Source organism: Streptomyces sp. WG7 (assembly GCF_049975785.1).
Taxonomy (GTDB): Bacteria; Actinomycetota; Actinomycetes; order Streptomycetales; family Streptomycetaceae; genus Streptomyces.
This window is the reverse complement of record NZ_JBNGGE010000041.1, coordinates 1-57,671: the sequence shown is the minus strand read 5'-3', so window position 1 is coordinate 57,671 and position 57,671 is coordinate 1. Positions and strand designations below refer to the sequence as shown.

At 73.2% G+C, this 57,671-nt stretch carries 38 protein-coding genes and 1 pseudogene; 27 read left to right on the top strand and 12 right to left on the bottom strand.

The genetic code is table 11. The features are described 5' to 3' along the window. Positions 1–175 precede the first annotated feature (175 nt). From ACP4J0_RS30290 to ACP4J0_RS30250, 9 genes are all read left to right on the top strand, one after another. Entirely contained in the window at positions 176–1,591 is a 1,416-nt protein-coding gene (locus tag ACP4J0_RS30290; RefSeq protein ID WP_426601909.1) for a KamA family radical SAM protein, read from the top strand. Positions 1,592–1,609: 18 nt separating this feature from the next. Then, a complete protein-coding gene (gene vioD, locus ACP4J0_RS30285; protein WP_426601908.1) occupies positions 1,610–2,770 on the top strand; it encodes a capreomycidine synthase in 1,161 nt (386 codons plus the stop codon). A 5-nt stretch (positions 2,771–2,775) separates the two neighbouring features. Continuing rightward, positions 2,776–4,689 carry a non-ribosomal peptide synthetase gene (locus ACP4J0_RS30280; protein ID WP_426601907.1) on the top strand — a complete coding sequence of 638 codons (1,914 nt, stop codon included), beginning with the start codon at positions 2,776–2,778 and terminating at the stop codon, positions 4,687–4,689. Between the two features lie 136 nt (positions 4,690–4,825). After that, positions 4,826–5,860, top strand: a complete 1,035-nt coding sequence (vioC, locus tag ACP4J0_RS30275) for an arginine beta-hydroxylase, Fe(II)/alpha-ketoglutarate-dependent (RefSeq protein WP_426601906.1) — start codon at positions 4,826–4,828, stop codon at positions 5,858–5,860. 8 nt (positions 5,861–5,868) lie between these two features. Next, a complete protein-coding gene (locus ACP4J0_RS30270) occupies positions 5,869–6,612 on the top strand; it encodes a hypothetical protein (RefSeq protein ID WP_426601905.1) in 744 nt (247 codons plus the stop codon). A 74-nt stretch (positions 6,613–6,686) separates the two neighbouring features. Continuing rightward, positions 6,687–8,708, top strand: coding sequence for an NAD-dependent epimerase/dehydratase family protein (locus tag ACP4J0_RS30265; RefSeq protein WP_426601904.1), 2,022 nt, complete (start codon positions 6,687–6,689; stop codon positions 8,706–8,708). Beyond that, complete coding sequence (locus ACP4J0_RS30260; protein ID WP_426601903.1) at positions 8,705–9,454, top strand: PIG-L deacetylase family protein; 750 nt, start codon at positions 8,705–8,707, stop codon at positions 9,452–9,454. The genes ACP4J0_RS30265 and ACP4J0_RS30260 overlap by 4 nt, the downstream gene beginning before the upstream one ends. Then, positions 9,447–10,679 carry an ATP-grasp domain-containing protein gene (locus ACP4J0_RS30255; RefSeq protein ID WP_426601902.1) on the top strand — a complete coding sequence of 411 codons (1,233 nt, stop codon included), beginning with the start codon at positions 9,447–9,449 and terminating at the stop codon, positions 10,677–10,679. Before ACP4J0_RS30260 ends, ACP4J0_RS30255 begins: the two co-directional genes overlap by 8 nt. After that, positions 10,676–11,863: a glycosyltransferase gene (locus ACP4J0_RS30250; protein ID WP_426601901.1), complete on the top strand. Its 1,188-nt coding sequence runs from the start codon at positions 10,676–10,678 to the stop codon at positions 11,861–11,863. Before ACP4J0_RS30255 ends, ACP4J0_RS30250 begins: the two co-directional genes overlap by 4 nt. On the opposite strand, the gene ACP4J0_RS30245 is transcribed toward ACP4J0_RS30250, so the two are convergent. Next, complete coding sequence (locus tag ACP4J0_RS30245; RefSeq protein WP_426601927.1) at positions 11,828–13,420, bottom strand: CocE/NonD family hydrolase; 1,593 nt, start codon at positions 13,418–13,420, stop codon at positions 11,828–11,830. The two genes, ACP4J0_RS30250 and ACP4J0_RS30245, sit on opposite strands and share 36 nt — an antisense overlap. Positions 13,421–13,490: 70 nt before the next feature. Here ACP4J0_RS30245 and ACP4J0_RS30240 point away from each other — a divergent pair, with 70 nt between their 5' ends. Genes ACP4J0_RS30240 through ACP4J0_RS30225 form a run of 4 tightly spaced genes read left to right on the top strand, consistent with a single transcriptional unit; the run spans position 13,491 to position 17,467 of the window. Further along, the gene (locus ACP4J0_RS30240) at positions 13,491–14,999 is read left to right on the top strand and encodes an AMP-binding protein (protein WP_426601900.1); all 1,509 of its coding nucleotides are present in this window, start codon (positions 13,491–13,493) and stop codon (positions 14,997–14,999) included. Further along, complete coding sequence (locus tag ACP4J0_RS30235; protein ID WP_426601899.1) at positions 14,996–15,931, top strand: macrolide 2'-phosphotransferase; 936 nt, start codon at positions 14,996–14,998, stop codon at positions 15,929–15,931. Before ACP4J0_RS30240 ends, ACP4J0_RS30235 begins: the two co-directional genes overlap by 4 nt. Next, the gene (locus ACP4J0_RS30230; protein WP_426601898.1) at positions 15,928–16,722 is read left to right on the top strand and encodes an alpha/beta fold hydrolase; all 795 of its coding nucleotides are present in this window, start codon (positions 15,928–15,930) and stop codon (positions 16,720–16,722) included. Before ACP4J0_RS30235 ends, ACP4J0_RS30230 begins: the two co-directional genes overlap by 4 nt. Next, positions 16,712–17,467: a nucleoside 2-deoxyribosyltransferase domain-containing protein gene (locus ACP4J0_RS30225; RefSeq protein ID WP_426601897.1), complete on the top strand. Its 756-nt coding sequence runs from the start codon at positions 16,712–16,714 to the stop codon at positions 17,465–17,467. Before ACP4J0_RS30230 ends, ACP4J0_RS30225 begins: the two co-directional genes overlap by 11 nt. On the opposite strand, the gene ACP4J0_RS30220 is transcribed toward ACP4J0_RS30225, so the two are convergent. Together ACP4J0_RS30220 and ACP4J0_RS30215 are read right to left on the bottom strand one after the other, a co-directional pair. Next, the gene (locus ACP4J0_RS30220) at positions 17,443–18,009 is read right to left on the bottom strand and encodes a GNAT family N-acetyltransferase (protein ID WP_426601896.1); all 567 of its coding nucleotides are present in this window, start codon (positions 18,007–18,009) and stop codon (positions 17,443–17,445) included. The two genes, ACP4J0_RS30225 and ACP4J0_RS30220, sit on opposite strands and share 25 nt — an antisense overlap. A 246-nt stretch (positions 18,010–18,255) precedes the next feature. Beyond that, positions 18,256–20,154 carry a CASTOR/POLLUX-related putative ion channel gene (locus ACP4J0_RS30215; RefSeq protein WP_426601895.1) on the bottom strand — a complete coding sequence of 633 codons (1,899 nt, stop codon included), beginning with the start codon at positions 20,152–20,154 and terminating at the stop codon, positions 18,256–18,258. 320 nt (positions 20,155–20,474) lie between these two features. Between ACP4J0_RS30215 and ACP4J0_RS30210 the strand changes: the two genes are divergently transcribed. Continuing rightward, entirely contained in the window at positions 20,475–22,475 is a 2,001-nt protein-coding gene (locus tag ACP4J0_RS30210) for a flavin monoamine oxidase family protein (RefSeq protein WP_426601894.1), read from the top strand. 160 nt (positions 22,476–22,635) lie between these two features. Here the strand turns inward: ACP4J0_RS30210 and ACP4J0_RS30205 are convergent, their stop codons facing one another. Next, a complete protein-coding gene (locus tag ACP4J0_RS30205) occupies positions 22,636–24,357 on the bottom strand; it encodes a carbohydrate-binding module family 20 domain-containing protein (RefSeq protein WP_426601893.1) in 1,722 nt (573 codons plus the stop codon). 382 nt (positions 24,358–24,739) lie between these two features. On the opposite strand from ACP4J0_RS30205, the gene ACP4J0_RS30200 reads away from it, so the two are divergent. Beyond that, positions 24,740–25,237 carry a hypothetical protein gene (locus tag ACP4J0_RS30200; RefSeq protein ID WP_426601892.1) on the top strand — a complete coding sequence of 166 codons (498 nt, stop codon included), beginning with the start codon at positions 24,740–24,742 and terminating at the stop codon, positions 25,235–25,237. A gap of 49 nt (positions 25,238–25,286) precedes the next feature. Here ACP4J0_RS30200 and ACP4J0_RS30195 read toward each other — a convergent pair whose 3' ends face one another. Further along, positions 25,287–26,756 carry an aldehyde dehydrogenase family protein gene (locus ACP4J0_RS30195; RefSeq protein WP_426601891.1) on the bottom strand — a complete coding sequence of 490 codons (1,470 nt, stop codon included), beginning with the start codon at positions 26,754–26,756 and terminating at the stop codon, positions 25,287–25,289. Positions 26,757–27,033: 277 nt separating this feature from the next. On the opposite strand from ACP4J0_RS30195, the gene ACP4J0_RS30190 reads away from it, so the two are divergent. Both ACP4J0_RS30190 and ACP4J0_RS30185 read left to right on the top strand, forming a co-directional pair. Further along, positions 27,034–28,737: an IclR family transcriptional regulator domain-containing protein gene (locus ACP4J0_RS30190; RefSeq protein ID WP_426601890.1), complete on the top strand. Its 1,704-nt coding sequence runs from the start codon at positions 27,034–27,036 to the stop codon at positions 28,735–28,737. A gap of 168 nt (positions 28,738–28,905) precedes the next feature. Beyond that, the gene (locus ACP4J0_RS30185) at positions 28,906–30,693 is read left to right on the top strand and encodes an ATP-binding SpoIIE family protein phosphatase (protein WP_426601889.1); all 1,788 of its coding nucleotides are present in this window, start codon (positions 28,906–28,908) and stop codon (positions 30,691–30,693) included. 56 nt (positions 30,694–30,749) lie between these two features. On the opposite strand, the gene ACP4J0_RS30180 is transcribed toward ACP4J0_RS30185, so the two are convergent. Next, a complete protein-coding gene (locus ACP4J0_RS30180) occupies positions 30,750–32,672 on the bottom strand; it encodes an ABC transporter ATP-binding protein (protein ID WP_426601926.1) in 1,923 nt (640 codons plus the stop codon). A gap of 219 nt (positions 32,673–32,891) precedes the next feature. Here ACP4J0_RS30180 and ACP4J0_RS30175 point away from each other — a divergent pair, with 219 nt between their 5' ends. From ACP4J0_RS30175 to ACP4J0_RS30155, 5 genes and pseudogenes are all read left to right on the top strand, one after another. Continuing rightward, positions 32,892–33,791 carry a lysylphosphatidylglycerol synthase transmembrane domain-containing protein gene (locus ACP4J0_RS30175; protein WP_426601925.1) on the top strand — a complete coding sequence of 300 codons (900 nt, stop codon included), beginning with the start codon at positions 32,892–32,894 and terminating at the stop codon, positions 33,789–33,791. Positions 33,792–34,023: 232 nt separating this feature from the next. Then, positions 34,024–35,085 carry a mechanosensitive ion channel family protein gene (locus ACP4J0_RS30170; protein ID WP_426601888.1) on the top strand — a complete coding sequence of 354 codons (1,062 nt, stop codon included), beginning with the start codon at positions 34,024–34,026 and terminating at the stop codon, positions 35,083–35,085. 153 nt (positions 35,086–35,238) lie between these two features. Further along, a complete protein-coding gene (locus ACP4J0_RS30165; RefSeq protein WP_426601887.1) occupies positions 35,239–37,458 on the top strand; it encodes an NADP-dependent isocitrate dehydrogenase in 2,220 nt (739 codons plus the stop codon). A 97-nt stretch (positions 37,459–37,555) separates the two neighbouring features. Further along, positions 37,556–38,353: an N-formylglutamate amidohydrolase gene (locus tag ACP4J0_RS30160; RefSeq protein WP_426601886.1), complete on the top strand. Its 798-nt coding sequence runs from the start codon at positions 37,556–37,558 to the stop codon at positions 38,351–38,353. A gap of 77 nt (positions 38,354–38,430) precedes the next feature. Then, positions 38,431–38,731: pseudogene (locus ACP4J0_RS30155) on the top strand (cytochrome P450); the annotation flags it as partial. 18 nt (positions 38,732–38,749) lie between these two features. Here ACP4J0_RS30155 and ACP4J0_RS30150 read toward each other — a convergent pair. The 3 genes from ACP4J0_RS30150 to ACP4J0_RS30140 are packed head-to-tail and all read right to left on the bottom strand — an operon-like array spanning position 38,750 to position 41,321. Beyond that, positions 38,750–39,244 (bottom strand): hypothetical protein, encoded by a 495-nt coding sequence (locus ACP4J0_RS30150; RefSeq protein ID WP_426601885.1) that lies wholly within the window; start codon positions 39,242–39,244, stop codon positions 38,750–38,752. After that, a complete protein-coding gene (locus ACP4J0_RS30145) occupies positions 39,241–39,879 on the bottom strand; it encodes an RNA polymerase sigma factor (RefSeq protein ID WP_426601884.1) in 639 nt (212 codons plus the stop codon). Before ACP4J0_RS30145 ends, ACP4J0_RS30150 begins: the two co-directional genes overlap by 4 nt. Before the next feature lie 8 nt (positions 39,880–39,887). Next, entirely contained in the window at positions 39,888–41,321 is a 1,434-nt protein-coding gene (locus ACP4J0_RS30140; protein ID WP_426601883.1) for a S8/S53 family peptidase, read from the bottom strand. A gap of 194 nt (positions 41,322–41,515) precedes the next feature. Here ACP4J0_RS30140 and ACP4J0_RS30135 point away from each other — a divergent pair, with 194 nt between their 5' ends. Further along, a complete protein-coding gene (locus ACP4J0_RS30135) occupies positions 41,516–44,509 on the top strand; it encodes a CHAT domain-containing protein (protein WP_426601924.1) in 2,994 nt (997 codons plus the stop codon). A 12-nt stretch (positions 44,510–44,521) separates the two neighbouring features. Here ACP4J0_RS30135 and ACP4J0_RS30130 read toward each other — a convergent pair whose 3' ends face one another. Next, positions 44,522–46,342, bottom strand: a complete 1,821-nt coding sequence (locus tag ACP4J0_RS30130; RefSeq protein WP_426601882.1) for a LuxR C-terminal-related transcriptional regulator — start codon at positions 46,340–46,342, stop codon at positions 44,522–44,524. 72 nt (positions 46,343–46,414) lie between these two features. On the opposite strand from ACP4J0_RS30130, the gene ACP4J0_RS30125 reads away from it, so the two are divergent. From ACP4J0_RS30125 to ACP4J0_RS30115, 3 genes are all read left to right on the top strand, one after another. Continuing rightward, the gene (locus ACP4J0_RS30125; protein WP_426601881.1) at positions 46,415–47,494 is read left to right on the top strand and encodes a hypothetical protein; all 1,080 of its coding nucleotides are present in this window, start codon (positions 46,415–46,417) and stop codon (positions 47,492–47,494) included. Between the two features lie 721 nt (positions 47,495–48,215). Beyond that, positions 48,216–50,111, top strand: a complete 1,896-nt coding sequence (locus ACP4J0_RS30120) for an ATP-binding cassette domain-containing protein (protein WP_426601880.1) — start codon at positions 48,216–48,218, stop codon at positions 50,109–50,111. Positions 50,112–50,621: 510 nt separating this feature from the next. Further along, a complete protein-coding gene (locus ACP4J0_RS30115) occupies positions 50,622–51,209 on the top strand; it encodes a histidine phosphatase family protein (protein WP_426601879.1) in 588 nt (195 codons plus the stop codon). Between the two features lie 34 nt (positions 51,210–51,243). On the opposite strand, the gene hemC is transcribed toward ACP4J0_RS30115, so the two are convergent. Continuing rightward, positions 51,244–52,185, bottom strand: coding sequence for a hydroxymethylbilane synthase (gene hemC, locus ACP4J0_RS30110; protein WP_426601878.1), 942 nt, complete (start codon positions 52,183–52,185; stop codon positions 51,244–51,246). A gap of 235 nt (positions 52,186–52,420) precedes the next feature. On the opposite strand from hemC, the gene ACP4J0_RS30105 reads away from it, so the two are divergent. Then, positions 52,421–53,671 carry an alpha-hydroxy acid oxidase gene (locus tag ACP4J0_RS30105; protein WP_426601877.1) on the top strand — a complete coding sequence of 417 codons (1,251 nt, stop codon included), beginning with the start codon at positions 52,421–52,423 and terminating at the stop codon, positions 53,669–53,671. Positions 53,672–53,784: 113 nt separating this feature from the next. Here ACP4J0_RS30105 and ACP4J0_RS30100 read toward each other — a convergent pair. Further along, on the bottom strand, positions 53,785–57,671 hold a 3,887-nt coding region (locus tag ACP4J0_RS30100; protein WP_426601876.1), incomplete at its 5' end, for a non-ribosomal peptide synthetase.

Genomic DNA, 57,671 nt, shown 5'->3' with positions numbered 1-57,671 from the left:
CCGTTCCCCTGCGGCACCGGCCGACGGATTCCGCTTCCCATTGAACAGCCCTCGTTGTACAGGGGCACTTGCCCTGTGCGCCCCGTACAAATTCCTCTCGTGTACAACCCTTCACGCTCTGCAAGATCGGCGGCAGGCGATACGGCCGAAACCGATGGGATGGGGTGGCGGGCCGGTGGACACAGCACGCAGACAGACGGATTCAGCAACCCTGGAAGGCGTCTACGAGTACCGCAGCCGTCCACTCGTGGAGCCGGACTGGCGGCGCCTGCCCGGGTGGCGCGACGTCACCGCCGCCGAGTGGGCGGACCCCCAGTGGCAGCGCGCCCACTGCGTGAAGAACGCGAAGGACCTGCGCGCGGTCATGGGCGACCTGCTGGACGAGCGCTTCTACGCGGACTGGGAGCAGGACCGGCTGCACCGCGCCACCATGTCGGTGCTGCTGCCGCCCCAGATGCTCAACACCATGGCCCCGGAGGCGCCCGGCGCCCGTCCGGGTGAGCTCACCAAGGCGTTCTACGACGACCCGGTACGCCGGTACATGCTGCCGGTCTTCTCCGACCGGCACCCGCAGTGGCCCTCGCACCCGATGGCCGACCGGGACTCCCTGCACGAGCAGGAGATGTGGGTGGTGGAGGGGCTGACCCACCGCTACCCCACCAAGGTGCTGGCCGAGTTGCTGTCGACGTGCCCGCAGTACTGCGGGCACTGCACGCGGATGGACCTGGTGGGCAACTCGACGCCCCAGGTGGCCAAGAACAGGCTCCGGCTCAAGCCGGCCGACCGGGCCGACCGCATCCTGGAGCACCTGCGCGCCTCGCCCGGCATCCGGGACGTGGTGGTCTCCGGCGGCGACCTGGCCAACATGCCCTGGCCGCGCCTGGAGCGCTTCGTGAGCGACCTGCTGGAGATCGAGTCGATCCGGGACATCCGGCTGGCGAGCAAGGGGCTGATCGGACTGCCCCAGCACTGGCGGTCCGGCCCGGTGCTGGAGGGCGTCGCCCGGATCGCGCGGACGGCCCGGTCCCGCGGAGTGCGCGTCGCACTGCACACCCACGCCAACGCCGCCCAGCAGATCACCCCCGCGGTGGCGGACGCGGCCTGGGCACTGCTGGGCGCGGGACTGCACGACGTACGCAACCAGGGCGTGCTGATGCGCGGGGTCAACGACAGCGCGCACGACCTGCTCGACCTGTGCTTCGCGCTCATCGACCACGCGGGGATCACGCCGTACTACTTCTACATGTGCGACATGATCCCGAACGCCGAGCACTGGCGGGTGCCGCTGCACCGCGCGCAGTTGATACAGCGTCAGATCATGGGGTACCTCCCCGGTTTCGCCACGCCCCGTCTCGTGTGCGACGTGCCGCTGGCCGGCAAGCGCTGGGTGGAGCAGGTCGACTCCTACGACCGCGAACTCGGTGTGTCGCACTGGAGCAAGAGCTATCTCACCCCGCTGGAAGCGACGGACCCGGAGGCCCACAGCGGCTCGTACCACTACTACGACCCCATCGACACGCTTCCGCTCGCCGGACAGCGGTGGTGGCGGGACACCCGTCAGAACTCCCATCAGGACTCACGTCAGGGATAGAAGGGACAGTTGCGCACCATGAGCAGTCTGCGTCCGCTGCGTGAGGACCCCCCGGTGCTGGAGGAGTGGTACCGCCGGCACCTGGGCCCCGGCATCCACGACATCAGCTCCAGCGGCGTCCACCCGTACACCTTCGCCGAAATACGTGAACTGTGCCGCATCCCGGCCGAGGACCTGGACGCCGTCGTCATGGACGACAGCGTTTCCCAGGGAGGCGCGGGCATCCGGCAGGCGATCGCCGACCGGTACGCGGGCGGCGACGCCGACCGGGTGCTGGTCACCCACGGCTCCAGCGAGGCCATCGCCCTCACCCTGGGCACGCTGCTGCGGGCCGGTGACCGGGTGGTCGTCCAGCAGGGCATCTACCACTCGCTGGGCCACTACCCGCGGGCGGCGGGCTGCGAGCTCGCCGAACTGCCGGCCGCGGCGGTGCACGACGGCGAGATCGACGAGAACGTGCTGGAGAACCTGGTCACGCCCGGGACCACGGCCGTCGTCGTCAACTTCCCGCACAACCCCTCCGGGGCCACGCTGTCGCCGCAGGGTCTGAAGGCGCTGACCGAACGGACCGCCGCGGTCGGCGCGACCCTGGTGTGGGACGCCGCGACCGCCGAGATCGCGCACCGCTGGGAGGTCCTCCCGGACCCCGCCGCCACCCGCGGCGACACGATCTCCTACGGCACCTTCTCCAAGACCTTCGGTCTGCCGGGGCTGCGGGTCGGCTGGGCCATCGCGCCGCCGGAGCTGATCACCGCCGTCTTCCCGCTGCGTGACCGGACCACGCTCTTCCTGTCCCCGCTGGTCGAACTGATCGCCGAGCGGGCGATGGACCACGCCGACGTGCTCATCGGCACCCGGGCGGCCGAGGCGCGGTGCAACCTGGCCCACCTCACCCGGTGGATGGCCGAGCACGAGGACCTGGTGCGCTGGACGCCGCCGGAGGGCGGGGTGTGCGCGCTGCCCGTCTTCCGCGGACTGGAGCGGGCCGCGGACGGACCGGCGGCAGCGGAACGGTTCTGCCTGGAGCTGCTCTCCCGCCACCGTACGCTCCTCGTGCCGGGTACGGCGTTCGGTGTGCCGTACGGTGCCCGGCTCGGCTTCGGCGGCCCGGAGGAGGGCTTCCTGGCCGGGCTCGCCGGGCTGTCGGAGTTCCTGCGCACCCGCGGGGCCGCCCGGTGACCGCCGTGGTCGGACCCGACGTGCTGGACCTGTGGGGCATCTGTGCACGGGAACACGCGGACGAGCCCGCGCTGGTGACGCCGCAACGGGTGCTCACGTACCGGTCGGTGGACCGGCTGACCGATTCCTGGGCCGGTTCCCTGGCCGCGCGCGGCGCGGGCCCCGGGCGGCTGGTGGGTCTCGCGTTCCCCGACCCCGGGCGCACGGTGCTGGGCATGGTCGCGGCGCTCAAGGCCGGGGCCGGGTTCACCGTACTGGACGACCGGCTGCCCGCCGCCGCCCGGGACGCGCTGGTGCGCCGTACGCAGGCGGCGGTGTGGCTCGGCGACGGCGCCCACGCACCCGCGACGGCGTACGTGCCGGCCGGGCCCGCCGACACCACGGCGTACGTGCCGGCCGGGCCCGCCGACACCGGTGGCGGGACGACGGACGCGGACGGCTCCGCCCTCCCGCGGCCGCTGCGGGCGGCGACCGGCGGCGACGTCGCGTACGTACTGTTCACCTCCGGGTCCACCGGGCAGCCCAAGGGCACGGTCGTCGAGCGCGACGCGCTCGGCCGGTTCGCGGCCGCGGTCACCGAGCGGCTGGAACTGGCCCCCGGGGACCGCTGGCTCCAGGTCTGTTCGCTGGGATTCGACGTCCTGATCGAGGAGGTCTTCCCGGCGCTCGTCTCCGGCGCGGCCGTGGTGTGCCGGGCCGACACCCGGGCCCTGGACGCGGAGGAGCTGCACACGACGATGGCCCGCACCGGGACCACCGTGGTGGAACTGTCCACGCAGTACTGGCTGGAGTACACCCGCTGGCTCGACGCGCGCGGCGTGACCACCCCGGCCGATCTGCGCCTGGTGGTGGTCGGCGGCGAGCGGATGGACCCGCGGCCCTACCGGGACTGGCAGGCCCGCCAACCGGCCCGGCTGGCCCACGTGTACGGGCTGACCGAGTGCACCGTCACCTCCACCTTCTACACCGGGCAGCTCCCGGCCGACGCCGAGGAGGTTCCGCTCGGCACGCCGCTGCGGGACGTGGAGATCAGCGTCCGGCGCGACGGGCGGCCGGTGCCGCGGGGCGAGTCGGGCGAGATCCACATCGGCGGACCGCTGCTGGCCCGCGGCTTCCTCGGTGACGAGGCCGCCACGGCCCGCCGGTTCGTCCCCGATCCGCTGTCCGCCGCCCCTGGGGCGCGCGTGTACACGACGGGCGACCTGGGCCGGATCGACACCGACGGGAACCTGGTCTTCCTCGGGCGGCTCGACGACCAGGTGAAGATCCGCGGTCATCGGCTGGAGCCGGCCCGGGTGGAGCGCGCCCTGTGCGAGGACCCGGCCGTGGGCCAGGCCGTGGTGTTCCCCGACCCGCGGACCGGAACCGTGCTGTGGGCCTTCACCGTCCCGGCCGACCCGCGGCTCGCCCCGCGGCCCGGCGAGGCGGTCCGTGTGACCGGGGCCGAGCGGGACGCCATCGTGGCGCCGTTGGAGGCGCACCTGCCCGACTGGGCCGTGCCCAGGGTGCTGTACCGGGTGTCCGTCCTGCCGAAGAACCCGCACGGCAAGATCGACAAGCGGCGGCTGGGCGACTGGGCCACGGCGTCGGGGACGGCGACCGCCGTTTCGGGGCAGTGCCCGGACTCGGCCGGCGCCCCGGCAGCGGTGCCGGGCGCCGGTGCCGGGCCGGAGCCCTCCGACGAACCGCTGTCCACCGTCGTGGACCTCTTCCGCGAAGTCCTGGGCGCCCCGGCGCTCGGCCCCGACGACGACTTCTTCGAGCACGGCGGGCAGTCCCTGCTCGCCATGCGCCTGCTCGCACGGATGCGCGAGGCGTTCCCCGCGGCGGCCGGACTGCGGGCGAGCGCCCTGTTCCGTTGCCCCACCCCCCGGCTGCTGGCCGGGGCACTCCCTGCCGCCGGGGCCGCCCGGCCCTGACCGGCCGCGGCGCGCGCGGACCGCTGTCGCGCACCTGACGGGTCATCGCACCACCCGGCACCACCCGAGGGCCCGCGGGCCCGGTCTCCGGCCGCCCGTGGGCAGTAACCGTCCCGACACTCGACGAGAGTTGGCCATGTCGAACCTCACCGACCAGTCCACGCGCAGCTACACCCTCACGCCCGACGAGGCCGCCGCCACCGCGGAGCTCACCCGCGAACTGGCCGCCACCCACCCCTCCTTCGACGACACAGGTCTGCTGCGGGACCTGCCGCGGCTCGCGTCCCGGCTGCCGCTGGGCGTGCAGCGCTTCCTGCGCGACTTCAAGCTGGGCGACCGCCACGGCCACGTACTCGTCCACGGGCACGCGTTCGACCAGCAGCGCATCGGGCCCACCCCGGACCACTGGCGCGGCCGTCGGCGGCCCGGCCCGGAGTACCCCGAGGAGCTGCTGCTGATGCTGTACTCGGCGCTGCTGGGCGAGCCCTTCGGCTGGGCCACGCAGCAGGACGGCCACCTCGTGCACGACATCTTCCCGATCCGCCGGCACGAGAACGACCAGCTCGGCATGGGCAGCAAGGAGCTGCTGACCTGGCACACCGAGGACGCCTTCCACCCCTACCGCAGCGACTACCTGATCCTGGGCGCGCTGCGCAACCCCGACCACGTGCCCACCACGGTCGGGGAGCTGGACCTGTCCTCGCTGTCCGCCGAGGACATCGACATCCTCTTCGAGCCGCGCTTCCACATCGCGCCGGACGAGTCGCACCTGCCGAAGAACAACACCATCACCTCCGAGGAGGAGGCCGCCCGGTTCGCCACGATCCAGAAGATGCTCGACGAGCGGCCGCTCGGCCCGCTGCTGTACGGCTCGCGGCAGGACCCGTACATGCGTCTGGACCCGTACTTCACCTCCGTGCCGGAGGACGACGCCGACGCCCGTCGCGCCTACGACGCACTGTACAAGGTGGTGGACGCCGGGATGCGGGAAGTGGTCGCGGACCAGGGCGACGTGCTCTTCATCGACAACCACCGGGCCGTGCACGGCCGTCTGCCGTTCCAGGCCCGCTACGACGGCACCGACCGCTGGCTCAAACGAGTGTGCGTCACCGCCGACCTGCGGCGTTCCCGCCCGATGCGGGCCACGGCCGAGACCCGGCTGCTGGGCTGAGCGCACCGGTGGCCCTCACCCTCACCGACCTGTCCCGCGATCCGTGGCTGCTGCCCGAGGTGGACGCCCTGACCGGCGCCAACATGCCCGCGTTCATGAGCTGGGAGTCCCCCGGCAACTGGCGCTGGCACGGGATGTACGAGCGGTTCCCCGCCCATCAGCTCTGCCTGGTGGACGACGCCGGGACGCTGCTGGCGGCGGCCAACGGACTGCCGGTGCGCTGGGACGGCACCGCCGCGTCACTGCCCTCCGGCAGTGACGAGGTCCTGGTGGAGACCGTCGACCACGGCCCGCCGGACCACCCGGACGCCGTCTGCATGCTGTCGGTGTCCGTCGATCCCGCGCACCGGGCGGCCGGTCACGCCGAGCGGCTGCTGGCCGAGGTCCGCACCAGGTCCGCCGGGTGGTGCCCGCGCGGGCTGATCATCCCGGTCCGGCCCACGCGCAAGCCGCGCTACCCGCTGATCCCGATCGAGGAGTACGCCGACTGGCGCCGCCCCGACGGCCGCTGCTTCGACCCGTGGCTGCGTACGCACCTGGAGCTCGGCGCCCGGCGGCTGGGAATCGCCCACCGGTCACTGGTGATCCGTCAGCCGGTGTCCCGCTGGGAGGAGTTCCTGGGCCATCCGCTGCCGGGTCCGGGCGACTACCCGTTGCCCGGCGGCTTGGTGCCGCTGCGGGTCGCCGACGACGGTCACGGGACGTACGCCGAACCCAACGTCTGGGTGCATCACCCGGCCGTCGTGCCGTGACGGGCGCCGCACGCCCCCGCGCCGCGGCCTACCCCCCTGCCGAGCCATCCCCTTTCCGACCCCCTGGAGAACCCATGCCTCCCGTACGCCTCGCCCTCGTCGGGTGCGGTGCCGCCGCCCGCGGCTGCCACGTACCCGCGCTGCCGCCCCTGAAGGGCGACGTGCAGCTGACCGCACTCATCGACCGGGATCCGCGCCAGGCGCGGGCCGCGCTCGAGCTCTACCGCGAACTCGGCGGCACCGGCGCCGACGAGGTGGTCGTCGCCACCGACCCGGCCGAGGCCGCGGACGCCTTCGACGCCGCGGTGGTCGTCGTCCCGCACACCGTGCACGCCCGCACCGTGGAGTCACTGCTCGCCACCGGCAAGCACGTGCTGCTGGAGAAGCCGATGACCACCTCGGTCGAGGACGCCCGGCACCTGGTCGACCTCGCCGCCGACGCCTCCGCGCCGCTGCTCGCGATGGCCCATCCACGGCGGCTCTTCCCCGCCTACGCCTGGGTCAAGCGGCTCGTCGAGAGCGGCGACCTGGGCGACGTGGTGCGCGTCGACTGGGCGGAGGGCCACCCGTACGCCTGGGAACCGGTCTCCTGGTCGATGTTCGACCGGCGACTCGCGGGCGGCGGGGTGCTCACCGACACCGCCTCGCACGTCTTCGACACGCTGCTGTGGTGGCTCGGCCCCGACGTGGAGGTCGTCCGCTACGAGGACGACTCCCTCGGCGGCGTGGAGGCCGACGCGAGCGCCCACCTGCGGTTCGGTGCGGTCGACGTGCACTGCGAGTTCAGCCGGCTGCGCGACCTCGGCATCTCCTGCACGGTGACGGGCACCAGGGCGACCGTGACCATCGGCACGGACTTCCCGGCCGGTGAGTGCACCCTGGTCACCTCGGACGGCGTGGAGTTGCACCGGGGCGACGTGGCGGCGGTGGCGCCCGCCCAGGACGAGTGGGAGCTGCTGTTCACCGAACAGCTGGCCAACTTCGCCGCGGCCGTGCGCGGCACCACCGCCGTGCACTCCGGCGCCGAGGACGGCCTGCGCGTCGTCGAGCTGATCCAGGCGTGCTACGGCGGCGCCCACGAGGAGGCCGCCCGGCCGTGGACCGTCCGCGGCACCGCGCCCGACAGCACAGCGCTCGACGGCCGCACCGTGGCGGTCACCGGCGCGAGCGGCTTCATCGGCGGCCGCGTCGTCGAGCGGCTGACCCTGGGCACGCGGGCCCGCGTCCGGCCGGTGGTGCGCGGCTTCGGCCGGGCCGCGCGACTGTCCGTCCTGCCGCAGGACCGGCTGGAGTTCCGCCGGGCCGACCTGCTGGACACCGACGGGCTGCGAGCCGCCTTCGACGGGTGCGACACCGTCGTGCACTGCGCCTTCGGCAGTGCCGGTGACGAGACGGACCGCTGGGCGGCCTCCGTGCAGGGCACCGCCAACGTCCTGGCCGCCGCCCGCGCCGCCGGGGTCCGGCGGGTGGTGCACCTGAGCACCATCGACGTCTACGACCCCGCCGCCACCGGCGAGCTGACCGAGGAGTCACCGGGCCGCCCGGCCGACTCCGCCGACCGCGAGTACGAGCAGCAGAAGCTGGCCGCCGAGCGGCTGGTCCTCGACGCTCACGGATCCGGCCTGGAGACCGTCGTGCTCCAGCCCGGCGTGGTCTACGGACCGTGGGGCGGCCAGTGGACGACCGTCCAACTCCAGCGGGCGGAGAGCGACTTCGCCGTGCTGCCGACGGGTGAGGACGGCGGCGTGTGCAACGCCGTGTACGTCGACGACCTGGTGGACGCGGCGCTCCTGGCCGCGGACCGGGAGTCGGCCGCCGGGCAGCGCTTCCTCGTCGGCAACGGCGAACCGCTCGGCTGGGGACGGTTCTTCGACGCGTTCCGTGCCCTGCGGGGCCTGGGCGGGCCGTTCGGGTCGGGCACCGGCGACCCGGTGCCCGACTGGGAGCTGGAGCTGTACCGCTCGACCGCGCGGGCCCGGTACGACAAGGCCGAGCACCTCCTCGGCTTCACCGCGCGCACACCCTTCGCCGAGGGCGTCGAGCTGACCGGGCAGTGGGCGGCCTGGGCGCGGCAGGTGCCGGAGGCGCGGTCGTGACCGGGGTCACCGATGTGCTGGTGGTCGCGCCGCACCCGGACGACGACGTCATCGGCTGCGGCGGTTCCATCGCCAAACACGTTCGGGACGGTGCCCGGGTGACGGTCGTCGTCGTCATCGGGCGCGAGCGCAGCGCCCTGGACGACGCGGTCACCGACGCGGAGTTCGCCGCCGAGACGGAGACGGCCGCGAAGACGCTGGGCGTGCACCGCTGCGTCCGCTTCGACGAGCCGTCACGGGACTTCACGCTCTCCCGCCGCGTGCACCTGGCGCTGGTGCGGGTGATGCGGGAGGTGCGGCCGCAGGTGGTCTACCTGCCCCATGACCACGACGACGACGTCGAGCACCGCATGGTGCACCAGCTGACCACCGAGGCCCTGTGGATGGCGCAGTCGGAGTTCTTCCAGGAGCCGGGTGAACGGCCGATGCCGGCGCCACACCTGGTGCTCGGGTACGAGGTGTGGGCGCCGATGGCCCGGTTCCAGTACGCGGAGGACATCGACGGTCAGATCGAGACCAAGGTCGAGGCGATGCGCGCGTACGTGTCGCAGTTGCGCCACGCCGCCTGGGACGAGGGCATCCGGGGGCTGGCCCGCTACCGGGGCACCGTCTCCGCGGGCTCGGGCCACGCTGAGGTGTTCCAGGTGCTGGGCCTGCGCACTCCGCCCCCGGCCGGCGGACCGGCCGCCGGTGCGGCAGCCACGGCGGGTTCGCGGGGCGAGGGGACGGGAGGCAGCCGTGACTGAGCGGCTCCTGGCGTGCGGTCTCGGCTCGGGGATGGACCGCTCGCTGGCCGAACTACGGTCACCGAGGCGGGAGTTGGTGGTGATCACCGATGCGCCCACCGACCGGGCCCGGGCGGCGGCGGACCTGCTGCTGGTCTGCGACCCGACCGACAGCACGGCGGTCCTCGCGGAGCTGTCGGCGGCCGGTGTCGACCACCTGGACGGCGTGTTCTCGCTCGGCGCCGACAACCCGCCGGTGATCAGCGTGCTGGCCCACCGGTTCGGCTGCCCCGGCCTGCCCGTGGAGACGGCGCTCGACTGCACGCTCAAGGACCGGCGGCTGGCGATCCTGCGCGAGGCGGGCCTGGACCTCCCCCGGTTCGCGACCGCAGAGAGTGTTGCGGAGGCACTGCGGGCGGTCGCCGAGGTCGGCCTGCCGGCCGTGATCAAGCCCAGCGACCAGACCGGTTCGCTGGGCGTGATGAAGGTGGAGTCACCCGAGGCGGTACGGCAGACGGCGGCCGAGGCGCTGCGGCTGAGCCCGGTCGGCCGGATCGTCGTCGAGGAGTTCCTGGAGGGGACCGAGCACACGCTGGCCGCCTTCATGGTCGACGGCGAGCTGCACCGGTTCGGTTTCGCCGACCGGGAGTACGGGCGCAAGGAGGAGTTCGCCCCGTACTTCTTCGAGGGCGGCGACACACTCCCCAGCCGGCTCACCCCCGAGCAGATCGAGGAGGTCACCGACACCGTGCGGCGCGGGGCGCGGGCCCTGCGCCTGGACCCGGCGGTGATCAACACCGACATCCTGCGCACCCGTGACGGCCGGGTGGTGCTGCTGGAGATCACCTGCCGGCTCACCGGTGCGCGCATCGCCACCGAGGTGATGCGGCTGGCCACCGGCGTGGATCCGCTCCCCAACCTGGTGCGGCTGGCGCTGGGCCGCCCACTGGAACTGTCCGAACTGCGTCCGACGCGCGGCGGGGCGGCGGTCCAGCGGTTCCTCCCGGCGGACGGCGGGGTGGTGGAGTGGGTCGGCGACCCGCGCGACGTCACCCGCCGGGCGGGGGTGCACGACGTGTTCTGGGGCATCGAGTTGGCGCCCGGCGTGGTGGTGCCGCCCTACCGCGGCGGGGCCGACGTCCTGGCGGGGGTGATCGCGTACGCCGACGATCCGGCCGAGGCGGAGGCGATCGCCGAACGCACCCTGCGCGCGCTGCCCCTGCGGTTCAAGGCTCCGGCGGAATGACCACGACAGGGGCGACGACCGCGCGGGGACCGCTGGGCGCGCGCAGCGGCGCGGACACCCGCGTGCACACGGATACGCACACCGACGAGACGAGGGAGAACGGGATGGCCACTGATCCGGTGGACGAGGCCGCGGTCGAGAAGGGGCTCGCGCGCACCGCCGTGGTCGTCGCCCTGCGCGACGACCTGCGGATCGCCGACTGCATCGCGTCGATCGACGAGGACGTGGAGATCGTCCTGGCGCTCAACGGCCCCAGCGACGCGGTGCTGAAGCTGATCGCCGAGCACCCTCGGCCGCTGACGGTCACCGAGATCGACGACGTCGGCAACCTGGGCGCGGCCTACAACGCGGGCGCCGCCGCCACCGACCGGCAGTACCTGCTGCTCATGGACTCCGACTGCACCTTCGCCCCGGGTGTGGTACGGGCCATGGTCCGTGCGGTGCTGACCGCCCCGGTGGTCAAGGGGCAGGTGGTGTACGGGGAGTCGGACGGGCTGCTCAGCAAGCTGACCGCCCGGGTGCGGGAGTTCGACGAGGGCGACTACGTCAGTGCCCTGTCCCCGCCGCTCGTCTACAACCGGGCGATCGTCGACCACATCGGCGGCTACCACTTCGACGGGCTCATCCACTGGTGCGAGGACCGGGAGTTCGACTTCCGGCTGCAGATGGCCGGCATCCCGGTGGTGTACCTGCCCGAGGCCCGGATCTTCCACGACGCCCAGCACGGCTTCGCGAACATGCGCAGCTACTTCCGTTACGGCGTCGGCGAGGGCATCGCCCAGGAGACGGGCGTGTTCACCACGCCGGCCGTGCCGGTGCTGTGGCGGCTGTACGAGGCGATCAGGACGCTGGTGCACTGCGCCCGCGACAAGGGCGCGGGCGCCGCGGCGTACTACGCCCTGCTGAAGATCGCCTTCCACGTGGGCACGGCGCACCATCTGCTCAACGACCCCCACCGGGTCCGGGACCGCTACCCGGCCTCGGCCAAGCGGGCCCGCATGGTTCGATCGATCCCGCAGCACAGCACCCGCCTGTCCGGGGCCCAGCTGCGGCGGCTGCGCCGGGCGCACTGGGAGGCGGGCCGGCGGATCGAGAAGGTGACCGACCTGTCGGTCTTCCACCAGGACGCCGCCGGCCCGGCCGCCGCGTCAGCCGCCGGCGAGGCGCGGCAGCAGCAGGCGTGAGGGATGGTCACCGCCGTGGTGGACGGTGTGGTGCGCGACCACCCGGGGATGGACGTCGAAGCGGGGCGCGTTACTGGCCGCGATGTCCAGACGAACACGGTGCCCGGTGCGGAACACATGGCCGATCGCGCCGAGGCCGACGGTGACCTCGACCGGCCGGCCGGGGGCGGGCGGGGTGCCCGCCCCCGGCGCGGGCTCCAGCCGGAGGATGCCGTCGCACAGCAACTCCGCCCGCCCGTCGGGCCAGACGTCGACCAGCTTGCCGGTCACGTCGGCGCCCGCCGCGTCCGCGGTGACGTACACCGTCAGGACGGTGTCGCCGACCACGGTCAGCGGGGCGGTGAGCGGGGCACCGGTGAAGCACAGGACGTCGCCGCGCCGCTCCACCTCGCGCTGGTCGAGCGGGCCGCAGTCACCGCCGGTGAACTGGCCGGGCAATGCGGTGGCGCCACCGGTGGTGGGCACCGGGTCGGCCGGGTCGTGGCGGATCGTGTCGCGGCCGGCGGCCCGCGGTGCGCCTCCGGGCGTGAGCCGCCGGCCGTCGAGGTGGAGCACGTACTCCTCGGTGCCGGGGACCGGCCAGTCGGGGAAGGTGCGCCACTCGTCGGCGCCGGTGAGGAAGAGCGTGACCGGCTCGGGAGTCACCGCACCGGTCCGCCGGCCGCGCAGGTGACGGTCGAAGTGGTCCAGGTGCAGGCCGGTGACGTCGAGCTCCCGCTCGTCGGCGGCGAGCCCGTAGCGGCGCTGCGGGAAAACGCCTCCGGTGACGCAGTGGGACCAGGGGCCGACTACCAGACGCGTCTCCACGCCCTGTTCCCGAATTCCCCGGTAATTCTCCAGGGCGCCGGTGAGGAATATGTCGTACCAACCCGTCAGATTCAGCACCGGAACATTTATCGACGGATATGCCTCGCGCGGTGCGCTGCGTTTCCAGTACGGGTGGCCGGAAGGGTGCTCGAGCCATTGACGGTAATAGGGTGCGAGCCGGTCCAAGAGGTCCGCGGCGGCGTCCGGATTTTCGTACAGCGCGTCGATCCGGTCGACCGCGCCGGCCACCTCGGCCAGCTCCGGCCCAGCCAGCCCTGCCCCGCTGAGCAACAGGTCGTACAGCACCCAGTAGAGGAGGAAGCCCAGCTGGAGGGCGCCGCCCTGGCGGGTCCAGCCCTCGTCGAACCCGGAACCGGCCACGTGAGGGGCGATGGCGGCCAGGCCGGACGGTCGCTCGCCCGCCGCGAGCAGCGCCGACATCCCCTCGTACGAGCGGCCGAACAGGCCCGCGGACCCGTCGCACCACGGCTGTCCGACGGCCCAGGCGACGGTGTCCGCGCCGTCCGCGGCCTCGTTCCAGTACGGGTCGAAGGTGCCGCCGGAGGCGAACCGGCCGCGGACGTCCTGCACCAGCAGGGCATATCCGGAGCGGACCAGCCGCAGGCCGTCGACGGAGGCCCCACCGGGGTTTCCGTCCTTCCCGTAGGGCGTTCGCCGGATGAGCACCGGCACCGCCGCGGCCGTCTCCGGGCGATAGAGGTCAGCACTCAATAACGCGCCGTCCCGCATGGGCACTTTCACATCGTGTTCCACAACCATACGCACCGGCCCATATTCCAACACATCATAGGAATTCACAATGGAGTCCTCCGCAGCTTCTTTGCTGGAACCGTTCTTCGACACGGCGCGCGACGATCCGGACCGTCCGGCCGTCATCGACAACGGTCTCGTCCTCACCTACGGCGGCTTCGCCGCCCTGGTGCTGACGGTGGCCGCCGCCGTGGACCCGCGCACGGCCGGGCCCCAGCCGCCCGTGGGCGTCGTCGTGCACCACTCGGCCCGTGACGTGGCGGCGATCCTCGGCGTGCTGGCGGCGGGACGCGCGTACGTGCCACTGGAGGCCCACCATCCCGAAGCCAGGCTGGCGGACGTCCTTCGACGGGTGGGCTGCCGCGAGGCGGTGGTGACCGCGGAGACCGGCTGGCAGCCCGCCGTCGAGAAGGTGATCCGGCCCCGCTGGACGCTCTTCCCCACGGCACCCCCCGCCCCGCCGCGGCCGGGTCCGCGGCCGGAGGACCCGGCGTACGTGCTGTTCACCTCGGGCTCCACCGGCGAGCCGAAGGGCGTGGTGGTCCCCCACCGGGCGCCCGCGGCCGTGGTGCCGCCGCTGCGCGGCCTGTACGGCGTCGGCGAGGGCGAGTTCGTGCTGCACTTCCACGGCGCGGGCGGCGACACGAGCCTGGAGGAGATCCTCCCTGCCCTGACGGGGGGCGCCACCCTGGTCATCGACGACGGGGCGCGGGAGGGCTTCGCCCGGGTGGCGGAGGAGCAGCAGCTCACGGTCGCGGTGCTGCCCACCGCGTTCTGGGACAGCCTGACGGCCGATCTGCTGCACCAGGGCGCCCGGCTGCCCGCGTCCCTGCGCACCGTGGTGATCGGCGGGGAGGCGGTGCGCGCCGACATGCTGGAGCGCTGGCTCCGGCTCGGCGGCACCGAGCACGTCCGACTGCTCAACACCTACGGCTCCACGGAGACCGCGCTGGTCACGCACGCGGTGCAGCTCGCCGGGCCGGGTGCCCCCGCGCTGCCGGGGTACGGCGGGGACCTGCCCATCGGGCTCCCCTTGCCGCACGTGGGCCAGCGGATCGACGAGACCGGCGAGTTGTACGTCTCCGGACCCGGCCTGGCACTCGGTTACCACGACAACCTGGAGGCGACGGCCGACCGGTTCACCGAGCGCGGCGGCGTCCGCTGGTACCGCACGGGCGACCTGGTCAGCGAGTCGGCCGGCGGTGTCCTGGTGTTCCGGGGGCGCTCCGACCACCAGGTCAAGATCCGCGGTTTCCGGGTGGATCTGCTCGATGTCGAAGCGCTGGTCGGACGGTGCGAGGGAGTGTCGTCGGTCGCGGCCGCCAGGGTGGACCGGGCCGGGCACTCCTCGCTGGCCGCGTTCTTCGTACCGCTGCCGGACGTCGAGCCGGAGGCGGTCGCCGCGGGCATCCGCGACCGGCTGACCCGGACGGCGCCGCCGCACCTGGTGCCGAGCCTGATCGTGCCGGTGGACGCGCTGGAGCAGACCCACACCGGCAAGGTGGACCGGAACGCGACCCGCGACCGCCACCTGGGCACCGTCGGGGCCGCCCGATGAGCGCCGCCGCCATGACCCCGGGCGCGGAGGCCTCCGCACTGGCCGCGTACGTCTCGGACCGGCTCGGCGTGGCGCTGGTACCGGAGTCCGCGCACCGCGACGACAGCGGCTGGGACTTCCGCGTCACCCACATCCGCGCCGCGGACGGCACGCCCTGGATCCTGCGGCAGCCGCGGCGGCCCGAGGTCTCCGGCCGGCTGGCCGTCGAGGGCGCCGTGCTCGGCGCCGTGCGCGACCGGGTCCCGGTGCCGGTGCCCGACTGGCGGCTGCACACGCCGGACCTGGTCGCCTACCCGCGCCTGTCCGGCGTGGCTGCGGGGAGCGAGGACCCCGCCACCCTCGTCTACGGCTGGTCGATGGACCCGCTGGCCCGCCCGGACCGCTACCTGGAGCCGCTGGCCCGCTGCCTGGCCGCCGTGCATTCCACTCCCTTGGACGGCACTTGGAAGCTGCCGGGACGGCACCCGTCCGGCCCCGCGGCCGTACGCTCCGAGACCGCGGACAAACTGGCGCGCGCACGGGCCGAACTGGAGCTGCCCGCCGCCGGGGTGCGGCGCTGGCGGGAGTGGCTGGACGACGACCGTCTGTGGCCCGACCGCCTGGTGCTCGTCCACGGGGACGTACACCCGGGCCACACCCTGGTGGAGCGCCGCCCGTCCGGCCCTCCGGTGCTGTCGGCCCTGCTGGACTGGGCGAACGCGGGCATCGGTGATCCGGCGGTGGACTTCGTCGACATGCTCTACGCCGGTGGCACGGGCCTCCTGGACCGGCTCCTGGACGCCTACCGGGCGGCGGGCGGCGAAGTACCCGCCGGCATGCGGTCGCACATCCTGATCCGGGCGTCCTTCCTCTGGGTCCACGTGGCGCTGCGCGGCCTGGACACCGGCCGCCCGGCGTGGACGGAGACCGCGCTGCGGAGGATGGCCCGGTGAGCGGCGCGACGGCGTACACGGTCCACGGCTGCGGACGGCCGGTGGTACTGGTCGCCGGTGCGGGAGGCGCGGGCCGGATCTGGGAGCACCACCAGGTACCCGCGCTCACCGCGGCGGGCCATCGGGTGATCACCTTCGACCACGGCACCACCGGCTCCTGCGCCGGTGAAGTGGCCGCCGAGGTACGGCGACTCCTCACCGCTCTGGGGCTGCCGCCCTGCCCGCTGGTCGGACACTCCCTGGGGGCCCTGGCGGTACAGGAACTCCTCCTCACCGATCCGCACCTGGCGAGCGGCGCGGTGCTGGCCGCGACGCGGGGACGGCCCGATCCGGTCGGCGACGCGCTGGCCCGCGCCGAGACCGCGCGCGCCGAGACGGGCAGCCGACTGCCGCCGGAGTACGAGGCGTTCGTACGGATGGTGCAGAACCTCTCCCCCAGGACCCTGGCGGACGAGGACGCGGTCGCGGAATGGCTGGACCTGTTCGAGATCGCCGTGCTCAGTGGTGCCTCCGCCGGCGCCCACCGCCCGCGCCCGCCGTCCCCCGACCGGCTGGCCGCGTACACGCGGATCACCACACCCCTGCTGGTGGTGGGTTTCGCCGACGACGTGCTGAATCCCGCCCACCTGAGCCGTGAGGTGGCCGCGGCGGTCCCCGGCGCCCGCTACACGGAGCTGGCGGACACCGGCCACCTCGGTTTCCTGGAACGGCCCGACGCCTTCAACACCGTCCTGCTGGACTTCCTCGCCGCCCTCCCCACGACCGACCCCGGAGCGTCCCGTGTCCACTGAGTTCCCCGCTGAAGCCCCTGCCCCGGTCGAGGTGGTGCACGTCGGCCACGAGCAGCCCGAGTACTGGAACGCGGCCGTGTACCTGTGCGGGCCCACGCCCGCCGACCCCGGTGAGCCTTCCTGGCGCCCGTCCGCGGTCGCCGCCCTGCGTGCCGCCTGGGACGGCCCGGGCCGGCTGGTGATCTTCCTGCCGGAACCCGCCGCGGGCGGGTCCTACCCGCCGTACGCGGACCAAGTCGTCTGGGAGGAGGAGGCGATGCGCCGCTCGGACGTCGTCCTGTTCTGGATCCCCCGGGCGATGAACCGGCTCCCCGGTCTGGTCTCCAACATCAAGTGGGGGGTGTGGTACGACTCGGGCCGGGCGGTGCTCGGCGCGCCGCCGGAGGCCGAGCGCATGGCGTACCTCCTGCACTTCGCCGAGACGTTCGGGGTGCCGGTGGAGCGCACCCTTCCGGGGGCGGCGGGAGCGGCCGTGCGCGCGGTGGGCCGCGGCTCGCGCCGCACCGGCGGCGAGCGGGCCGTCCCGCTCGTGGTGTGGCGGTCCGAGAGCTTCCAGAGGTGGTACGCCGCCCGCCGGGCGGCGGGCTGTCGGCTGCTCGACGCGCGCGTGGAGTGGTACGAGCGGGCCGCGGCCCCGGACGGAGGCCCGGCCTGGCTGCTGACCGTCACGGTCGCGCCGGGCGACGGGGGCACTCCGTCCGTGTGCCGCCTGCTGTCCGCTCAGGGGCAGGGCATGCTCATGTAGAGCGCCTGCTCGCCCTCGGAGGGGGTGCCGGAGTAGAGGGCGGTGTCCAGCCCGCAGAAGGCGAAGCCCATCCGCCGGTACGCGTGGATGGCGGGCGCGTTGATGTTGGTGACCTCCAGCCAGAGGTGCCCGGCGCCCCGCTCACGGGCGAACTCCACCGCGAGCCCCATCAGTGCCCGGCCGACCCCCCGCCCCCGGTGCTCCGGAGCGATCTCGATGTCCTCGACGGTCAGCCGGCGGTTCCACCCGGAGTACGAGACGGCGACGAACCCGGCCAGGTCACCGGCGGCCCCGTGGGCGACGAAGGTACGGGAGTCCGCGTCGTCACCCTCGTCGCCGTCGTCGCCGTCGGACTCGTCCTCGGGGAACACCTTGGTCAGGGGCGGGTCCACCGGGATCTCCCGCAGGGCGAACCCGTCGTCGGCGACGGTCACCTGGAAGACCGTGCCGGTGGTGAAGGAGCCGTCCAGGGTCTCGATGGCCTCGGCATCCGCGGGGACGGCGGTGCGGTAGTGGTAGGCGGTGTTGTCAGCAGTGGTCACGGTACGACGCTACGGCCGCCCGGACCACGACAGGGCGGCTTTCGGCCGACCACGCCGGCGCCCTCGAACCCGGACCGGGCTCGCAGGGCACGCCGGGCCGACGGCCGTGCCGCGCGCGGGGACGCCGTACACGTTCCGCCCCGCCACGACCGCGGCGACGGTCACCAGGCCGGCAAGCCGGACGCTCCCGCGCCCGATGCCGACCACTTACCGACCACGTGGGGAACGGCTCGGTCAGTGTGCCGATCAGTCCCTGCCGATGACGACCACCTCGTCCTCGACCGTCCAGCGGCGCCGCTCGTCCTTGGGCGGATTGATCCGCATGCCGTAGCCGGGGCCCGTCGACGCGTCGTCGTGGCTTCGGTAACCGATGGCGCATTCGCCGCGACGACGTGCCGCGGCCACGACCGTGGCGAAGGACGTCTCACTCCCCGGCAGCACGTAGTCCGTGGCCGGCCGCAGGCGAACCCCGGTGCCGTCGGCGGAGAACAGTTCCTCGAACACCGCCGCCAGGTGCCGGTTCTGCGAGATCTGTGCCATGAGCAGGCCGATGAGCTTGCCGCTGATGATCACGTCGGCTCCGGGGCTGATGGGGGCCAGCGCCCGATTCCGGTCGTCGACGAGTTCAGTGACGACCGGCAGTTCGCGCCCGGTGGCTTCCTCCAGTTGGCGCAGCAGCAGGAGGGTGACGAGCGTGCGGTTGTCGGGGTCGTCCGACGGCTGTCCGGGAACGGGGTCCCGGCCGAGCACGATCACGCTGTCGTAGGAATACACGTCCAGGCGTCGCAGGGTCTCGGGTCGGGTGACGTCCCCGTGGTGCAGTGTCAGGCTCAGGTCGGTACCGCTGTCCGCGTCGGCCTCGTTCACCTGCCGGAGTGTCGCTTCGCCCCGGTCCGCCACCACGTCGACGACCGATCCGGGCCGGGCTCGGCGGCGCAGCTGGCCGACTATGAGCGGCGCTCGGCGGTTCCAGCCCAGCAGGAGGACCCGCTCCGCCCGCGCGGGCGTCGAAGGGCCGGATGCCATCGCCGGTTCCTCGGCCAGCTCCGCGCAGTCGTCCAGCCAGGTCGTGTCGTCGTCACGGGAGATGACGACGAGCAGGTCGCCCGGGGTGATGGGCGTGTCCGGCGGCGGGTTGAGCAGAGGGGTGTCTCCTCGCATGATCCCGACCACGCTCGACGTCCGGTAGGACAGCAGCGCCTCGCCGAACGGGCGGCCGGTCAGCGCGGGCTCGGTGATCAGGTAGAACTCGTCGCCGGCGAAGTCGAGGAGTTCCTGGTGGACGAGGGAGAGCCCGGGGCGGCGTGCGGCCTGGACGATCAGCCGGGCGGTGATGGTGTCGCTCTCCAGGACGACGCCCCCGGGTCCGGCGGCGAGACAGGCGGCCAGGCGGTACCGGTCGTCCCGGACGGCGGCGACGACGGGCGGACGGTTCTTCTCCCCGGCCAGGGCCGCCCTGAGCGCCAGCAGTGTCTTGACCACCTCGGCGTCGGCGTCGGGCTCGTCGTGGGGCAGGATCAGCACGACACCGGCCGTGGCGGGGCTGGTCAGCGGGAGCACGGCCGGGTCGGTGATGGGGCCGCTGCGGCAGATCAGCCGCGTACGGCCGACGGGGCCCACCTTGGTGCCCAGGGCCTCCTCCATGAGGGTCTTGTCCCGGTCGGCCAGCACCGCCACCGCGGCGCGCCGCTGGTTGGCGTTGGCGGCAACCAGCTCGCTCACCACCGTGAAGACCTGCTCCGACCATCCCAGGACGACGGCGTGCCCCTGTTCCAGCACGGTGGAACGGCCCCGGCGCAACGCGGTGAGCCGCTCCGTGAGCGCCGTCGTGATCAGGCCGACGAGCGCCGAGACGTACAGCAGAGTGACCAGTGCGAGCAGCACCGACATCGCCACCCGCGGCGGCGCCCCCGTCTCACCGCCCAGCCGCAGTGTCTCCCCGGTGAGGTGCCACACCTGAGCCAGCCGGTCCGCCGGGGACGCCGGCGCGTCGGGGTCGGTCCACACCAGCACCGCACTGACCGGGACGACGACGACCAGGCACAGCAGCGCCATCCAGCCGACGAGGACGGAGGCACCGCGGGCCAGCGTGCTGTCGAACCAGTAGCGGGCTCTGTCACCGAACGGAGTGCGCCGCTGCGCCACTCTTCCCCCTCCCCCTCCCCATGCCTCGTACTCCCGCAACAGGCCGCGTCGGCGCCGGGTACGGCGATGCGCCGCGCAGGCCCGCCGCAGGGCACGGACGTGGCTACGCATGTCGCAGTGTGGAGGATTGATCACCGCGGCAGACGGGGTTGGCGCAGTGTTCATCCCTTCGGGTTCCCTGGCCGTTCGCGTCAGGCAGGCCTGCTGGGGCGTCATGCGGACCTGCTGTGGCGTCAGGGTCCGCCGCCGCTTCCCTCGTTCGAGTCAACGCCGGAGCGAAGGGCGGGCGCCCGGTCACGGCCGCCGGTACAAAGGCCGCCATGACTGAAGATCACGCGCCGGCGCGTGCAGATGACGGTTTTTCCCGGAGGAGCTTCGCGGCGGCGGCAGCGGTCGGCACGGCCACGGTGGCCACGGCGCTGACCAGTGGTGTCGCCACGGCTGCGCCCGCACCGGCCGCCCCGGACGACAAACGTCGGGCCGGCTCCGGCCGGAGCCTCGCCGTCGCTCGCGCCTTGCTCGTACTGGACTCCGACGACCGCCCCCTCGTACCGCGTTACCAGACCGTCCTCCAGAAGGGACTGCCGGCTCAGCGACGGGCACGGCCCAAGAAAGTCCTGGTCATCGGCGCCGGCCCGGCCGGTCTTGTGGCCGCCTGGCTGCTGAAGAAGGCGGGCCACCGGGTGACGGTGCTGGAGGCCAACGGCAACCGTGCGGGCGGACGCATCAAGACCTTCCGCAGCGGTGGCCACGAGCGCGCCGAGCAGCCCTTCGCCGATCCCCGCCAGTACGCCGAAGCGGGTGCGATGCGCATCCCGGGCAGCCATCCCCTGGTGATGGAGCTGATCGACCAGTTCGACCTGAAGAAGCGGCGGTTCCACTACGTCGACGTCGACGGCGAGGGACGTCCCGCCAACCGCACCTGGATCCACGTCAACGGAATCCGCGTACGGCGCGCCGACTACGCCCGCGCGCCCCGGCGCGTGAACCGGTCGTTCGGCGTCCCCAAGGCCCACTGGGACACCCCCGCCGCCACCATCCTGCGCTCCGTGCTGGACCCGGTGCGCGACGAGTTCAGTTACGTCGGCCCGGACGGCAAGCGGGTCGACAAGCCGCTCCCGGAGCGGCTGAAGGGCTGGGCCCGTGTGGTGGAGCGGTTCGGTGACTGGTCGATGTTCCGCTTCCTCACCGAACACGCCGACCTCGACGAGCGGACCATCGACCTGATCGGCACCCTGGAGAACCTCACCTCACGCCTCCCCCTGTCCTTCATCCACAGCTTCATCGGCTCCTCCCTCATCAGCCCGGACACGCCGTTCTACGAGCTGGAGGGCGGCACGGCCGTACTGCCGGACGCCCTGCTGGAACGCGTGCGCAAGGAGGTGCGGTTCGACCGCCGGGTCACGCGCATCCAGTACCACCACCCCGACCGCCCTTCGCCGGACGCCGAGCACGTCCGGGGCAAGGGCCCGCACGTGTGGGTGGACACCGTGTCGGAGGGCCGCGACGGCCCCGTCGTGCGCGAGCAGTTCACCGCGGACGTCGCCGTGGTCACGGTGCCGTTCTCCGGACTGCGCCACGTGCAGATCGACCCGCCCCTGTCGTACCGCAAGCGCCGGGCGGTCTGCGAACTGCACTACGACTGCGCGACCAAGGTGCTGCTGGAGTTCAGCCGCCGCTGGTGGGAGTTCGACGAGGCCGACTGGAAACGGGAGTTGCGCGCCGTCGACCCGGGTCTGTACGACGCCTACCGCACCGGCCGGGCCGCCGCGGACGGCAGCCTGCTCGGGGCGCATCCCTCCGTGCCCGACGGGCACATCACAGCGGGCCAGCGCACCCACTACGCCGCCAACCGCGCGGTCGCGCGGGATCAGCCGGAGGCGGCCGACGTCGTGGGGGGCGGCTCGGTGTCGGACAACGCCAACCGGTTCATGTTCAACCCCTCCCATCCGGTTCCGGGCAGCGCGGGGGGTGTGGTCCTGGCCTCCTACAGCTGGGCGGACGACGCGCTGCGCTGGGACTCCCTGGACGACGAGGCACGGTACCCGCACGCCCTGTGCGGCCTCCAGCAGGTCTACGGGCAGCGCATCGAGGTCTTCTACACCGGCGCGGGCCGCACGCAGAGCTGGCTGCGCGACCCCTACGCCTACGGGGAGGCGTCCGTGCTCCTGCCCGGGCAGCACACGGAGTTGCTGCCCGCCATCCCCGTGACCGAGGGGCCGTTGCACTTCGCCGGGGACCACACGTCCGTCAAACCGGCCTGGATCGAGGGCGCCGTGGAGTCCGCCGTGCGTACCGCCCTGGAGATCCACACCGCATGAGACGGGCGACCCGCTCGCCCACGACGTGACCGATGGCCCCGGCGCAGCGGCGCCGGGGCCATCCGTTCGCGTACGGCCGGATCGTGTGACGGGTGGCCGGCCGCCGAGTGCGCCGTCCCCGCGGAAGGACGCGGGGCCGGCCACGGACGTGGCGGCGGGGTCAGCCGCGCCAGGTGTCGTTGAGGGTGATCTTGGTGGACGTGGTGGTCGCGGTGCGGTTGGCGCCGCTCTCCCAGGTCACGTTCCCTGCCTGGTCCTTGCGGAGGTACTTGTACTCGAAGGACGTGCCCCCGGGAACCTCGACGTCCAGTTTCCACACCGGGTAGGCGGCCGGGTCGAGCTTGAGGGCGCTGCCCGGGTTCCAGTTGCCGAGTTCCGGCCTGTTGCCGGTCACGTAGATGTTCTCGCCCCAGCTGGTGGTGGCGTTGACGGCGAAGGACACCCCGGAGGTCACCGGGTCGGGTCCGGGCGCGGTGCCACCGTCGCAGTTCCGGGCGTTGACGTGCAGGGCGAGGGCGGTGTGGGCACCGAGGGTGGCGGTGAACCGGCCGGATCCGTCGACGGTGACGCCCTTGCCGGACTGGACGTCGCAGTAGTCGCCGGCGGGCAGCGAGGTCTGGAACGTACGGGTCAGCGGGGAACCCTCGTGGTTGATGGCGACGTACGCCTTGGAGCCGCGTCCGAAGGCGATCCGGTCGCCGCCGTTGTCCCACCAGTCGGTCACCGCCTGGCCGCGGGCGGTGTTGCGGAAGCCGACCATGGAGGAGATCTCGCGCCAGGCGTGCTGGCACTTCCAGCCGTCGCTGTAGCAGGCGTTCACCTGGCCGCCGCTCGGCGGGCCCGCGTCGCGGTCGGTGAACTCGTAGCCGGAGTGGACGTCGGGGTTGCCGTACGGCCAGGCCAGCATGAAGACGTTGGCCAGGGTGTAGTCGGCGCCGTCCTTGTAGCTGAGGGTCTCGCCGTTGCGCTCGGTGTCGTGGTTGGCGACGAAGACGTTGGACTTGTCCGAGGGCATGTAGCCCCAGGCTTCGCCGAAGTTCTTCAGGTACGCGAGGTTCTCGCTGTTGAGGACGCGCTTGAGGTCGCGTCCGTAGCGGAACTCCTGGACGTCGCCGCTGCCGAGGTACTCGGTCGGGGAGACCGCCTCGCCGGCGCCGTAGATGGCCTCGTGCTTCCAGTACACGTTCGGACTGCTGAGCCGGGACTTGATGTCGGCCAGGTCACCGGCGGCCATGTGCTTGGCCGCGTCGATCCGGAAGCCGTCGACGCCCAGGGACAGCAGGTCGTTGAGGTAGCCGGCGATCTTGCCCCGTACGTAGTCCTCGCCGGTGTCCAGGTCCGCGAGCCCGACCAGTTCGCACTCCTGGACGTCGGAGCGGTTGCGGTAGTCGTTGATCTCCGAGGTGCAGTTGTCCATGTCGGGCGCTGAGTAGAGGCCCGGGTAGTTGTACTTGGTATACGGCGTGCCGCCGGTTCCGGTGCTGCTTCCGGCCGACATGTGGTTGATGACCGAGTCGGCGATGACCTTCACACCCGCCGCGTGACACGTGTCGACCATGCTCTTGAACTGACCTCGGTCACCGAGACGGCCCGCGATCTTGTAGCTCACCGGCTGGTAGGAGGTCCACCACTGTCCGCCCTGTATGTGCTCCTGCGGCGGGGAGACCTGCACGAAGCCGTAGCCGGCCGGACCGAGGGTGTCGGTGCACGCCTTGGCGACCGAGGTGAACTTCCACTCGAACATCACCGCGGTGACGTCCTTGTCGCCGGGCGGGGAAGCCTGCGCCGGTGCCGCGGTGGCGAGGAGGCTGCCGGCCACGCCGGCGGTGAGTACGAGTGCTGCGGCGGTGGTTCTGCGCGCTCTGCTGGTGCTCCTGTGCATGGAGTCTCCCGTGTGAGGTTGCGGGCGAGTGTCCCGGGGAAGGGCCGGCCGACGGGTGTCTGGGGAGTCGGCACACCCGTGCAAGTCATTGCTGAAAGATGACTGCAAGGTGTTGCGGTCGTGACCGTAAGGGCACGGCTCCGTATCGGTCAACACCTCGGACGAGGCCGATCCGGATGTGGCGTTTCGTCAGTCGGCCTGTCGACCAGGCGCGTTGCGCGACCACAGTGCAGGAAGTTGAAGCACGACCCCTTTACGGCACTGTCATGCACGGGTAACTTCCCGCCTCCGTAAGAGATTTCTGCAATTTTCCGTTCACTCTTTCAGTTCCGGATCGTTCGCACCGGCCGCGGCACGCCGCCCGCCTTCTTCGGAGAGACGCATGAAACGCACCCGCACGCGGCTGCTCGGACGGCCGTCGGCCGCCGCACTGGCCGTCGGCGGCATCCTGGGGCCGGTGTCCGTCGTACCGGCCGAGCCGTCGCCGAGGACCGCCGGCCTGCGCGGCCCGGAGAAGGAACACCCTGCGGCCTGGAGCGCCCACGGCAAGCTCGTCCGCCTCTCCCGCCAACGCGCCGCGGCCTCACCCAGCCGGCTCTCGCCGAGGCTGTCGGGTACGCGCAGGAACCCGTCGCTTTCGCCGAGCGGGGTCACAGACCGGCGAAGCCGGCCTTCATGGAGGCCGGCTTCGCCGCGGGTGCTGGAGGCGGGCCGGGCGCTGCGGGTGCCCCAAGACGACGTGGACCGGGCGAAGCCGCCCCTGTTCTTCCAGCACGTCGCCTCACCGGAGGCCGAGGCGGTCAGCCGCTTCCCGTACGAAGCCCGTCGGCTCCACCCCGCCCCCGCCCGACCAGATCCCCGGCCCGGCACGCTCCGTTGATCCCGCGCGCCCGCCCGGCCGGTGAATCCGCCGGCCGGGCGCTCGTTCGTCAGATCGGGAAGTGTGCGTGACCCCTGGCCTGCGCCGTGACCCAGCGGGTGTCGGTGAACGCCTCGGCGCCGGCCTGGCCGCCGAAGCGGCCGTAGCCGGAGCTCTTCACGCCGCCGAAGGGGGCCTGCGGTTCGTCCCCGATGGACTGGTCGTTGACGTGGACGATGCCGGTGCGCAGTCGGCCGGCGACCTCCAAACCCTTGGACAGGTTCTCGGTGATGACGCCCGCGGTGAGCCCGTACGGCGTGTCGTTGGCGAGCGCCACGGCCTCGTCGGCGCTGTCGACGACGTGGACGACGGTCGCCGGGCCGAAGATCTCGTCGTAGTAGATCTTCATGTCCTTGGTGACCCCGGTGAGGACGACCGGGCGGATCAGGGTGCCCGGTTCCTCGATCTCGCCGGTGCCCGCGGCCAGTTCCGCGCCCTGGGAGACCGCGTCCGCGAGGAGCGACGCGACCCGGCGGGCGGCGGCCTCGTTCACGACCGGGCCGACCGCCGTGCCCGGGTCGCCCGGGTCGCCGCAGGGCAGGGCCCGGACGCGGGCGGCGAACCTGTCGGTGAACTCGTCGGCGACCGCGCGGTGGACGATGACCCGGTCCACGCACATGCAGATCTGGCCCGCGTTCATGAAGGAACCGAAGACCGCGGCGTCCACCGCGTAGTCGACGTCCGCGTCCTCCAGCACCAGCAGGGCGTTCTTGCCGCCGAGTTCGAGGACGGCGGGCTTGAGGTGCTGGGCGGCCTGGACGCCTATGGTGCGGCCGACCTCCGTGGAGCCGGTGAAGTTGACCATCCGCACCCGGGGGTCGGCGATCAGCGCGGAGACCACCTCGGCGGCGTCGGCGCGGTCGTTGGTGACGACGTTGAGCACGCCCGCGGGCAGTCCGGCCTCGTGCAGGACGTCCGAGATCAGCAGGCCGCAGGCGATCGGCGCGTCCTCGCTGGGCTTCATCACCACGGTGTTGCCCATCGCGATCGGCATCGCCACCGCGCGCACACCGAGGATGACGGGCGCGTTCCACGGCGAGATGGCGGCGATCACTCCCTTGGGCACCCGCACCTGCGCGGAGTGGACGCCGTCGGCGTCGGTGGCGAGGATCTGGCCGGTCGGGCGGCTGACCTCGGCCGCCGCCTCCAGCAGGATGTCGGCGGCCAGGTGGGCGTTGAAGCCCGCCCAGGGGGCGACGCCGCCGACCTCCGCGGCCATCAGCCGTACGACCTCGTCGGTGCGCTCGGCCATCAGCCGCGCGGCGCGCAGGAAGATCCGGCGGCGTTCGGCCGGCTTGGTCGCGGCCCACGCCTCGAACGCGGCATCGGCGGCGTCCACGGCACGGCGTACGTCGTCGGGTGTGCCCGCGGCGACCTCCGCGCAGACGGCTCCGGTCCAGGGGTTGGTGTCGGTCGCGGTGCGGCCGGACGAGGCGGGGACTTCCCGGCCGTTGATGATCAGTCCTCGGGAGAGGGACACGGGGTGCTCCTGTAGAGAGGGGACGTGAGGGCTCATTCCTCGGCGGGCGTGGGTGAGGGGGCGGCGGGCCTGGTCATCACCGGCGCCACCGTGACGAGCACCGACACTGGACCACCACGTTTTTCGCTGAGTGAACTTACTTTCATTGGATGAGTCTGCCGAGTGTGTGCGATCGCCGAGACGCCTGTCAATGGCCGGTAGCGTTCTCCCGAAGACGGGTACGGCCTGATGCGCCGGGAAGCCGGCACAGCAGCCGACACACACGGGAGGAAGTGCCATGGCGCCGGGCGTTTCGAGGGCGGCACCGACGACGTCGGCGCCGGTGGCCCCTGCGCCGGCCGACCCCCCGGCGGAAGCGACCGGCCCGCTGGAGCGCGGACTGGCCGTGCTGCGGTTCGTGGCCGGCTCCGCTCACTCCGTGCGTCCGGGTGACCTGGTCCGCGCGACCGGCCTGGCGCGTTCGACCGTCGACCGGATCACCTCGACCCTGACCCACCTCGACTATCTGCGCGCCGTGGGACGCGACCTCGTGCCCGCCCCGCGCCTGATGGAGTTCGGCAACGCCTACCTGCACGCGAGCGGCATGTCCCGGGCGCTGAGGCCGAGCCTGGAGCGGCTGGCCCGCGCCCTCGACGAGTCGGTCTCGGCGATCGTCCTCGACGGCTGCGACGCACGCATCGTCGGCAAGGCCGTCCCGCCCGGCCGGATGATCCCCCTGGGTTTCCGGGTCGGCGACCTGCTGCCCGCCGAGCGCTGCGCGGCCGGTGCCGTACTCGCCGCCGGGTGGGGGCCCGACACGTACGAGGCGTGGCGGGCCCGCCGTGCCGCCGACCCCCTGGACGAGACCTTCCCGGCCGTTCCCGCGCGCCGTACCACCCCTGCCCCCGAGCGGACGGAGGCCGACTTCGCCGCCTGGGCCGCGGCGGCCGACGCGGACGGCTGGGCGCTGGACGACCAGTTGGTCGCCCCGGGCCTGGCCGCACTGGCGGTCCCGGTACGCGACCCCGACGGCCGGCCCGTCTGCGCGATCAGCGTGCTGGCGCACACCAGCCGCCACAGCGGAGACGAACTGCGCGCGCACGCGCTGGCCACGATGACGGAGGAGGCCGTGCACATCGCGGACGCGTTGTCCGGCACCTCGACGGCAGCCGCCGTGCCGCCCGCCGCCCCCGCCTACGCCGACGCCAAGCCCGAACTGGGACCGTCCTTCCTCCAGGCACTGGCCAGGGGCCTCGCCGTCCTGACCGCGCTCGGCCGGCAGCGCGGCGGACTCACCCTCGCCGAGGCCGCCGGGGCCGCCGGACTCTCGTATCCCAGCACCCGGCGCAACCTCCTGACGCTCCGTCAACTGGGCTACGTGGAACAGCGCGACCGCCGCTTCCTGCCGTCCCCGCGCGTCCTGGAGCTCGGCTACGCACGGCTGTCCACCCTCGCCCTCGCCGACATCGCCCAGCCCCACCTGACCGAACTGGCCGGGCGGGTACGGGAGTCGGCCTCACTGGCGGTCCTCGACGGTATCGAGGTCCACTACGTGGCCCGGGCCGCCGCGCAGCAGATCACCAGCGCCCGGATCATGCCCGGCACGCGGCTGCCCGCGTACGCCACCTCCATGGGCCGGGTCCTGCTCGCGGACCTGCCCGAGGCGGACCGGCGGGAACGCGTCGACGCCTCACGTCCCCGGGCCCTGACCCCGCACACGCTCACCTCGCCCCATGCGCTCGGCGCAGCCCTGGAGCGGGTCGCCCGTGAGGGGCACTCCCTGGTCGAGCAGGAGTTGGAGGCGGGGCTGCGCTCGCTGGCCGTACCGGTCCGGGACCGGGGCGGGCGGGCCGTCGGAGCCGTGAACATCGCCCTGCACGCCGGCCCCGAACCGCCCGAGCACACCAGGGACACTCTCCTCCCCGCACTGCGCGCCTGCGCCGCCCGGATCGAGTCGGACCTGGCCGTCGCGTTCAGCGACCGCCCCGTGCAGGCGGGCTGACCAACTCGGTGGCCGCCGAGAAGCCCGGCCCCGAGGATGACGCCCGGGCCGGAATTCGCCGGCGGCGGCCCACCTCGGTCGGTGACCGCACCGTTCGAGGCACCGCCGTCGCCGGTCGCCGCGTGGCAGGGCAGAATCGGGGCAGGAGGCCGTGGGAGGAGGCGACGCGTGCGGGAACGACCGTGGCTGCGCGGGGTCCGCCGGCCTCCCCAGCCGCTCGTCGGCGGCCACCGGGCGCTCAAGGCCGCCCTGCGGCCGGTGACCGAAGCGGTGCGCGCCCGGCGTCGGCTGGCGTGGCTGAACGAGGCCGGCATGCGTATCGGAACCACTCTGGACCTGCGGTACACGGCCGAGGAACTGGCCCGGTTCACCGTGCCCGAACTGGCCGACGGGTGCGCGGTGGACCTGCTGGAGTCGGTGCTCCGGTTCCAGGAGGGCGACCACGTCAAGGGGGAGCCGGGCATCCCCGAGCTCCGGGCCATGGCGGTCTCGGAGATCCCGGGGCTGAATCTCGCGCCGGACCCGGTGGGCGAGGTGGCGGTGTACACCGCCGACCGGCTGGTGCGTACATGCCTGACCACCCGCAAGCCGGTCCTGGTCACCCGTATGGAGCCGTCCGACTTCCACGCCGTGGCACCCACTCCCGAGGCGGCCGACCTCCTGCGGCGCGCGGGTGTGCACTCCTACCTGGCGGTACCGCTGATCGCCCGCGGGGTGCTGCTCGGCCTGGCCGACTTCGTCCGGGCCGGCAGCCGGACGCCGTTCACGCGTGCCGACGTGGCGCTGGGGCTGCAGGTGGCGTCCAGGGCCGCCGTGCACATCGACAACGCCCGGCTCTACGGGCGGGAGCGCGAGCACGTGGTCACGCTGCAGCGGGCCCTGCTCCCCCGGTCCAACCCGAGTACACCCGGTCTCGACGTGTCCACGTGCTACGACCCGGCCGGCGATCCGGCCGCCGTGGGTGGCGACTGGTTCGACGTCGTCGCGCTGCCCAGTGGCCGTACCGCGCTGATGGTGGGCGACGTGATGGGGCGCGGCCTGGCCGCCGCCGCGACCATGGGCCGGCTGCGCACGGTGGCCCGGACCCTGATGGCCCTCGACATCGCCCCCGAGCGGCTGCTGGCCCGGCTGGACCTGGCCGCCCGCGACCTGGAGGAGGACCAGGTCGCCACCTGCCTGTGCGCGGTCTACGACCCGTGCGGCAGCACCTTCCGCATCGCCAGCGCCGGTCACCCGCCGCCGCTGCTGACCGCACCCGACGGCACCGCCTCGTTCCTGGACGTGCCCGCCGGGGCTCCGCTGGGTGCCGGGGTGATCCCGTACGACCCGGTCGACTGCCCCGTGCCCGGGCGGGGCCGGCTGACGCTGTACACGGACGGCCTGATCAGGTCGCGCACCGCCGACCTGGCCACCCAGATGGACCGGCTGCGGGAGGCGGTCGGCGCCGGGGTTCCCGAGGACGGCACGGTGTGCCGGGCGGTCGCCGAGCGGGTCGGCGGTGACCGGTCCGACGACGCGATCGTCCTGGTCGCCGGCGCTCGCCCGCTCGGTCCGGAGGGGGACGTGTACGTACGGACGCTGCCGCCGGACGGCAAGGCCGCCGGGCAGGCCCGTACCGCGGTGCGCGAGCAGCTGGTGAAGTGGGGCCTGGCCGACCTGGTGGACTCGACGGAACTGGTCGTCAGCGAACTGGTCGGCAACGCCCTGCGGTACGGAAACGCCCCCGGTGAGCTGCGGCTGCTGCGGCACGAGCGACGGCTGTCGGTGGAGGTGTCCGACTCCGGGCCGGATCTGCCGCAGATCCAGCACGCGGACGTGAGCGACGAGAGCGGGCGCGGCCTCCAGCTGATCAACATGATGTGCCGGAGCTGGGGGTCGTGCCGCACGCCCGACGGCAAGGTCGTCTGGGCCGAGCAGGACCTGCCCGTGCGGGGCGGACCGGCCGGCCCCCGGTAGCGCCCGCGCCGATCCGGCCCCGCACCGCACCGCGATGCCGGCGCCGGCGCCGGCGCCTACGCCGCCTGCTCCGCCCGGTCCCCCTGCTCCGCTTCCTCTCCCCGCTCCGCCGGCTTCTCCGGCGTCGGCCGCCCGAACTGGGTGCGGTGCAGTTGGGCGTAGCGGCCGCCGGCCGCCAGGAGTTCGTCGTGGGTGCCGCGTTCCACGATGCGGCCCGCCTCGACGACCAGGATCTGGTCGGCCGACCGGATCGTGGACAGCCGGTGCGCGATCACCACGGCCGTCCTGCCCTCCAGGGCCTCGGTGAGGGCCTCCTGGACGGCCGCCTCGGAGGTGTTGTCGAGGTGGGCGGTGGCCTCGTCGAGGATGACGACGCGCTGGCGGGCCAGCAGCAGCCGGGCGATGGTCATGCGCTGGCGCTCACCACCGGAGAGCCGGTAGCCGCGCTCGCCGACCACGGTGTCGAGGCCGTCGGGCAGGGAGCGTACGAGGTCGGTCAGGCGGGCGCGGCGCAGCGCGTCCCACAGCTCGGTGTCGGTGGCGCCGGGCCGGGCGAGCAGCAGGTTGGCGCGGACCGTGTCGTGGAAGAGGTGCCCGTCCTGGGTGACCATGCCGACGGTGTCCCGCAGTGACCGGGCGCCCAGGTCGCGCACGTCGACGCCGCCGACACGGACGGTGCCGCCGTCGGCGTCGTACAGGCGCGGCAGCAGCTGGGCGATGGTCGACTTGCCGGCGCCGGAGGAGCCGACGAGCGCGACCGTCTGGCCCGGTTCGGCGCGGAAGGAGAGGCCGTGCAGGACCTCGTCGCCGCCCCGGGTGTCCAGGGAGGCGACCTCTTCGAGGGAGGCCAGCGAGACCTTGTCGGCGGACGGGTAGCCGAAGCGGACGTCGTCGAACTCGACGGCGACCGGGCCGTCGGGGACCGGGCGGGCGTCGGGCTTCTCGTCGATGAGCGGGGTGAGGTCCAGCACCTCGAAGACCCGCTCGAAGCTGACCAGGGCGCTCATGACCTCCACGCGGGCCCCGGCGAGCGCGGTGAGCGGCGCGTACAGGCGGGTCAGGAGCAGTGCGAGCGCCACGACGGCGCCCGGGTCCAGGGTGCCGCGGAGGGCGAAGAAGCCGCCGAGGCCGTAGACGAGGGCCAGGGCGAGGGCGGAGACCAGGGTGAGCGCGGTGATGAACGCCGCCTGGGCGGTGGCGGTGCGCACGCCGATGTCGGCGACGCGGCGGGCGCGGTCGGCGAACTCCGCGGACTCGTCCTCGGGGCGGCCGAACAGCTTGATCAGCGTGGCGCCGGGGGCGGAGAAGCGCTCGGTCATGCGGGTGCCCATGGCGGCGTTGAGGGTGGCGGCCTCGCGCTGCATGACGGCCATACGGCGGCCCATGCGCCGGGCGGGGAGCACGAACACCGGGAGCAGCACCAGCGCGAGCAGGGTGATCTGCCAGGACAGGGTGAGCATGACGGCGAGGGTGAGCAGCAGCGTGACCAGGTTGCTGACCACACCGGACAGGGTGTTGCTGAAGGCCCGCTGGGCGCCGATGACGTCGTTGTTGAGACGGGAGACCAGCGCTCCCGTACGCGTACGTGTGAAGAACGCGACCGGCATGCGCTGTACGTGATCGAACACAGCCGTGCGCAGATCGAGGATGAGTCCCTCCCCGAGGCTCGCCGAGAGCCTGCGGGAGAGGACGCCGAGCACCGCCTCCGCCACCGCGATGAGCGCGATCAGCAGGGCGAGACGTACGACCGTGCCCTCGTCGTCGCCCGACACGATCGCGTTCACGACGTTGCCGGCCAGGACGGGTGTGGCGACGGCGAGCAGCGCCGTCGCCATCCCGAGCAGGACGAACCGGGTGATGCGGCGGCGGTGCGGGCGGGCGAACGCGCCGATGCGGCGCAGCGTCGCGCGGGCGAGGGGGCGGCGCTCCTGCTCGGCGTTCATGACGCTGTGCAGCTGGGTCCAGGCTGTGATCTCCATGCTCATGCGAGTGACGGTAGAACCTCAAGCAACCTTGAGGTCAAGGACGGGCCGCCTGCCGCCCGTAAGCCCTCGTCCGCGCGTCGGTCATCCGTAGTTGGCACCCTGCGGGGAATCTCTTGTGGTGTGACAGCGGTAGAACTCCCCGAGCAGACCGTCTCCGCCCGCGTCGCCGTCCGCCGGAACGACCGTGCCCGCCTGGTCCGGCGGATTCTCTGCATGCTTCCGCTGCTGCTGGTCACCGTCGTCGCGGTGCGGCACCGGTCGGTGCTCGCCGAGGGTTTCGGCCATCTCGCCACGGCCAGGTGGCCCTGGCTGCTCGCAGCGGCCTGCGCGACCTGCCTGACCTGGGTCGCCGCGGCCTGCACCCGGCAGGGCGCCGTGGTGGAGCGGCTGCCCCGGCGGCGGCTGCTGGCCACCCAGTTCGCGGCGGGCGCGGCCAACCACCTGCTGCCGACGGGGCTGGGCGCGAGCGCGGTCAACCTGCGGTTCATGGCGGTGTGCGGACTGCCCCTCGCCCGCTCCTCGGCCGCCCTCGCCCTGTACCTGCTGGCGGAGAGCGTCGGCCGCCTCGCCCTGCTGGGCGCCCTGCTGATCGCGTTCCCCGGCGCGCTTCGGCTCGGCACGCTGCTGCCCGAGGGGGCCGTCGGTCCCCTGCTGGTCGCCGCGGGTGCGGTGCCGCTGGTGGCGGCGGGCGTGCTGGCGCTGGCGCCACGGCTGCGCGGGGCGCTGGTCGCCTTCCTGCGGACGGCGCTCGGCGAGGCCCGCTCGGTGCACACCCGCCCGGCCCGGGCGCTGGCACTGTGGGGCGGCGCTCTCGCGTTTCCCGCGCTTCAGGCGGGTGCGCTGGTCCTGGTGGGGCAGGCGCTGGCGTTGCCGGTGCCTGCCGGGCACATGGCGGTGGCGTATCTGGCGGCGACGGTCGCGGTCGCGCTGGTGCCCACGCCGGGCGGTATCGGTTCGGTCGAGGCGGCGCTGGTCGTGGCGCTGATGGCGGCGGGCGGCCCGGCGGCCGTGGCCACGGCGGTGGTGCTCGCGTTCCGGCTCATGACGGTGTGGCTGCCGCTGCTGCCGGGGGCGCTGACGCTGGCGGCGTTGGTGAGGATGAGGGTGATCTGAGGCCGAAACGCCTCATACCGCTCTTCGGGGCGGTACCGGCCGGCGCTCGGCATGCGGCAGGATGAACGGTCGCGCCGGTCGAACTGCCTTGCGGACCGGCGCGATCGCGCATCCCGACATCCAGCAGGTATCGAGCAGGTGACGACGTGACGAAACTTCACATCCGGCCGTCGGCGAGGGCTTTCGCCGCAGCCGTGCCCCTTGGAGGTGACCGGTGACGGAAGACCCGACCATGGATCATCTGGTGCCCGCCGGCATCGCGCTGGCGGCGGGCCTCCTGGGAGCGTTCCTGCTGCGCGTGCTGCTGCGCTGGCTGGCCGGCCACGCCGGGCGCACCCGCTGGAGCGGCGACGACGTCCTCGTGGCCGCGCTGCGCACCGTGGCGCCGTGGGCCGCGGTCGCGGGGGGCGTGGCGGGGGCGGCGGCCGCCCTGCCGCTGACGCGGACGGTGCAGCACGGCGTCAACCAGGTACTGACGATGCTGCTGATCTTCGTGGTGACGGTGTCGGCCACCCGGGTGGTCGCCGGCCTGGTGCGTACGGTGACACTGTCCCGTTCCGGGGTCGCCGGGTCGGCGACGATCTTCGTCAACATCACCCGCATCCTGGTGCTGTCCATCGGCTTCCTGGTGATGCTGCAGTCGGTGGGCATCTCCATAGCGCCGCTGCTCACCGCCCTGGGCGTCGGCGGTCTGGCGGTGGCGCTGGCCCTGCAGGACACGCTGGCCAACCTCTTCGCGGGCGTCCACATCCTTGCCTCGAAGACCGTGCAGCCGGGTGACTACATCCAGCTCAGCAGCGGCGAGGAGGGCTACGTCGAGGACATCAACTGGCGGCAGACCACCGTCCGTGAGCTGTCCAACAACCTGGTCGTGATCCCGAACGGCCAGCTCGCGAAGTCGAACATGACCAACTTCATGCGGCCCGAGCAGCAGCTGACCATCCTGGTCCAGGTCGGCGTGTCCTACGACAGTGACCTGGAGCACGTGGAGCGGGTGACGACCGAGGTGGTCGCCGAGGTGATGACCGAGATCACCGGCGCGGTGCCGGACCACGAGCCGGCGGTGCGTTTCCACACGTTCGGCGACTCGCGGATCGGCTTCACGGTGATCCTGGGCGTCGGCGAGTTCAGCGACCAGTACCGGATCAAGCACGAGTTCATCAAACGCCTGCACAAGCGCTACCGCGAGGAGGGCATCCGCATTCCGGCGCCCGCCCGGACGGTCGCGCTCCAGCAGGGGACCGTGGTGTTCCCGCAGCAGCGGGCGGGCGAGGACGTCGCCCCGTTCGCCTGATCATCCACTGATTCGTTCGCCCGTTCACCCGCTGGTGCGGCAGGGGCCGTGCGGCCGGTTGTCCGGAATCTCCGCACGGCCCCTGTCGAGCCCGGGGCGATCACGAGATATCTTGATGTCGAGCAATGTTGCAGACGTGGAGCGGAGCACCCGGTGACTGACTCGACCATCATCTATACACACACTGACGAGGCCCCGGCCCTGGCGACGTATTCGTTCCTGCCGGTGATCCGGGCGTACGCCTCGCAGGCGGGTGTCGCCGTCGAGACCCGCGACATCTCGCTGGCCGGCCGCATCATCGCCCTGTTCCCGGAGTACCTGACCGAGGACCAGCGCATCCCGGACGCCCTCGCGGAACTCGGCGAGCTGGCCAAGACCCCCGCCGCCAACATCATCAAGCTGCCGAACATCTCGGCGTCCATCCCGCAGCTCAAGGCCGCGATCGCCGAGCTGCAGGGCCAGGGCTACGCGCTCCCGGCCTACCCGGACGACCCGAAGACCGACGAGGAGCGCGACATCCGCGCCCGGTACGACAAGGTCAAGGGCTCCGCGGTCAACCCGGTCCTGCGCGAGGGCAACTCCGACCGCCGCGCCCCGGCCTCGGTGAAGAACTACGCCAAGAACCACCCGCACCGCATGGGCGCCTGGACCGGCGAGTCCAAGACCAACGTCGCGACCATGGGCGAGAACGACTTCCGCTCCACCGAGAAGTCCACGGTGATCGCCGAGGACGGCACGCTGCGGATCGAGCTGGTCGGCGACGACGGCACCACCACGGTGCTGCGCGAGTCGGTCCCCGTGAAGAAGGACGAGGTCGTCGACGCCTCCGTGCTGCGCGTCGCCGCGCTGCGCGAGTTCCTGACGGCCCAGGTCGCCCGCGCCAAGTCCGAGGGCATCCTGTACTCCGTGCACCTGAAGGCCACGATGATGAAGGTCTCGGACCCGATCATCTTCGGCCACGTGGTCCGCGCCTTCTTCCCGAAGACGTTCGCGCAGTACGGCGAGGCGCTCGCCAAGGCCGGCCTCACCCCGAACGACGGCCTGGGCGGCATCTACAAGGGCCTGGAGTCCCTGCCCGAGGGCGCCGAGATCAAGGCCTCCTTCGACGCCGAGCTCGCCGAGGGCCCTCAGCTGGCGATGGTCGACTCCGACAAGGGCATCAGCAACCTGCACGTGCCCTCCGACGTCATCATCGACGCCTCCATGCCGGCCATGATCCGCACCTCCGGCCACATGTGGGGCCCGGACGGCCAGGAGCACGACGCCCTCGCCGTCATCCCGGACTCCTCCTACGCCGGCGTGTACCAGGCCGTCATCGAGGACTGCCGCGCCAACGGCGCCTACGACCCCTCCACGATGGGCTCGGTCCCGAACGTCGGTCTCATGGCGCAGAAGGCCGAGGAGTACGGCAGCCACGACAAGACCTTCGAGATCCCGAACACGGGCACGGTCCGCCTGATCGACCAGAACGGCACCGCCGTCCTGGAGCAGACGGTCTCCGCCGGCGACATCTTCCGCGCCTGCCAGACCAAGGACGCCCCGATCCGCGACTGGGTGAAGCTGGCCGTCACCCGCGCCCGCGCCACCGGCGACCCGGCCGTCTTCTGGCTGGACGAGGGCCGCGCCCACGACGCCAACCTGATCGCCAAGGTCGAGGCGTACCTGCCGGAGCACGACACCGAGGGCCTGGACATCCGGATCCTCAACCCGGTGGAGGCGACCAAGCTGTCGGTGGAGCGCATCCGCCGCGGCGAGAACACCATCTCCGTCACCGGCAACGTGCTGCGCGACTACCTGACCGACCTGTTCCCGATCCTGGAGCTGGGCACCAGCGCCAAGATGCTGTCGGTCGTACCGCTGATGGCGGGCGGCGGCCTGTTCGAGACCGGTGCCGGCGGCTCCGCGCCCAAGCACGTGCAGCAGCTGGTCAAGGAGAACTACCTGCGCTGGGACTCTCTCGGCGAGTTCTTCGCCCTGGTGCCGTCCCTGGAGCAGTACGCCGAGGTCACCGGCAACACCCGGGCCAAGGTCCTCGCCGACGCCCTCGACCGCGCCACGGCGACCTTCCTCAACGAGGACAAGTCCCCGACCCGGCGCGTCGGCGGCATCGACAACCGCGGCAGCCACTTCTTCCTGTCCCTGTACTGGGCGCAGGAGCTGGCCGGGCAGACCGACGACGCGGACCTGGCGAAGGCCTTCGCCCCGCTCGCCGAGAAGCTGTCCGCCGACGAGCAGAAGATCGTCGACGAGCTGAACGCCGTCCAGGGCAAGCCGGCCGAGATCGGCGGCTACTACCAGCCCGACCCGGCCAAGGCCGCCGAGGTCATGCGCCCGTCGGCCACCTGGAACGAGGCGCTGGCGTCCCTCGCCTGATCCTCACCCGGCCCCAGGTCACGCGGCACCCCGTCTCCGTCCTCACGGAGGCGGGGTGCCCGTCTGTCTCGTCACCACATCCTCGCGGAGCAACCTCATGACCGACGCACCCGCGTCCTTCCGGATCGTCCCCGGCGCCCCCGCGTCGCCCGTCATCCTCCACGTGCCGCACTCCGCACGGGAGATACCCGCCGACGTCCGCCCCGGCATCGCCCTGGACGACGCGGCGCTGGAACGGGAGCTGGACCACATCACCGACTCGCACACGGCCCGGATCGCCGAGGCGGCGGCCGGGCTGGCCGGTCTCACGCCCTGGCGGTTCGTCAACCGGATGTCGCGGCTGGTCGTCGACCCGGAGCGGTTCCCGGACGAGCGGGAGGAGATGACGGCCGTCGGCATGGGCGCCGTGTACACGCGGACGTCGCACCGCGAGGTCCTGCGGCCCGACGGCACCGACCCGGAACCGCTGATCGAAAGGTACTTCCGGCCGTACGCGCGCGCGATGACCGAGGCGGTCGCCGACCGGCTCGCGGCCACCGGACGGGCCGTGATCATCGACGTGCACTCCTACCCCACCGAGCCGCTCCCCTACGAGCTGCACGGCGAGGGACCGCGCCCGCCGGTCTGCCTGGGCACCGACGAGTTCCACACGCCGTCCGAGCTGCTCGCCGCCGCCCGGGAGGCGTTCGCCCCGTGCGGGGAGACGGGGCTCGACAGCCCGTTCAGCGGGGCGTACGTGCCGCTGGACTTCTACGGGAAGCGGCGCGAGGTCGGCGCGCTGATGGTGGAGATCCGCCGGGACACCTACATGACCGAACCGGGCGGCCCTGCCGGACCCGGGCTGTCCCGCCTCGCGGCATCGCTGGCGGCGCTCGTCGACGCCGTATCGGGCTGAGCACCGGACCGCCCACCGGCTGGAGCACTTCCGCGCGACGGCCGCCCGGGAGCGCGGCCAGGGTGGTGCATGACGCGGGAGTGCGCATCCGCGCCGGCGACCCCGGGTACGTCTCCTACCTCGCCGCCGACCGGGGCCCGGACGTCTTCCCCGACCCGGACCGGACCGGCCTCGACCGCGATCCCGACCCCGCACCTGGCCCTCGGCAACGGCCACCACTACTGCACGGGCGCCGTCCTCGCCCGGCTGGGGACCGAGCTGCTCGTGGACACCCTGGTCGAGCGGCTGCCGGGGCTGCGGCTCGCGGTCCGGGCCGGCCAGGTGGCCTGGCGCCGCAAGACGGTGATCCGCGGGCCGCGCACTCTTCCCTGCGCCTGGTCCGGGTGGACGACGGGCTCAGGCCCGCAGCCACTCCGTCACTACCACCTCCCGGCCGGTCCGCAGCCGCAGCGCGAACGGGCCGGTGGGCGGGGCCTCGCCGGTGAACCGGCCCAGATCGTCCGCCGTCAGCCGCGCGTGGGCCAGCGGACCGCTCAGCACCTCGATCCGGGCCGGCCCCGGCGGCAGCACCTGACCGATCAGTCCGTCCGCGGTCACCTCGACGTCGACGGTCACCTCGTCCGCGCGGAAGGTCAGCATCCGCGGCGGGTCCGCCTCTCCTCTGACCGGGATGGCGTCGACCAGCGAGTCGAAGGTCAGCTCCGCGACGCGGGCGTCCAGGTCGTGCAGGGCGAAGGCGTCGACGGCGATCCGCCGCAGCTCGGCCGGGACCGGGTCCAGGATCGCCGCGGCCTGCCGCAGCTCCTCCTCCAGAAGGCCGGCGCCGAGTTCCTCGTCCGTGAACGTCCCGTCGGACCGTTCGTCCCCGAAGCCGTCGTGCTTGTCGCTCATATCGTCCCCCGTGCCTCTAGCCGGGCCCGCAGCCTGCGCAGGCAGCGCTGGCGCATCGGCCCGATGCTGCCCACCGCGATATCCAGCGCGGCGGACACCTCCTGGTAACTGGGCGGCGGCGAGGAGATCAGCACCCGCAGCAGCTGGCGGCACCGCTCGCCCAGTTCTTCGAACTCCTGCCACAGCCGCCGGACGCGCTCGGTCTGCGCCGCGGCCTCCTCGGAGTCGAGCACCGACTCCTCTGGCGTACGGTCCTCGCTCGGCCGGTCGAGCAGCTGCGGATCGTCGGTCGGCATCCACCGCTTCGACGCCCTGAGCAGCTTCAGGCACTCGTGCCGTGCCGTGGTCGCCAGCCAGGAGCCGGTCTTCTCCGGTTCGCGGATCCGCCCCAGGTGCTGAGCGAACCGGAACCAGGTCGTCTGGTACACCTCGTGCGCGTCGGCGTCGGACAGCCCGTGGGCCCGCACGACGGACCACACCAGCGGGCCCAGCCCGTCCACCAGTGACTTCCAGGCCGCCGCGTCCCCGTCGGCCGCCAACTGGACGAGCACCCCGACCTCTGCACGATCCACGGTCCCACCCCTCGTGTACGACACGCCATCGTACGCCGTGGAATAGGTGGTTCCGCCCGCCACCGGGCCCCTCACGCCCCGCCGGCCGGCGGGGCGACGGACACCGGGCGCCAGGTGGGCGGCAGCAGCGCCGGTACGTGCGCCCCGCGCACCTCCGCGTACTCGGTGTTGGCCGCCAGCAGTTGCTTCCGGGCCTCGCGCGGGTCCCTCTCCTTGTGCGCCGTCATGTAGGAGGCGACCAGGCCCGCGACCACGGGGGTGGCGAAGGAGGTGCCGCTCCACTGCGCGTGCCCCTCGAACATCACCTGGTCCGGCTTGGCGGGGGCCTCGCCCGGCTCGCTGAGCACCCCGTTGTGCCGGGGGTACTGACAGGTGCAGGCGTAACCGAACCCGTACCGGCAGGCGTCGTAGGTGGAGTGCTGGTAGATGTACGGCACGGGCGCCTGGAAGCCGGTGAAGGCACTCGTGAGGCGCTCGCCGGGAGCGTAGGCCTTGACCCAGCCGCCGTGGTTGCTGAAGCAGGCACCGAACTCGCCGTCGCCGCGCAGCGCGCCGACCGACAGCACGGAGTTCTCCCAGCCGGGCAGGTCGGCGTAGGCGGCGGGCCAGAAGGGCGTGGCGCTGGCGTTGTTGCCGGCGGCGGCGACCAGCAGGGTGCGCTGTTCGCGCAGTTCCTCCATGAAGGCCTGGACGCCGAGCAGGCCGTCGGTGCGGCCGTTGGAGGTTCCGGCGGAGAGGCTGAGGACCTCGGGCCAGCCGCCCCGGTCGACGGCCTCGAAGAGCTTCTCGCCCAGCTCGGACTCCAGGATGGCGCCGGCGTCGTTGAGGGTGCCCAGGACGGTCACGTCGGTGTTGGGGGCGACGGCGGCGACGAGCCCGGCGATGAAGGTGCCGTGCCCGACGTACTGCTGGAGGACGCCGTCGTCGTCGCACTCCCGGACCTGGGCGTCGCCGTCGGTGTGGGCCAGCAGGGGGTAGGACCGGTAGTCGTGCATGAGGCCGGTGTCGATGACGAGGACGCCGACGGCGGTCCCGGCGTCGTACGCCGTCTCCGCGGCGGCCGGGTTCGGCGGCTCGCTGATCGGTACGGGGACGGGTTCGTCGCCGGGGCAGGCGTTGACGGCGATGGAGACGACGTGGTTGCGGCTGATCAGCCGGCGGCCGGCGCGTCCCTCCATCGTCCTGAGGGAGCGCATGGCATGGGCGACGGTGGGGTCGCCGACGCGGTCGCCCTCGCCCGGGTCGGCGACCCGGATGCGTGTGATGCCTGTGCGGTTGGTCTCGGGGCTCGCCCGGCGTACGTGGTCCGGGGTCAGGCCGGACATCGCGGTGAAGTGGTCGCGCACGGTGTCCTCGACGAGGCGGGCCTCCTCGCCGTCGCGGGCGAGGACGACGCCCTTCTCGTAGAAGAACTCGGCGGAGTCGTCCGGCCCCATCGCCAGCGGGATGTCCGGCATCGAACGCTGGATCTGGTCGAACTGCTCACGGAATCTCTGTGGTGCCATGGCGTTTCCTCCACGGGGACGGCGGTGGTGACGGCGGTCGCGGCGACATTCTCGGCGAGGCTCTCGGCGACGGTCGTCAATCAGAGTCCGGGGGTGGCTGATTGATACAGACTCGAACCTGTGTGGCGTGGTTCCGGAGCACTACCATCCGTGGGGTGACAGCGGGAAACGACTCGGTTCTCCAACTGCTGCCGATGGTGTTCGCCGCCCCCAACGAAGCTCTGGCCCGGGCGGAGGAGCTGCTCGGGGCCGACCCCTCACCGCTGCACGCCTCGATCGCCCACCAGGTGATCGGCATCTGGCAGCGGGACTTCGGCGACACCCGGCGGGCCCTGGCCCATCTGCGGACCGCCCGCGACCTCGCGGCCCGAGCGGACTCGGCCGATCGGGAGGCGGACGTACTGGCCACCCTCGGGGTGGCTCTGGTGCACTGCGGCCGCACCCGGGAGGGCCTCGCGGCGTTCGAGCAGGGAGTGGCGCGCGGCACCGGGCACACCCGGGCGCGGGTGCTGTACCGGCGGGCGTACGTCTGGTGGGTGCTGGGCCGGCACGGCGAGGCGCTGGAGGACGTACGCCGGGCGATCCAGGTGCTGCGGCAGGCGGACGACGTGATCTGGACGGCGCGGGCGCTGACCCTGCGGGCCACCGTCCATCTGGCGCTGGGTGCGGTGGAGCGGGCGGACGCCGACTTCGCCGCGGCGGAGGCGTTGTGGGACACCACCGGCCAGGAGCACGACAAGGCCGACGCGGTGGAGAGCAGGGGGCTCGCGGCGTTCCGGTCCGGTGACGTGCCGGCGGCGCTGCGGCTGTTGGACGAGGCGGAGGAGCGGTACGCCAAGCTGGGCACGCCGACGTTCATGCTCACCATCCGGCGCTGCGAGGTGCTGATGGCGGCGGGGCTGGCCCCGGAGGCGCTGACGGAGGCGGACGCGGCGATCGCCGCGCTGGACGGGATCGGCGGACAGTCCACTCGAAAGGCGGAGCTGCTGCTGGTCGCGGCGCGGGCGGCACGGTTGGCGGGCGATCCGCAGACGGCGCTCGCGCGCGCGGCCGTCGCGGTACGGCTGTTCGCCGGGCAGCGGCGCACCTGGTACGAGACGCACGCGCGGCTGGTCCTGATCGAGGCGCGGGTCGCGACGGGGCGCGGGTCGGGACGGCTGGTGGCCGACGCCGCGGCGGTGGCGGAGCGGCTGGCCGCCTTCGGTGCGCCGGCCGCTCCGGAGGCGTCGCTGCTCGCGGGCCGGATCGCACTGGAGCTCGGCTGGACGGCGGACGCGGAACGGCATCTGGCGGTCGCCGCGCGCAGCCGGCACAGCGGGCCGCCGCTCGCACGGATGACGGGGTGGGCGGCGCAGGCCCTGCGGGCGCGGGCGGCGGGGTCGGCGCGGGGCGTGCTGGAGGCGTGCCGGCGGGGCCTGGACGTCCTCGACGACCACCGGATGACGCTGGGCGCGTCCGAGTTGCGGGCGCGGGCCACCGCGCAGGGCGCGGAGCTGGCGGCGCTGGCGCAGCGGGCGAGTCTGGTCTCGGGCGGGCCGCGGCGGCTGCTGGTGTGGAGCGAGCGCTGGCGGGCGACGGTGCTGTCCGCGCCGCCGACCCGGCCGCCGGCCGATCCCGCGCTGTTGAGCGGCATGACGGCGTTCCGTGAGATCGCCGCCCGCGCGGAGGAGGCCCGGACGGACGGCGGCCGGCCCGCCCCCGCACTGGAGCGCGAACAGCGGCGGCTGGAGCGGGAGATCCGCTCCCGCACCCTGCACATGCGGGGCGAGGCGCCCGGCGACGGTGACCGGTTCGACGTCGGGCGGCTGCTGGCGCGGCTGGGTGACGACGTGCTGCTGGTCGAGCTGGCCGTGCTCGACGGACGCGTGCACGTACTGCTGTGCGGGCGGGGCCGGGTACGGCGGTTCGAAGCGGGGCTGCTGGCCGAGGCGGAACGGGAGGCCGAGCACGTGCAGGCCGGGCTGCGCCGGCTGGCCCATCCGGGGGCGGAGGCACGGCTGCCCCTGGTGGAGGCGGCGGGGGCGCGCCTCCAGGAGCTCCTGCTCGGACCCGCAGCGGCGCACCTGGGCTCCGGCCCGGTCGTCGTGGTCCCGCCCGGCCGGCTGCACCGGGTGCCGTGGGCGCTGCTGCCCGCCCTGCGCGAACGGGTCCTGAGCGTGTCGCCGTCGGCGAGCAGCTGGCTCCGTGCGAAGGAGACGGTGCCCCCGCCCGGCGGCCGCCAGGTCCTGGTACGCGGCCCGGGGCTGGCGAGCGGCGGCGCCGAGGTGCCGGAACTCGCCGACCGGTACGGGGCGGCGTCGCGGACGCCGGGTGGCGAGGAGCCGTGGGCGCTGTCGCCCGGGGGCGGGTACGGGGAACCGGCCGGGGCGGAGGACGGAGTGACGCGCGCTCCCGGGCCGGCCGGCCGGCGGGGCGTCCCGGCCGTGTCGGCGGGCCGCGGGGCACCGGCGTCGGCGGTCACCGGCCGCTCCGAAGAGCAGACCGGGGCGGGGCACGGCGGGACACACGGGCCGCGGGCCACCGCGGTCGCCTCGTCGGACGACCCGGGCGGCGCGGACGGCCCGGCACGCACGCCCTGGCCCGATGACCGGGACACGGGCCCCGTCCGTTCGGGGACTCGCGGCGCGCGCGAGGCGTTCGAGCCTTCGGGCGTGACCTCGGAGGACCCCTCCGACGGTCCCGCGGCCGAACCGCCGTCCGGTGGTCGGCGTGTGCGGCCCACCGTCCTGGAGGGGGACGCGGTGCGGGTGCCGCGCGTGTTGCGGGAGCTGGACGGAGCGGCACTGGCGCACATCGCCGCGCACGGGACCTTCCGCGCGGACAGCCCCTTGTTCTCCTCGCTGCGGATGGCGGACGGGCCGCTCATCGTGCACGACTTCGAACGGCTGGACCGCAGCCCGTACCGGATCATCCTGTCCTGCTGCGACACCGCCCGGTTCGCGTCGGTCGGCGCGGACGAGCTGCTCGGGCTGGTCACCGCGCTGCTGCCGCTGGGCACCGCCGGGGTGGTGGCGTGCAGCGCGCCGGTCAACGACGCCGCCGTGGTGCCGCTGATGCTCGCGCTGCACAAGGGCCTGGACGCGGGGCTGTCCCTGGCGGAGGCGCTGCGCGACGCGCGGGCCGCGCTGCCGGGCGACGCGGTGCACCAGGCGACGGGGTGGGCGTTCTCCGCGTTCGGGGCGGCCTGAGAGGCCCCGTCTTCAGGCCGGCTGCGGCTCGGGCAGCTCCATCAGCCAGGGCAGTGCGCCGCGGTCGCCGGCGCCGAGGCGGGTGTAGGCGCCGTAGAGGTGGTTGCCGACGGTGCGGACGGAGAGGGTGAGTCTCTCCGCGATCTGCCGGTTGCTCAGGCCGGCGGCGGCGAGCGTGACGACCTGCCGCTGACGGGCGGTGAGTTCGCCGAACACCAGACCCGACAGGGCCGGGGTGCGGGCACCCTGGCAGCGCCGGGCGAGGGCGACGGCCCGGGTGCGGGCGGTGCGGGCGGCGCCCGGGTCGCGGTGGGCACGTACGGCCTGGGCGTGCGCCTCGGCCGCGAACAGCAGGAACCCCCGCCGCTCCAGCTCCTCGGCCACCCGGTCCAGCTCCGGTCCGTCGCCCCGCTCCAGGGCATCGGCGTGCCCGGCGAACACGCCGGTCAGCCGGCCGGCCGCCCGCTCGGGGGCACCGAGGCGCACGGCGTCGTACGGGTCCCCGGCGCGCGCGGCCGCCCGGGCCGCCCCGTCGATGTCGCCGCGCGCGGCGGCGGCCCAGGCCTCGGCCGCTCCGTGGCTCTCCGCCGCCGTGTCACCGGACTGGGCGGCGGCCAGGGCGAGTTCCTCGCGGCAGGACGTGTCGTCCGGGCTGGCGCGCAGGCCCTCGCGGGCCCAGGACGCGGCCTCGGACAGCCGGCCGCGCAGGCGCGCGAACCGGGCGCGGAGCGCCGCGTACCGGGCCGGCAGCGGCACTCCCTCGGCCGCCAGCCACTCCCCCACGGGCGTCTCCAGTGCCCGTACGTCGGCCTGCTCGATACGCAGGGCCATAGCGGCGCTCTCCCCCGCCAGGGCGGGCCCGCACCGGTCCGGGGTGCGGGCCAGGCGCCGGGCCCGCAGCCGGCCCGCGGCGGCGCGCAGCACCGGGCCGTGCAGGGGGTGGGCCAGACGGGTGGCGCCGTGGTCGTCGACGGTGACCAGGCCCTCGGCCTCCAGGCGTTCCAGGATCCCTGCGTCGAGGGCGTCCAGGTCGAGGGGGAGCGGTTCGGCGAAGGCGAGGCGTTCGAGCGTCTCGCGTTCCTCCACGCGGGGACGGTCGAGCAGGTGGGCGGCGCGCTCCCGCACCGTTGCGGTGATGGGCACCGGCCCACGCCACGCCCACTGGTCCGTGTCCGGGACCGGTGAGAGCAGCCGCTCCTCGCCCACGGCGGTCAACAGCTCGCGCAGCAGCCGCAGGTCCCCCTGGGACAGGCGGTGCAGCCGGTCGACGGTGAGCGGTTCCAGGGCGGTGGCCGCACCGGCCGCGAGCAGTTCGGCGGTCTCCTCGCGGGGCAGGGGCTCCAGGGTGAGGCGCGGCAGCAACTCCCCGGACCACAGCCGGGACACCGCGCCCGGCACGGGAACGCCCTCCGTGGCGACGACCAGGAGCCGGGTGCGGCCGTGCACGGCGAGCTGGTGCACGAGGGCGGCCGAGGCGTCGTCGAGCAGGTGGGCGTCGTCGACCAGCAGCAGGCGTACGCCGGACAGGAGGTGTACCGCGCGGTGCAGGGTGACGCTCTCGGGCAGCAGGTGGGCGAAGGCCGCGAAGGGAATGGCCCGGGTCTCGGGTGTCCCGGCCGCCCTGGCGCAGTCGGTGCCGCGGACGGCCTCCGTCACGAGCCTGGTTTTGCCGCAGCCCGCGGGGCCCGTCACCACGATGCCGTTCCGTCCGGCCGTCACCGACCGGCGCACCAGTTCCAGTTCGTCCGCACGCCCGGTGAACGGCCAGGGCGTGCGGAGTGTCTTCGCGTCCCGCGGAGAAGTCGTCACGGCAACATGAGCCGGCATACTCATTCCTGATACAGGACGACTTGAGTAGCCCCCGACTCAGGCGCCCGGAGCGGGCCGGACGGCAGTCTGGGGGCCATGACCGCACGTTACTGCTCGCTCGCGCAGCAGCCCGACCCCGCGTTCGCGCCGGGGCTGGCCGCCGAGCGCCTCGCCGCGCTCGTCGGCGGGCAGCGGATGTGGGTCAACGGCACCGTTCTGCACTACTGCTTCCTCGGCGGCGACACCGACACCTCCGTCGTTCCCATGCCGGGCACCGGCCGGCCGCGGCGGGTGTCGTGGGTGGGTACCGAAGAGCAGCGGGACGTGGTACGCGGCTGCTTCCGCGAGTGGCAGGACCTCGGCATCGGACTCGTCCTCACCGAGGTCGGTGACCGCTCGGAGGCCGAGCTGCGCATCGGGTTCCAGCCCGGTGACGGGTCCTGGTCGGCGGTGGGCAAGGACGCGCTCCGGGTCGGCCTGAACGACCGCACGATGAACTTCGGCTGGGACCTGACCGCACCCGGGGAGCGCGCGACGGCCCTGCACCAGATCGGGCACGCGCTCGGCATGCTGCACGAGCACCAGAGCCCGTACGCCGGCATCCTCTGGGACGACGAGGCCGTCTACGCCGAACTGGCGGGACCGCCGAACCACTGGAGCCGGGAGCGGACCTTCCACAACATCCTGCGCAAGCTCGACACCGACGAGGTCAACGGCCCGGTCTGGGACCCGCAGTCGATCATGGAGTACCCGTTCCCGTCGGGGCTGATACTGGAGCCCGAGCACTACCGCTCCGGCCTGCACCCGCCCGGCACCCTTTCCGCCGCCGACAAGGAGTTCGCCCTGCGCTGGTACCCGCCCACCGGCCGGCCGGGTCCGCTGGTGCCGTTCCGTTCGGTGCCGCTCGGGCTCGGACCGGGCGAGCAGGCCGACTTCCGCGTGGATCCGCCGGAGACCCGGGAGTACACCGTGGGCACCTTCGGTGACAGCGACGCCGTCGTCGTCGTCTTCGAGGAACGGGACGGCGTGCCCCGCTACCTCACCGGTACGGACGACGGGGGAACGCCCCGCAACGCCACGCTCAGGGCCCGTTTCGTCAAGGGCCGCCGCTATGTCGTCCGGGTGCGTCTGTACTCCTCGTGGGGTGCGGGCGAGACGGCGGTCATGTCCTGGTGACCGCTCGCTGAACGCACCGGGCCACGATCGGCCACAGTCCGGCGCCGGGGGAAGACGGCCGGGGACGCCACCTTTGGGGGAGGGTGACGTCCCCGGCCACGCGGCGCCCGCCGCACGGGGGTCGGCGGGCGCACGTGCGAAGGCGGCTCCGCTTCACGGAACCGCCTTCGCGTGTGCGCGGAGTGTCCGGTGGCTCCGAGGAGTCGATCGTCCGGCGGGGCCGCCGGTTCACCGGTTCCCGTCCGTTGTGGCCGGGCGGCCTTCCACGATCCAAGGCGTGGATTCCGGGCCGCTGGAACGGATCGCCGCACGGCACGCGAAGTAGCCGCACCGTTCCCTCGCGCGTTCCTCGCCGTCCGGCGAAACAGGAGCAGGGGCTCTGCGCTGCCACCGGCACGCCGGAACTCCGTGCAGGGCATCTGCCGAAGCACCGGGTGGAGGCCCTCACCCACGCCGCGGCGAGGGAGGAGCAGCGCTCCGCAGCCTGCCGCGACCCCGTTCCGCAGGCGCTGAAACCTCGTGTGCCACAGGCGTTTCACATATCGGCGATTCGGCCAAGTCCGGGCGCGCGGCACCGGCTTCAGCAACGAGCTCCCCCGTCCGGTCCCTTGTGCGGCAAGGGACCCAGCACGTCCGGAATCGAGCGCGTTCGATTGCGGCTCCGCGTCGTTATGCCGTGCACCGCCGAGCCGTCCGGGCGCGGTACCGATTTTCAGGAGGGATGCAGGTGACAGTGACTGACGCCTCGACCGCGAACGAGGAGACGCCGCCCCCTCCGCCACCGGCCACCCTCACCTTCGGGGGGATGCACGGTAGGAACCCGCTGGCGGATGCCAGTTTCGCGGCGATGTGCCGCCGCCTTCCCTCGGTGCTCGGGCACACCGTGCGGATGGCGTGGGCCGTCGACAGGGCAGGCGTCCTGCTGCTCCTCGCGTGCCAGTTGCTCACCGGCGTCGCGTCTGCCGTCGTCCTCGCGTTCACCGCTCGGGCCATGACGCACATCCTCGGCAGCGGCCCGGTTTCCGAACGCCTGGACGGCGCGCTGCCCGCCCTGATCGTGGTGACGACCGGTGCCGCCGTCGGCCGGGTCTGCAGCGCCCTGTCCTCCTACGCCGACGGCCGCATCACACCTCTGCTGATGACCGAAGCGGACGTCGCCCTGGTCGCCGCCGTGTGCCGGGTGGAGTCCTCCGCCTACGGCGAGGACGGTTTCGCCGACCGGCAGGAAGCCGCCGAGGTCGGCGTGACCCGCACCCGGTTGATGGTCGAGGACGCCCAGCGGTTCATGTCCGCTCTGATCCGCATGATCGCCGCGAGCGGAGTCATCACGGCACTGCATCCGCTGATGCTGCCCCTGCTCCTGCTGGCCGTCCTCCCGGCCGGCGCCGGAGCCGTGCTGTCCGCACGCGTGATCTACGAGACCCACTACCTCAACGTCGGCGACCGCAACGTACGGTCGATGATGCGCTGGTGGGCCACCTACTCCCGACACGGCGACGAGGTCCGGGCCAACGGCATGACCGGCTACCTCCTGTACTGGTACCGCGCCCTGTCCGACCGCATCGACCGGCGCACCCTCACCGCGGCCCCGCGCATGCTCCGCATCGTCCTGGCCACCAGCGCGCTGGGCGGGGTCTTCCTGCTGGGCACCTGGGCCACCCTCGCCTGGCTGGCCGCCGACGGCCGTGTCGCCCTGCCCGTCGCCGCCACCGCCGTCGTCGCCGTACAGACCACGCTCGCCGCGCTGTCCCAGTTCGTCATGCACGGCGCCGCCATGTTCCACACCTCGCTCTACCTGGCCGACATGCGGGCCTTCCTCGACCTGGCCGCCGAACGCGCCCCCAAGCGCGGAGCGCTGACCATCGCCGAGCGGGTGGACGAGATCCGGCTCGACGAAGTCGTCTACCAGTACCCCGGCAAGGACGAACCGGCCGTCGCCGGGGTCTCGCTCACGCTCCGCCGGGGCGAGATCCTGGCGATCGTCGGCGAGAACGGCTCGGGCAAGTCCACCCTCGCCAGACTCATCACCGGCGTCCTCCTCGCCGACAAGGGACGCGTCACCTGGGACGGCGTCGACCTCGCCGACGCCGACCCCGACGCCGTGTGGAAGCGGACCGCACTCGTCCCGCAGAACTTCGCCTGCTGGCCCCTGCGCGCCCGCGAGAACATCACCCTCGGACAGCCCAGGACCCACGACGACGGGCCCGTCTGGGAGGTCGTGGACGCTGTCGGCATGCGCGAGGCGATCGAGAAACTCCCCCGGCGACTCGACACCCTGCTCGCCAAAGAGCTGTGGGGCGGCGCCGAACTCTCCGGAGGCCAGTGGCAGCGCCTGGTGTGCGGACGCGCGCTGTACCGGCGGACACCCCTGCTGATCCTGGACGAGCCGACCTCCCAGATGGACGCCCGCGGCGAGCACGCGATCTTCCTGGAGATCAAGAGGATCGCCGCCGAACGCATGACCATCGTCGTCACCCACCAACTGGAGAACACCCGCCTCGCCGACCGCGTCCTCGTCATGGACCGGGGCCGGATCATCGAGCACGGGACGTACGAGGACCTGGTCAACGCCGGCGGACTGTTCGCCGAACTCGTCGCCCTGGCAAAGGACCGGTGACCGCACCGATCGCATGCTCCGCCCCCTTCGGCGTGGCGCGCGCACCGGGCTCGCCGGCGAGCCCGGCCGTCGTCACCCGCCGGCCACGGTCAAGGACGCCGGTCCCCGACCGGGTGCCCGGGAATGGCCAAGGGCCGGTGTTCGATTCCCCGTGCTCCTGGAGAGGAAACCGCGGTGGGTCGCGCGGGCGCGGACGGAACCGTGCGCTTCCTGCCGGAGCCGGCCTGACCACAAGCCGGTCAGCCTCGATCGTGCCCGGGCACCGGAAGAAGGTGCCCGGGCAGTGCCCCCCTGGGCTGCCTCAGCAGCCAGGCCGCTGGGCGAGCCGCGCCCGGGCTCCCCTCGGCCGCAGCGACTTGTCCGGCCCAGCCTCGACCGGACGGAGGGACGGACTCATCGCCTGCCGGTGCCGGCGTTGGTCGCGCCGCAGCCGCCCATCCAGACGAAATGTTGATATCATCCGGATGTTCTGAACATGTCTCTATCCCCCTCCCCACGGAAGGGCATGCCATGGCGACTCGGCGTCTGTTCATGGTCAGGCACGGGGCGGCGGACGCCTTCGGGAGGCTCACCGAAGTCGGACGGCGCCAGACGGAGTTGCTCGCGGAGCGCCTGGCCCGCCTGCCGATCGACACGGTGTGGCACTCGCCGATGCCCCGGGCGGTGCGTTCGGCCCAGCTCATCGGCGAGCGTCTGAACGGGGTCCCCGTGCGGGAGGCGGCCGAGCTGACCGACTACATCCCGCACGTGCCGAAGAAGCCGCCGGCGGCATGGGCGGGGGTCTTCGACGGCTACGACCCCGCCGAAGCGGCCGAGGGGGAGCGCCTCGCGGACGCGCTGACCGACCGGTTCGCCCGCCCCGCCGACACCGAGACGCACGAGGTCCTGGTCACCCACGCCTACCAGGTGGCCTGGCTCCTGCGGCACGCCCTTGGCGCCCCACGTGAGCGGTGGTTGGGGATGAGCTGCGGGAACACGGCGGTGACGGCGATCGAGTACTACACCGGCGCGGCCCCCTCGCTGGTGGTCTACAACGACATGAGCCATCTCCCCGCGGACCTGCGCTGGACGGGTTTCGGGCCCGGCGCCCGACCTTGAGCGGACGAGCCGGGGCGCCCTCGGCTCGCCACGCTCACCCACCGCCTCCGGTGCCGTCGATCAGGTCGCGGGCCCCTTGGCGGAGCAGCGCCACCCCGACCGACATACCCAGGGTCTCGGGGGCGAGGGGCCCGGCCCACTCGTGGGCGTGGAGGCTCTTCTTGCCGTCGGCGCTGAAGACACGGGCCCGCAGGGAGAGTCCGCCGTCCCGGGACGCCCTGGCGAACCCGGCGATCGGACTGTTGCAGTGGCCTTGGAGCACGTGCAGCAGCATGCGCTCAGCGGTCACCTCCCGGCGCGTGGTCTCGTCGTCGAGTGCGCCGACCGCCGCGATCAGCTCGGTGTCGCCCTCGCGGCACTGCAGAGCCAGCGCTCCCGCCCCCAGGGCCGGTACCATCGCCTCGGGGTCGATGACTTCGCTGATGGCGTCCCGGCGGCCGATCCGCTCCAGGCCGGCCACCGCGAGCAGCAGGGCGTCCGCTTCGCCCGCGGCCATCCGGGCCAGGCGCCGATTGGCGTTGCCCCGCATCGGTACACACTCCACATGCGGGTGGGAAGCCGCCAGTTGGGCCGCGCGGCGCACGGACGAGGTACCGACCCGGGTGCCGGGCGGCAGCCGGTCGAGCGTGAGTCCGTCGGGGTGCACCAGGGCGTCGCGGATGTCGTCCCTGGCCAGGAAGGCCGCGAAGACGGTGCCCTCGGTCAACGGCCGGTCGGCGGGGATGTCCTTCACGCAATGCACCGCGAGGTCGGCCGCGCCGTCCAGCAGCGCGGCCTCGACCTCCTTGACGAACGCGCCCTTGCCCTCGACCAGTGACAGGTCGCCCAGCCATCGGTCGCCGGTGGTGCGCACCGCGACCACTTCCGTCGCCAACCCGGGTTGCACGGCGGTGAGTTCGCCGCGGACCCGTTCGACCTGCGCCAAGGCCATGGGCGAGTCACGGGAGACGATCCGGATCACCTCGGGAAGACTCATGAGGTAACGATAGGCAGGAGGCCCGTGGGACTCGTGCGCAGTTGAACGGAGCGCCGCCACGCACCACAGGCCTGCGCGGAGGGCGGCGCGGCTCCGACGGGCCTGCGCAGCCGAACAGTTGTCGTCGCGTGCCGCACCTCGGTCGTACAGTGCCCGTGACCTGGCAGGACGGCCCCCGGGTCTCCCGGGCTCAGCCCGTGGCCGGCCGCGAGGGCCCTGAGAACGAGGAGGGGCCTTGGACAGCTTCCCGTCACCACCGGTGGGTGACCGCCTCCGGCGCCGGTTCCCGCGCCCGGCCGAACTCTCGCCTCTGCTGCGACCGCGGTGGCCCCGGCCCGGCGGGGCCAGGCGACGGCTCGCCGCCGCCGCCGATGTGGCGGACCTGCGGGCCGCCGCCCGCCGGCGTGCCCCCAGAGCCGTCTTCGACTACACGGACGGTGCCGCGGGCGAGGAACTCTCGCTGGCCCGCAACCGGTCCGCCTTCCGCCGGATCGAGTTCCGGCCCACCGTGTTGCGGGACGTCTCGGCGGTCGACACCTCGGCGGTTCTGCTCGGCGAGGTGTCCGCTCTCCCCATCGCGCTCGCCCCGACCGGCTTCACGCGGATGATGCACCACGAGGGCGAGGTGGCCGTGGCCCGGGCGGCCGCCGCCCACGGGGTGCCGTACACGCTGTCCACGATGGGCACCACGGCCGCCGGGACGCTGGCCGCCGCCGTGCCCGGCGTACGCCGCTGGTTCCAGCTGTACCTGTGGCGGGACCGGGCCCGCAGCCTTGATCTGGTGTGCGGCGCCGCGGAGGCCGGGTACGAGGCGCTGATGTTGACCGTGGACACGCCGGTCGCGGGACCGCGGCTGCGGGACGTGCGCAACGGCATGACGATCCCGCCGGCGCTGACCGCGCGCACCTTGCTGGACGGGGCGCTGCGGCCGTGGTGGTGGCTGAACCTGCTGACCACCCCGCCACTCGAGTTCGCCTCTCTCACCCGGTGGCAGGGCACCGCCGCGGACCTGGGCAATCTGATGTTCGATCCCGCGGCGACCGCCGACGACGTGGCGTGGCTGCGGGAGGTGTGGCCGGGCAAGCTCATCGTCAAGGGCGTCCAGACGGCCGAGGACGCACGGGTGATCACCGGCCTCGGCGTGGACGCCCTGGTCGTCAGCAATCACGGCGGGCGTCAGCTGGACCGCTCGCCGGTGCCGTTGGAGGAGCTGCCCGCGGTGGTCGGGGCGGTGGACGGTGCCGCGGAGGTCTATCTCGACGGCGGGGTGCGGTCCGGTGCGGACGCCGTGGCGGCGGTCTGCATGGGCGCCACGGCGGTCCTCGTCGGCCGCGCCTACCTCTACGGACTGATGGCGGGCGGCGAGGCCGGCGTGCGCCGGGTGCTGGACATCCTCTCGGCCGAGGTCCGGCAGACCATGCAGTTGCTGGGCGCCACCTCGGTCAAGGACCTCACCCCGGACCGCGTCCGGTTGCGCGTCGGCTAGAGCGGGCGCTCGACGCCCCCTGCGGCCTCTCATCGACCGCGTCGTCCTCTTCGACAGGGCCGCCGACGGCTACCGCCACTACGCCGTCGGCGCCGCCTTCGGGAAGCCGGTCATCAGCGTCCGCCGGACCTCCCCGTCCTCGTCCAGGAGCCGTCCGTCCCGCGCCGCAGGCGGTCCTGGATCATTCCGCCGATACGGTGGAGCGTCTCCGGCTTGAGCATGCCGGCGTGGGAGCAGTCCATCCGCCGGTACTCCAGCGGCCCGTCGACGTACTCGTGCCAGACGTCCGGCTCCAGCACGCTGTCGGTCTCCTGCGTGGCGGCGAACAGCATCATCTCGGTCGCGACCCGCTGGTGCCGGTAGCGTCCGGTGATGTCGATGTTGTTCTCCATCACCCGCATGATGGTGAGGAACTCGCTCTCCTCGATGCTGCCCAGCACGGTGTTCGTCGTCCGCGCCACCGCAGCGAACTCGTCGAACGTCATGTCCTCCGTGGGGACTTCGACGGTGCTCACCCCCAGCAGTTCGAGGATGCCGCGGTAGTACTCCTCGTGCGCGTGCTCGGGGATGTCCTCCTGCGCGGCGGGCTTCGCGTCAAGGCAGACCATCAGCTCGACCCGTTGCCCCCGTTCGGCCAGCCGGGCCGCGACGGCGTGGGCGACGATACCTCCGAAGGAGTGCCCCATGAGCCGGTACGGCCCTTCCGGCTGCACCCGGAGCATCGCCTCGATGCAGTCGTCGGCCACCTCCTCCACGGACCCCGGCAGGTTCCCGGGGTCGGACAGCCCGCGCGCCTGGAGTCCGTAGAGGGGGATGTCGGCGTCGATGTGCGGCAGCAGGCTCGCGTAGTTCCAGCACATCCCGCCGCCCGAGTGCAGACAGAACAGCGGGGCCTGGTCGCCCTTGGTACGCAGCGGCAGGAGTACCTCGAACGCGGTGGAACGCCCGCTGCCGCCCTCGCCCGCGCCGAACCCTCCGTCGGCGTCCTCGTCGAGGCGCCGGGCGAGTCCGGCGACGGTCGGGGCCTCGAAGAGGACACGCAGGGGCAGTTCGACACCGAGGACCGCCTGGATCCGGCTGATCAGCCCGGTCGCCAGCAGGGAGTGCCCGCCGAGGTCGAAGAAGCCGTCGTCCACGCTCACCCCGGGCAGGCCCAGCACTTCGGCGTAGAGGGTGCACAGCACCTCTTCCCGCGGAGTGCGCGGCGGGCGCCCGGCCCGGCCGCCGTAGTCGGGGGCGGGCAGCGCCTTGCGGTCCACCTTGCCGTTGGGGCTGAGCGGCAGTTCGGACAGGGCCGTCACCGCCGAGGGGACCATGTAGCCGGGGAGCCGCTCGCGCAGGGCCTCGCGCAGGGCGGCCGCGGAGAAGCCGCCCGGGTCCTCCGGCACCACGTACGCCACCAGCCGCGGGTCCGTCCCGCCGTGCCGGTGGACGGCCACGAAGGCCTGGACGAGGCCGGGCAGGCGCAGCAACTCGGCCTGGATCTCGCCGGGTTCCACCCGGAAGCCGCGGATCTTCACCTGGTCGTCGGCACGACCGAGGTATTCCAGCTGGCCGTCGGCGTTCCACCGCACGACGTCGCCGGTGCGGTACATCCGCTCCCCCGGGCCGCCCAGCGGGTTGGCCACGAACCGTTCGGCGGTGAGCCCCGGCCGGCCCAGGTAACCGCGGGCCAGGCCCGCCCCGGCCACGTACAACTCGCCGACGACCCCCTGCGGCACCGGGTGCAGACCGCCGTCCAGGACGTAGCCGGACAGTCCGAACAGCGGCCGCCCCATGGGAACGACCCCGCTCTCGCGGCCGGTCAGAGGCGTGCTCATGGCCGCGCCGACGGTGGACTCGGTGGGCCCGTACGCGTTGATCATGCGGCGCCCGGGTGCCCAGCGTTCCGTGAGGTCGGGCGAGCATGCCTCGCCGGCCACCAGGAGAACCGCCAGGTCGGGGAAGGGCACGCCCGGCCCCCGCGCGTCGAGGGTCGCCAGTACCGAGGGCGGCAGCGTCACATGGGTCACCCGACGCCCGCTGAGCGTTCCCGCCAGCGCGTCGCCGGCCAGCGCGTCGGCGGAGGCCGCCACGAGGGCCGCGCCCGAGGCGAAGGCCATCACCAGCTCCCAGACCGACACGTCGAAGCTGGGCGAGGCGAACTGCAGCACCCGGCTGTCCGGGGCGAGCGCGAACGCGTCCAGTTGCGCACGCGCGAGGTTGGCGAACCCGGCGTGGGTGACCTCGACGCCCTTGGGGTGGCCGGTGGACCCGGAGGTGTAGATGACGTACGCGGTGTGCGCGGGATGGACCGGCACGCCCGGGTCGGTGTCGGGCAGCGCCTCCTCGTTCACCCCGGCCGTCCAGGCGTCGTCGAGGACGACGGCCGGATCCGCGTCGGCGAGCATGTACGCGATCCGCTCGGCCGGATAGTCCGGGTCGACCGGGACGTACGCGGCGCCGGTCTTCACCACGCCGAGGATGGTGGCGACGAGCTCCGGGCCGCGCCGCATCCGCAGCGCCACCCGTTGGCCGGGGCCGACCCCGAGCCCCAGCAGGTGGTGCGCGACGCGGTTCGAGCGGCGGTCCAGTTCGGCGTACGACAGCTCGCTGTACGACGTCTCGTCGCGGCCCGAGATCATCGCCACGGCGTCCGGTGACCGTTCGACCGCCGCCCGGAAGAGTTCCGGCAGGGTCACCGGGGGCAGGTCGGCGCGGTCGGCTCCGGACCATTCGAGCAGCGTCCCGCGCTCGTGCGGTGCGAGGATCTCCAGCGACCTGACCGGTCGGCGGGGGTCGCCGATCGCCGAGTCGAGCAGGCGCGTCCAGCGCGCGGTGAAGACGTCGATGGTCGTCGCGTCGTACAGGTCGGTGGCGTATTCGACGAGGCCGGTGAGGCCGGCCGGCTCGCCCGCTTCGTCGAAGGTCTCGGTGACGCTGACGAAGACGTCGAACTTGGCCGACCCCGCGCCCGCCTTCTCCGCCCCCACCTGGAGCCCCGGCAGGTCGAAGCGCGCGCCGTCGTCGTTCTGCAGGACCAGCACGACCTGGAACAGCGGGTGGTGGGCGGTGGAGCGCTGCGGGTTGACCTTCTCCACCAGGTACTCGAACGGCAGGTCCTGGTGCGTGTACGCGGCCAGGCAGGTCTCGCGCACCCGGGCCAGCAGCTCGGCGAAGGTCGGGTCCCCGGAGGTGTCCGTGCGCAGCACCAGGGTGCTGACGAAGAACCCGACCAGGTCGTCCAGGTTCTCGTCGCCGCGGCCGGCTATGGGCGAGCCCACGGGAATGTCGTCCCCGGCGCCGAGCCTCGACAGCAGTGCCGCCAGGCCCGCCTGGAGGACCATGAACAGCGTCGAGTCCGCGGAGCGGGCCAGCGCCCGCAGTCCGGCATGGGTCTCGGCGCCGATCCGGAACTGCGTGACGTCGCCGCGGTAGGAGGGAAGCGCGGGGCGGGGCCGGTCGGGCGGCAGCGTGGCCTGCTCCGGCAACCCGGCCAGTTGATCCGCCCAGTACGCGGCCTGCCGTACGAAGAGACTGTCCGGATCGGAGTCGTCCCCGAGCAGGTCGTGCTGCCAGAGGGTGAAGTCCGCGTACTGCAACGGGAGCGGGGCCCACTCGGGTCGTGCCCCGTCCCGGCGCGCGGTGTACGCGGCGACCAGGTCACGCGTCAGCGGCCCCATCGACCAGCCGTCGGCCGCGATGTGGTGGATGACCACGACCAGCACGGACGCATCGGGCCCGGTGACCAGCAGCCCGGCCCGGAACGGTATCTCCCTGTCCAGTTCGAACCCGTGCCGCACGATCCGGGCCACCCGCTCGGGCACCTGCTCCTCGCCGATCTCCTCCACCTCGACGCCGATCCGCGCCTGCTCCGGACCGAGCACCCGCTGGTGGGGCCGTCCGTCAAAGTCGGGGAAGACGGTCCGCAGCGGCTCGTGCCTCGCGATGACATCGTTGAGCGCGGCCTCCAGAGCGCCGATGTCCAGCTTCCCGGTGAGCCTGAGGACGAGCGGCATGT

What these genes read in the sequence shown, in the direction of transcription:
- ACP4J0_RS30180 (WP_426601926.1), bottom strand. Translation starts at nt 32,672, where the DNA reads ATGGAGATCACAGCCTGGACCCAGCTGCACAGCGTCATGAACGCCGAG.
- ACP4J0_RS30140 (WP_426601883.1), bottom strand. Translation starts at nt 41,321, where the DNA reads ATGGCACCACAGAGATTCCGTGAGCAGTTCGACCAGATCCAGCGTTCG.
- ACP4J0_RS30200 (WP_426601892.1), top strand. Translation starts at nt 24,740, where the DNA reads ATGAAACGCACCCGCACGCGGCTGCTCGGACGGCCGTCGGCCGCCGCA.
- ACP4J0_RS30250 (WP_426601901.1), top strand. Translation starts at nt 10,676, where the DNA reads ATGACCACGACAGGGGCGACGACCGCGCGGGGACCGCTGGGCGCGCGC.
- ACP4J0_RS30175 (WP_426601925.1), top strand. Translation starts at nt 32,892, where the DNA reads ATGCTTCCGCTGCTGCTGGTCACCGTCGTCGCGGTGCGGCACCGGTCG.
- ACP4J0_RS30210 (WP_426601894.1), top strand. Translation starts at nt 20,475, where the DNA reads ATGACTGAAGATCACGCGCCGGCGCGTGCAGATGACGGTTTTTCCCGG.
- ACP4J0_RS30245 (WP_426601927.1), bottom strand. Translation starts at nt 13,420, where the DNA reads ATGCGGGACGGCGCGTTATTGAGTGCTGACCTCTATCGCCCGGAGACG.
- ACP4J0_RS30170 (WP_426601888.1), top strand. Translation starts at nt 34,024, where the DNA reads ATGGATCATCTGGTGCCCGCCGGCATCGCGCTGGCGGCGGGCCTCCTG.
- ACP4J0_RS30265 (WP_426601904.1), top strand. Translation starts at nt 6,687, where the DNA reads ATGCCTCCCGTACGCCTCGCCCTCGTCGGGTGCGGTGCCGCCGCCCGC.
- ACP4J0_RS30240 (WP_426601900.1), top strand. Translation starts at nt 13,491, where the DNA reads ATGGAGTCCTCCGCAGCTTCTTTGCTGGAACCGTTCTTCGACACGGCG.
- ACP4J0_RS30205 (WP_426601893.1), bottom strand. Translation starts at nt 24,357, where the DNA reads ATGCACAGGAGCACCAGCAGAGCGCGCAGAACCACCGCCGCAGCACTC.
- ACP4J0_RS30130 (WP_426601882.1), bottom strand. Translation starts at nt 46,342, where the DNA reads ATGAGTATGCCGGCTCATGTTGCCGTGACGACTTCTCCGCGGGACGCG.
- ACP4J0_RS30125 (WP_426601881.1), top strand. Translation starts at nt 46,415, where the DNA reads ATGACCGCACGTTACTGCTCGCTCGCGCAGCAGCCCGACCCCGCGTTC.
- ACP4J0_RS30150 (WP_426601885.1), bottom strand. Translation starts at nt 39,244, where the DNA reads ATGAGCGACAAGCACGACGGCTTCGGGGACGAACGGTCCGACGGGACG.
- ACP4J0_RS30120 (WP_426601880.1), top strand. Translation starts at nt 48,216, where the DNA reads ATGCAGGTGACAGTGACTGACGCCTCGACCGCGAACGAGGAGACGCCG.
- ACP4J0_RS30135 (WP_426601924.1), top strand. Translation starts at nt 41,516, where the DNA reads ATGGTGTTCGCCGCCCCCAACGAAGCTCTGGCCCGGGCGGAGGAGCTG.
- vioC (WP_426601906.1), top strand. Translation starts at nt 4,826, where the DNA reads ATGTCGAACCTCACCGACCAGTCCACGCGCAGCTACACCCTCACGCCC.
- ACP4J0_RS30160 (WP_426601886.1), top strand. Translation starts at nt 37,556, where the DNA reads ATGACCGACGCACCCGCGTCCTTCCGGATCGTCCCCGGCGCCCCCGCG.
- ACP4J0_RS30235 (WP_426601899.1), top strand. Translation starts at nt 14,996, where the DNA reads ATGAGCGCCGCCGCCATGACCCCGGGCGCGGAGGCCTCCGCACTGGCC.
- ACP4J0_RS30115 (WP_426601879.1), top strand. Translation starts at nt 50,622, where the DNA reads ATGGCGACTCGGCGTCTGTTCATGGTCAGGCACGGGGCGGCGGACGCC.
- ACP4J0_RS30190 (WP_426601890.1), top strand. Translation starts at nt 27,034, where the DNA reads ATGGCGCCGGGCGTTTCGAGGGCGGCACCGACGACGTCGGCGCCGGTG.
- vioD (WP_426601908.1), top strand. Translation starts at nt 1,610, where the DNA reads ATGAGCAGTCTGCGTCCGCTGCGTGAGGACCCCCCGGTGCTGGAGGAG.
- hemC (WP_426601878.1), bottom strand. Translation starts at nt 52,185, where the DNA reads ATGAGTCTTCCCGAGGTGATCCGGATCGTCTCCCGTGACTCGCCCATG.